The following is a 57,671-nucleotide window of genomic DNA, read 5'->3' on the forward strand; positions in this document are numbered from 1 at the left end:
TCTTAAAAAATATGCACATCCTTAAAAAATTGCGATCTATTGCGTTATAATAATGTGCCCAAATGCTATCATGAAAATTCTTTTAACGCTGGGACCGCAAAGTTTTTTAATCTGACCTGAAAATAATTTCGTTCGCAAGGGCATTTCATTTAGCTAAGATATTATTGTTTCATTGCTGAGTGGAACGCCTTAGCGCTCTTAAAAAATATGCACATCCTTAAAAAATTGCGATCTATTGCGTTATAATAATGTGCCCAAATGCTATCATGAAAATTCTTTTAACGCTGGGACCTCAAAGTTTTTTAATCTGACCTGAAAATAATTTCGTTCGCAAAGGCATTTCATTTAGCTAAGATATTATTGTTTCATTGCTGAGTGGAACGCCTTAGCGATCTTAAAAGAGTAAGTGTGTCCTTAAAAAAAAATTGCGATCTACTACGTTATAATAATGTATTCAGATGCTATCATGAAAATTCTTTTTAATGCTGGGGCCGCAAAGTTTTTAATCCGACCTGAAAATAATTTCGTTCGCAAAGGCATTTCATTTAGCTAAGATATTATTGTTTCATTGCTGAGTGGAACGCCTTAGCGATCTTAAAAGAGTAAGCGTGTCCTTAAAAAAAAATTGCGATCTACTACGTTATAATAATGTATTCAGATGTTATCATGAAAATTCTTTTTAATGCTGGGGCCGCAAAGTTTTTTAATCTGACCTGAAAATAATTTTGTTCGCTAAGGCATTTCATTTAGCTAAGATATTATTGTTTCATTGCTGAGTGGAACGCCTTAGCGATCTTAAAAGAGTATACCTGTCCTTAAAAAAAATTGCGATCTACTGCGTTATATAATAATGTCCATAAATGTTACAATGAACAGCAAGATACGTAACTCAAAAAACCTGAATCTCAAACTTTGAACTTTGCATTCTGAAGCCGTATCTTTGCGCTATGAAAGATTTAATGGGCAGAGCGATCTGGGATTATTACCACAATGAAAATCCTGAAGACCTGCAGACTGAAACATCAATTTCTGAGCTGGATGAACTTCCGGTAGAATATTTATTCAGAGATTTTGAAGAAATGAATGATATTGAGCAGAAAGCACTGCAGTTATCCGAAGGAAAGGTTCTGGATATCGGAGCGGGTGCGGGTTCTCATGCTTTATATCTTCAGAATGAAAAAAATCTTGATGTGACAGCATTGGATATTTCACCAAAATCTATTGAAGTCTGCCAGCTGAGAGGCATTAAAAAAGCAGTTTGTGAAAATATGCTTGACTTTTCAGGAGAGACTTTTGATACGATTTTGTTGTTGATGAACGGTACCGGTGTTTTTGAAAGCCTTGCGAAAATTGATACTTATCTTCAGAAGCTGCATACTTTATTAAACGATAAAGGGCAAGTTATGATTGACAGCACAGATATTCTTTATATGTTTGACCGCGATAAAGATGGTGGAGTATACATTCCTGCGGGTGGATATTACGGGGAACTGGAATATATGGTTCACTACAAAGGAGAATCTGAAGAACCGATTACCTGGCTATATCTTGACTTTAATACGTTGAAAAATGCAGCTACAAATAATGGTTTCAAAATAGAAAGAGTATTGAGGGATGAAGATTCGTACCTGGCAAAACTCACTAAGAAATAATTGATAACAAGTCATTGCGAGCTGAAAGCGAAGCAATCTCAACAAATAATACATTGTCATTCTGCAAACAGGATGGCAATTTTTGTTTTTTGTACTTCTCTCTAGCCCCGATAGGAACGGTTACCCCACAGCATGGAGTTGGCTCCCGGGCCAGGCGCGAGGAGTAAAAGTGGATAGCGGGAAACAGCTCCTTATTATTGTCTAAATATATTGATAGCTCTTGCCAATGGATAAAAAGAAAACCATTCCGGAGAATAGAAATACATCAGAACAGCAGTTACGGCACATAAAATCACTGGAAGAATATAAGATTCTGCACGGTAAGGAAGTTTTTTTGGAGTTGCTACAACACTGATGACAAGTAAACCCAAAGCACCTGCTGCAATGACTCCAATTTCGGGACTGTATCTGGAAGTGGTACCAAAGTCAAAATGGGAAAGCAGAACGTATTTTTGAAATATAAAAAACAGAAAGGCAAATGCCAGTGCTAAGAAGCTTGCAAGGTATTTTTTTAGTTTAATTAAATTAAGGAACAGTAAAATAGACCCCGGGATCGGAGAGAAAAAAACGGAGCTGACTAAAATAGTCATTCGGGAATAAAGCTTAACAGCCTGCGGATCTTCTGTGATATGGTCTTTCCAGACTTCTACCTCTTCGGTATGCTTTGCTTCCTCTTCTTCTTTTTTATTCTGAATCAATTGCTGAACAGCTGTTTTTTCTATTTCACTGAAAGTACGTCCTCTTTCTTCCAGAATTTCGAAAGCGATCTGAACGGCTTCCGGAACAAAACGGTTGCCTTCTTTTAAATATCCCTCTAATTCCTGATCGGAAAGCTTTCTTAAAACATTTTTGTTAACCATAAGCTGTAGATAAAAGAAAGGCTGCTTCTAGTGAAACAGCCTGTTATCTTTATAAGGATTCTAATTATCCAATCTCAATACCGTTTTCAACATTGCTGTCGTCCGGTGTTACGAAAGATAATTTTCCGTCTGGTTTAGTTGTTAATAATAACATTCCCTGAGATTCAATTCCTCTGATTTTTCTTGGAGCAAGGTTCAGAAGGATCATTACTTGCTTACCAATTACTTCTTCAGGCGTGAAACTTTCTGCAATCCCCGAAACAACAGTTCTTACATCTACTCCTGTGTCTACAGTAAGTTTTAGTAATTTATCTGCTTTTTCTACTTTTTCAGCCTCAATAATTGTAGCTGTTCTAAGGTCTATTTTAGTAAAGTCATCAAACGTGATCTCTTCTTTCATAGGGTTTGCGTTAGGGTTTGTTTTTTTATTGTTTTGTTTTGTGTCTTCCAGCTTTTTGATCTGAGCCTCGATGACGTCGTCTTCAATTTTTGAGAAAAGAAGTGATGATTCGTTGATTTTATGACCAGTTTCAATTAATACTGATTGATTTTCAATAGTGTTCCAGTCTTTCTTCTCAACATTGAACATGTTCAATAGTTTTTCAGAACTGAAAGGCATGAAAGGTTCACATAACTGAGCTAATGCAACAGCTATTTGTGCTCCAACGAATAATGAGTGAGCCGCTTTTTCTGGGTTATCTTTAATCGTTTTCCAAGGTTCTTCAGTCTGAAGATACTGGTTTCCAAAACGGGCAAGATTCATTAATGCTGTTAATGAATTTCTGAACTCATAATTTTCTAGGAATCCTGAGATTTCTTTTGCAGACTTACTTATTTCCTGCAGTTCAGGGCTGTTCACATCTCCCTGTGGGACAACACCATCATAATATTTATGAATAAGAACAGCAACTCTGTTGATAAAGTTTCCGAAGATTCCTACCAGTTCAGAATTATTCTTAGTCTGGAAATCCTTCCATGTAAAGTTATTATCTTTGGTTTCCGGAGCCGATGAAAGAAGAGCATATCTTAAAACATCCTGTTGTCCAGGGAAGTCTTCTACATATTCATGAGCCCATACCGCCCAGTTTCTTGACGTTGAGATCTTATCGTTCTCAAGGTTCAGGAATTCAAACGCAGGAACATTAGCCGGCATAATATAATCTCCATGCGCTTTCATCATTGAAGGGAAAATAATACAGTGGAATACAATATTATCTTTTCCGATAAAATGTACAAGGTCACTGTTTTCACTTTGCCAGTAATCTTTCCAGTCTTTTCCGTTCTTTTCTGCCCATTCTTTGGTGAAAGAGATATAACCGATAGGAGCATCAAACCATACGTATAATACTTTTCCTTCTGCATTCGGAAGAGGAACAGGAACTCCCCAGTTCAGATCTCTGGTCATGGCACGAGGCTTAAGGCCATCATTCAGCCACGATTTAACCTGTCCATATACGTTAGGTTTCCAGTCGTCTTTATGGCCCTCAATGATCCACTCATTTAAAAAGTCTTCATATTCGTTTAATGGCAGATACCAGTTTTTTGTTTCTTTAAGGATAGGAATATTTCCGCTAAGCATTGATTTCGGATTGATCAGCTCGGAAGGAGAAAGGGTAGAACCACATTTCTCACACTGGTCACCATAAGCATTTTCGTTACCACAATTAGGACATGTACCTACAATATAACGGTCAGCAAGGAATTCACCTGCCTGCTCATCAAAATACTGCTCAGAAATTTCTTCTGTGAATTTTCCTTTCTCGTATAAAACCTTGAAGAAATCCTGGCTGGTTTCATAATGTTTTTTAGACGTTGTTCTTGAATATTCATCAAATGAAATTCCCAGATCAGTAAAAGATTTTTTTATGATCCCGTGATATTTGTCCACGATATCCTGAGGAGTTACTCCTTCTTTTTTAGCTCTTATGGTAATAGGAATCCCGTGCTCATCCGAACCACAGATAAACGCTACATCTTTTCCTAATCTTCTCTGAAATCTTGCGTAAACATCCGCAGGAATATAAACACCTGCCAAATGTCCTATATGAACCGGGCCGTTTGCGTAAGGCAAAGCTGCCGTAATCATCTTTCTGTTTGACATTTATAGTAAAGTTTTGACTGCAAAGATAAGGAATATCTGTCGAATACCGCTATTAGTGGCATTATTATGATGAAGAAAGCAAATTTCAGGAGCTGAATATGAAAATAAGTTAAATGGTTGTTTAACATTTTCTTAATTTAAAACAAATGCTATGCATCGCATAAGACGTTGTAAATTATTGGATTTTAAAAAACTAACTAAAATCGGTTTCGTAATATACATAATTTTAACTAAAATTATATTAAATTTATAATAATTCTATTTTTTTTTTAAATTGCGAGTCTGGCTCTGGGCCAAAATATGACTGAAAAACGAAACTATAAAAAAATAAGATTGTGAAGAATTTTACAACAGTATTAAAAATCGCGCCCGCTTTTTTACTGGCCAGTACAGTAATACATGCGCAGAAAAAAGATTCTCTTCCTCAGGAGAAGAAGATAGACGAAGTTGTCTTGATTGGATATGGTAAGCAGAAGAAGACAGATCTTACAGGATCTATTTCTTCTGTATCATCCAAAGATTTTAATGGGGGAGCAGCCACTGCTGATCAACTAATTGTTGGTAAAACTCCTGGGGTTCAAATTACCGGAAACAGCGGTGCTCCTGGTTCAGGTTCTACAATTAGAGTAAGAGGTGGTTCCTCATTCATTAATAATGATCCGCTAATTGTTATCGATGGTGTTCCTATAGATTTTAACAGTTTGAGTGGAGCAACGAATCCCTTATCATTGATTAATCCGAATGATATCGAAACATTTGATATTTTAAAAGATGCATCTTCTGCAGCTATTTACGGTAACAGAGCTTCGAACGGAGTTATATTAATTACAACGAAAAAAGGTACAGCAGGTAAATTCAAAGTTAATTTCAATACTAATTTTTCCGTCTCTACTAAAATGAGTAATGTAGATGTTTTGGATGCAGATCAGTTTAGAAGTTTTGTAAATACTTTTGGTACAAATGTTCAGAAATCTTATCTCGGTACTGCAAATACTAATTGGCAGGATAAAATTTATCAACAAGCCTGGGGGACAGATAATAATGTCGCATTTTCCGGGGGGATAAAAGGTTTGCCATATAGAGTATCTTTGGGATACAATGAGCAAAACGGGATTGTAAGAACAAATGAATTCAGAAGAACTTCATTAGGTTTAAATTTTTCACCTAAATTTTTTGATAATCATTTAACAGTTAATGGTAATTTTAAAGGAACTTTTTCTGAGAACAGATTCCCAGATGCTGGAGCTATTGGAGCTTCTATTTATTTTGATCCAACGCAGCCAGTATATTCAGGGAATTCTAAATATGGAGGATATTATGAATGGTTAGATCCTGCCAATACAGCAACAGGTTTAAACGTAAATGGAACAAGAAACCCATTAGGTTTATTATATGGTAAAAGAGATATTTCATCTGTCTTTAGGATTATTCCAAGTCTACAATTAGATTATAAGTTTCATTTTTTACCTGAATTAAGACTGAGCATAACAGGATCTTATGATTATGCAAAAAGTGATGGTTCTGTTAACACATATAAAGAATATGCTCAAGGAATTGGAACTTTAGGATCTTATCGTTCATATTCTCAGGAGATTAAAAGTAAATTATTTGAATCTTATCTGAATTATGTAAAAAAGATTAATGCGATTAATACAACTGTAGATATTATTGGTGGTTACTCTTACCAAGATACACGATCGATTACTCCGGCAGCTCCTACCTATTATGGAAATGGTCAAAAAACCGATTTTTCAACTGCAGGAGATACGCAGAGAACTTTACTGTCTTTTTATGCCAGAGGTATCTTTACTATAGCAGATAAGTATATTATCAATGGTTCTATCAGAAGAGACGGTTCTTCAACATTTTGGAATGGAGCTGATAAAAACCTGTTATGGGGCAATTTCCCAGCAGTATCAGTTGCGTGGAAAATTAATGAAGAAAGTTTCTTAAAAAGCATTTCAGCGATTAGTTCATTAAAAATAAGAGCAGGTTGGGGTAAAACAGGTCAGCAAGAAACAGGTAATTTCTATCCTGCATTTGGTTCTTATTCTTATAGTAATAGTAGTACTGCACAGTATCAGTTTGGTAATAGTTTCTATACATTACTTCGTCCGGATGTTTACAATCCAAACTTGGTTTGGGAAACAACAACTACTAAAAACTTAGGTTTGGACTTTGCAATTTTAAATAATAGAATTAGTGGTTCAATAGATTATTTTGATAAAAAATCTGAAAACCTTATTGCAAAAGTACCTACCTGGGCAGGTGATTTAAGTAACTTTAATATTAAAAATGTTGGAATTATTGCTAATAAAGGTTTTGAAGCTAACTTGAATTTGGTTCCGGTGAAAAATGAAAGTATAACTTGGGATGTAAATCTTAATGCTACCAGATTTAATCCTAGGGTTACAAGTTTATCTCAATATGTAGATTCATCATATAAAATTCAAGTAGGAACGCTTACCGGTATTAATAACTACATTCAAGCAATTACAGTTGGTCAGCCCCTTAATGCGTTTTATGTTTATCAGCAAGTTTATGATAGCAACGGAAAGCCTTTAGAAGGAGCTTATGTTGATAGAAATGGTGATGGGAAATCTACTGAAGATGATAAATACTTCTATAAATCACCAAATCCTGATGTAATCTTAGGCTTTTCTACAAAGGTAAGTGTAAAGAAATGGGAATTTAGTACATCGCTTAGAGCTGTTTTAGGAAATTACGTTTATAATAATTCTGCTTCTAATAGCTCAATTGCAAATATTCAGGCGAATAATTTCTTGAGCAATACAAATTCAAGTGTTCTAGCAACACAGTTTGCTACAACACAACTTTTCTCGGATATGTTTATTGAAGATGCATCATTTCTTAGAATGGACAATTTCTCAATTGCTTATAATGCAGGAGAATTTATGGGAAAAGGAACAAATTTAAGAGTAAATGCAATGGCACAAAATGTTTTTGTGATTACGAAATATAAAGGTGTAGATCCTGAGGTATTTGGAGGAATTGACAATGGTTTCTATCAAAGACCGAAAGTGTATTCAGTAGGGTTTAACTTCCAATTTTAATCAACATGAAAAATAAATATTTATATAAAAAAATAATTATAGGGTCTATTACTCTAGGGACTCTATTCTTTGCAGGTTCTTGTACACAAGATCTTGAGAGAGAACCAAGTTTAGGATTAACAGCTACTGTTTTATACAAAGATTTTAATAATTATAAACCTGCTTTAGCTAAAATTTATGCAGGACTAGCAATTGGGGGGCAGGGAGATCAAAATAATGCAGATGGTAATACGGATATAGGTGGAATTGACGGTGGTTTCTCAAACTATCTTCGTCAAATGTACAGTATGCAGGTTTTAACAACAGATGAAGCTGTTATTGCTTGGTCTGATGCAGGTCTTCCGGATATGCATAATATGACTTGGAATGCTTCCAATCCTTTTGTTGCAGCGATATACTATAGAATATTCAATGTAATTGCTGTAAGTAATGAATTTATTAAAAATACGACTGACGAAAAACTTTCTACAAACGGAATCACCGGAAGTAATCTTACAGAAGCAAAATATATGCGTGCTGAAGCTCGTTTTCTAAGAGCTCAATCGTATTATCATGCAATGGATCTGTTTGGAAATGTACCAATGGTAACTGAGACTACTGATATCATTAATACACCTCCTCCAAGAATTGCTAGAGCAGAACTATTCAAATATATAGAGTCTGAGCTTTTAGCTTGTGCAAATGAGCTTAAAGATGCAAGAAGTAATGAATATGGCAGAGCAGATAAAGCTGCTGCTTGGTCTTTATTAGCAAGACTATATTTAAATGCACAAGTTTATACAGGCACAGCAAGATATACGGATTGTATCACATACTGTAATAAAGTAATAAATGCAGGATATTCATTAAAGTCAAACTATCCATCATTATTTATGGCAGATAATAATGTAAATAATCCTGAAGTTATTTTATCTGTAAACTATGATGGTACAAGTACAAAAACTTACGGAGGTTCAACTTTTATGGTACACGCTGCAGTTGGAGGCTCGATGCCTGCTTCTCAATTCGGAATCAATGGAGGTTGGGGTGGTATAAGAACTACAAAATCTTTTGTTAATCTATTTGCAGGTTCCCCAAGTGACAAAAGAGGAAATTTCTATACAAATGGCCAAAATTTAGAAATAAATAATATATCAACATTTACAGATGGTTATGCATTTATTAAATATAAAAATATAAAGTATTCTAATGGGGCCCCTGGATCAGATGTATCAGGTAATTTTGTTGACGCAGATATTCCTTTATATCGTTTAGCGGATATTTACCTTATGTATGGTGAAGCAGTTTCAAGAGGTGGATCAGGAGGAGATGCAGCCACTGCATTAGGATATGTAAATGCCTTAAGGACCAGAGCTGGAGGAACTACTGTTGCTTCAATTAATACCGATTTTTTCTTAGACGAAAGATCTAGAGAAATGTCTTGGGAAGCAACGAGAAGAACAGACCTAATTCGTTATGGTAAATTTACGTCAGGTTCATATCTATGGCCTTGGAAAGGTGGTGTAAAGGAAGGTAAAGGTGTAGATGAATATAGAAATCTTTTCCCTATACCAGCAAATGATATAGTAGCTAATCCTAACTTGGTTCAAAACCCTGGATATTAACTTTTAAACACAATCTAAAAATGAAAAACTTTTTTAAAATTTTAGCAATAGCATTTATTGGAATTTTTGTTATTTCATGTGAAAAAGATGAGGACCAGGTAATTATTACAGAAACTGTAAAAAGTAAGATTACACCAGATAAAACAACTATTGTTTTAGATAAGGCTAATCCTGACAATGTAGCTCTAAATATCACTTGGAATAAATCAACCTTTAACGTACCTGTAGTTTATACACAACAGTTGCAATTTGCAATAAAAGGGAAAAATTTTAAGGATGCTTCTACTATGGAAGTGACAACTTCTCCTCTAAGTTTTACTAATAAACAGCTTAATAATATAGCATTAGGCTTAGGAGCTGCTACTAATGTAGTTGCTGAGATTGAAGTTCGGCTAAGAACTTTGATTGGTGCTGCACCTTTCTATTCTGATGTGAATACCTTAAAAGTAACGCCCTATCTTTTAGGGCCGGTTTACAATTATAATGATCTATATCTGATTGGGGATGCTACATCGGCAGGATGGGATAATACAGATACAAATACGAAGTTTCTTCCATTACAAAAAACAGCTGCAGGAGGAGTTTATTCTTATACCGGATATTTTGCACAAGGCGGTTTTAAAATGATTAAAACTCCAGGATCCTGGAATACTCAATATGGAATGGGCACTGCAGGTACATTAAGTACAAGCGGTTCTTCAGGAAATATTTCTGTGTCTGCTGCTGGATATTATAAATTGACAGTTGATATCAATACTTTAACATATACTTTTACTTCAATTGGATCTCCAACGGTTACCTATAATACGATTTCAATGATTGGAACTGCATCAGGAGATTGGAATACAGATCTGGATTTACAGAAGTCAACTTTTGATTCTCACATTTGGGTTAAGAAAAATGTTACTCTAAATTCAGGTGAATTCAAATTCAGAGCAAATCATGATTGGGGAACAAACTGGGGAAAAGCTCAGGAGTTCTTTGGTATAGCTGAGCTTGGAGGAGGAAATATTCCGGTAAGTGAAACCTTTAAGTATGACGTATATTTCAATGATATCACTGCGGAATATTCGGCAATTCCAATATTTTTAAATTAATTAGAAACTCAACTCAACTAAAATAAAGCAAAGTGCTGCTTTACCGCAGCACTTTATTTTTTAAGTTAATTAAATAGTCATTATGAAGAAAATTACAGTTGGAGCGCTTTTGCTCTCAATGATGTTTACAGGTGTGAAAGCCCAATCTTTAAAATCTCCGGACGGAAAGTTCGAAATGAACTTTCAGTTGAAAGAAGGAGTACCTTACTACAACCTTAAGTATAATGGAGCGGTAGTGGTAGAAGATTCTAAATTGGGATTGAGATTATTTAAAGACACAGCTATAAAGTTCGCTTCTGAGATTGCCAAACCAGAAGATGCAAAATACGATCTGAACAACGGTTTTGCAAAGACAGATGAAAAAAGAGACTTCAAAAATGAAACCTGGCAGCCGGTTTTAGGAGAAAAGAAAAATTATATTAATCATTACAACGAACTGGCAGTTACCCTTAACCAGGCTTCTACAGAGAGAAGTATTGTGGTAAAGTTCAGGTTGTTTAATGATGGTCTGGGATTCAGATATGAATTCCCACAACAGAAAAACCTTAATTATTTCGTCATTAGAGAAGAAGATTCTGAAATCGATTTCCCTACCGATATGAAAGCATGGTGGATGGTTGCAGATTATGATTCTCAGGAATACCAGTATCAGGAGACCAAAGTATCTGAAATCCCTTCAAAATGGGACAAAGCATACGATGCAAACGCTTCCCAGTCATTGGTGAAGAATGCAGTACAGTCTCCCTTGATGCTTAAAAAAGAAGGAAAAGAGCCATTGTATATCAATGTTGCTGAAGCTGCAGTATTAGATTATCCGGCTTCCCATCTTGAAGTAGACGCACAGAACTATAAGTTCAAAACGCATTTGACTGCTGACAGACAAGGAGCGAAAGGATATATTCAGACTCCTTCAGTAACGCCTTGGAGAACCATTATTGTAGCTCCAAAAGCAGAGCAGGTGATGGATTCTAAAATGATCTTCAACCTTAACGAGCCTACGAAGTACACTGATACTTCTTACATTCACCCTACAAAATACATGGGTGTTTGGTGGGAAATGATCATTGGAAAATCACAGTGGGCATATTCTACTGCGGAGAATGTTCATTTGGGTAAAACTGATTTTACAAAATTAACTCCAAACGGAAAACATGCAGCCAACAATACAAAAGTTAAAGAATATATTGACTTTGCCGCAGAAAACGGATTCCAGGGATTGTTGATTGAAGGTTGGAATGTAGGTTGGGAAGACTGGTTCGGACACTCAAAAGAATTTGTTTTCGATTTTATTACTCCTTACCCGGATTTTGATATCAAAATGTTGAATGAATATGCTCATTCGAAAGGAATTAAACTAATCATGCACCATGAAACTTCAGGTTCTGCCACGAACTATGAAAGATGGGCGGATAAAGCGTTCCAGACGATGAATAAGTATGGCTATGATGCTGTGAAAACAGGATATGTAGGAGATATTATTCCTAGAGGAGAACATCATTATTCTCAGTGGACGATTAATCATTATTATAGAATTGCTGAAAAAGCAAATGACTATAAAATCATGGTTAATTCCCACGAATCTGTACGTCCAACAGGAGAAAGCCGTACCTATCCGAACTACATCTCTGCAGAAGCAGCACGTGGAACAGAGTATGAAGCATTCGGAGGAAACAAGCCAGATCACCAGACAGTTCTTCCATTTACAAGATGGATGGGAGGTTCTATGGACTATACACCAGGAATTTTTCAGACAAAACTTGACTATTATTTCCCTGGAGATAACCGTTTTGTAAAAACTACGCTGGTAAAACAGCTGGCACTTTATGTAACTATGTATATGCCGCTTCAGATGGCTGCAGACCTTCCTGAAAACTACAAAAAGCATATGGATGCATTCCAGTTTATCAAGGATGTGGCAGCAGATTGGGATGATACCAAAATTTTGTCAGCAGAGCCCGGTGATTATGTAGTTACAGCAAGAAAAGCAAAAGGAACTGAAAACTGGTTTGTTGGAGGTATTACCGATGAAAACAAACGTGAGTATACAGTAGATTTCTCATTCCTGGATAAAGGAAAGAAATATGAGGCAACGATCTATGAAGATGGAAAAAATGCTGATTATATTGATAATCCTCAAAGCTATAACATCTACAAGAAAGAGATTACAGGAAAATCAAAAATTAATTTTAAAATGGCAAGAAGCGGCGGTTTCGCAATTTCTATCAAACCAGTAAAATAATTGTAAAGATACACTAAGGTGCCCCGGTTTATCGAATTTTCGATGGCCGGGGTATTTTTTTGTTATTTATCCTCTGTCTGTTGAATGAGTTGGGAATATTGATTTTCAGATTCTGGGATCTGTTCTTTTACTTTCAGAGGAGTTCCGGTTTTTACCTTTTCTTTATATTCTTTCTGATACTGTTTCACCGTTTTTCCGGTTCCGTCATGTCTCCATCCCGGTGAATAGAAAAGATACTTTATACGGTCTTTGAAAGAAAGTCCCGGTTGTCTGATATCTTTTCCTATTCTTCTCCATTCATAGAATAGAGTAGTTGCCGGATCTTTAGATTCCATCTTAGGATAGATTCCATATTTCACAGGAACCTTAGGATCTTCTTTTTCAAAAGTTCCGAAAATTTTATCCCAGATAATCAGTCCCATTCCCATATTACGGTCCAGATATTTGATATTACAGGCATGATGAACCCTGTGATGGGAAGGAGTCACCAGGATATATTCTAAAAACCCCATACTTTTAATAGATTGGGTGTGTACAAATGTACCATAGATCTGTATAGAAGAATAAGCTACCAGAATATGCCACGGATGAAAGCCCATGAATGCTAATGGGGAGAAAAACAGATACCTGTACAGCGGCTGAAATACAGGGCTTCTGAATCCCGTACTGATATTGAAATAGTCAGAATTGTGATGCGTAATATGTACAGCCCAGAAAACACGTGAATGATGATCCACATAATGATGGACATAATAAGCAAAGTCCTGAGCCAGGAATACAGCGATCCAATACCATATTCCTTCCTGCCAGTAGAAAAGACGGTGCTGGTAAAAGAACATCATCACGAATAATGAAAATCCTTTCATGATAATATCTAACCCATAATTAAGCAAGGCGAAAAGAACATTTGTTGCGACATCTTTAGTCTCATAAATTTTCTCTTTATTAAAATGACTATAGGCCATTTCCAGGAAAATTATAGTAGCAAACACAGGGATTGTCCATGTATAAACAACATCTGGTCCTTCAGTTTTGAATATATTACTGAAATCCAACATTTTTTCTATAAAACTAAAAATAAAAAGCATGGAAAATGAATTTTATATATGAATTTTTTATGAAAAAATTAAGTATTTGTTATAAAATCAAAAATAAGGATATTTATACTTATGATTTCAGATAAAATGAACTCAAAAAAAGAAACTTTCTCTTGTATTTTTGGATGTATATATAAAAATTTAATGCTAAATTGAACATTAATATGAAGACAATATATGCAGCATTCGCCCTTTCGATAGCTTCCTTCGCTTTTTCCCAGAAAAATCTGGAAAGAGTAGAGCCGGCTTTCTGGTGGAAGGGAATGAAAAACCCTGAACTTCAGATTCTTGTTTACGGAAAAGATGTAGGCAATAACGAGGTTACCCTTTCAGATGGAATACAGATTAAAGACATCCGGAAAGTTGATAATCCTAATTATGTTTTTATTACAGTTGATACCCACGGGATAAACGTTCCAAAGTTTACCATTCATATTAAAAAAGGTAAAAAGAATATTGGCTCGTATATCTATGAGCTGAAACAAAGAAATCCGGGATCTGCCAACCGCGAGTCTTTTACTTCAAAAGATCTTATGTATCTGATCATGCCGGACCGTTTTGCCAATGGTGATGAGAAGAATGATTCAAGGCCGGAATTTACCGAAAAAGCAGATCGCAGTTTGCCAAACGGCAGACATGGAGGTGATCTCCGCGGCATCATCAACAATCTTGATTATATTCAGAATCTGGGAGCTACTGCCGTTTGGCTTACTCCCGTGAATGAAGACAACGAAAAAGTGTATTCCTATCATGGTTACGCCCAGACTGATCTGTATAAAATTGATGGCCGCTACGGAACCAATGAAGATTATAAAACATTATCCCAGGAGTTGAATAAGCGGAACATGAAGCTGGTGATGGATTATGTAACCAACCATTGGGGAGGCTCACACTGGATGATTAAAGATCTTCCTTCCAAAGACTGGATACATTGGTTTGAGGATGGAGAAAAAGGATTTAAGCGCTCCAACTATAAAACGACAACGCAATTTGATACCAATGCTTCTGATATTGATAAAAAATATGCGCTGGACGGATGGTTTGATACCACCATGCCTGATATCAATCAAAAAAATCCACTGGTCCTGAAATATCTGATTCAAAATGCAATCTGGTGGATCGAATATGCTGAACTGGGAGGCTTCCGTGTAGATACTTATCCTTACAATGATAAAGACGCCATGGCAAAATGGGCCAAGGCAATTACTGATGAATATCCCAAATTCAATATCGTAGGAGAAACATGGCTGTATACGGCAGCACAAATTGCGGCGTGGCAGAAGAATTCGAAAATCGGAGCGATAGAAAATTATAATTCAAATTTACCTTCGGTAATGGATTTTATGCTTTTTGAAAATTTACCTAAGGCACTCAAAGAAAAAGAAAGCTGGGATAAAGGCATGATTAGAGTTTATGACTCTTTTACAAGCGATTTCCTTTATCCGGATATCAATAATCTTCTGGTCTTCCTGGAAAATCATGATACTGAAAGATGGAATGAAATCTTTAACGCAAGCCCGGAGGCTTATAAATTAGGACTTGCCATGATCTCGACAGTGAGAGGGATTCCACAGATTTATTATGGATCAGAAATAGGTATGAGAGGCGATAAAATGAAAGGAGGTGATGCGGATATCCGAAGAGATTTTCCGGGAGGCTGGAAGTCTGATTCTCAGAATGCCTTCAATCCATCTGCTCAGACTCCGGAACAGAAAGAATTTTTTCGGTTTACTCAAAAATTATTAAACTGGAGAAAAGGAAAAGACGCAATTCATAATGGGAAAACTAAAAATTTCGTTCCTCAGGATGGTGTTTTTGTGTATTTCAGATATAATGAAAAAGAAAGTGTAATGGTGGTCATCAACAATAATGAAAAAGATCAGACGTTAAACTTGAAACGATTTGCAGAATCACTGAATGGGTATACAAAAGGAAAAGAAGTAACTTCAGGAAAAGAAATTTCATTACAAAACAGTATGAATATCCCTGCAAAAACGCCATTCATCATTGAACTAGAAAAATAATTAATATATATGAAAAAACTAACGACTGCTTATACCTTAATCCTTTTTGTACTGGGCTTTTCTTTATTTACCGCGCAATCAAAAACCGGATTTGAAAAAGAAAAAACGGAAATCAGTACCATGCTTGATACCTTTAATGCAACGGCTGCAAAAGCAGATTATAATGCCTATTTTAACCTCTTTGCAGATGAATCCACGTTCATTGGAACAGATGCTACCGAAATCTGGGATAAAAAAGCATTTATGGTATGGGCAAAACCTTACTTCGATAAAAAGAAAACCTGGAATTTTAAAGCGTTGAAAAGAAATATTTATTTCAGTAAAGACGGAAAACTGGCCTGGTTTGACGAATTATTGGATACCCAGATGAAAATTTGCAGAGGTTCCGGAGTGGTAGAAAAAATCAATGGCAGCTGGAAGGTAAAACAATATGTTCTTTCTGTAACAGTACCTAATGAGGTGGTAGATAAAGTGGTTACTGAAAAAGCACCTATTGAAGATGCGTTAATTCAAAAACTGAAGTCATAATGGCGATAATGATGGGGAAAAATGATACCGGAGCAGCGGGAAAAAGAATAAAACCAGACTTATCAATGCTCCAGATTATTAATATGAGCATGGGATTTCTTGGAATCCAGATGGCATTTGGATTACAAAATGGTAATGCAAGCCGTATTCTGGGGAATTTAGGAGCTGATGTGCACGAGTTATCCTGGTTCTGGCTGGTAGCTCCCATTACAGGACTCATTGTTCAGCCTATTATCGGCCATATGGGAGATAATACGTGGAGTCCGTTGGGTAGGAGAAAGCCCTATTTCCTGATTGGCGCTGTTTTATGCGCGATAGGATTGGTTCTCCTTCCTAATGCAGCCTCTGTTACGCAAATGTTTGCGGCCAATGCACTTTTGTTAGCGGTAATATTTCTCGCGATGATGGATGCTTCGGTGAATATCGCCATGGAGCCTTTCAGAGCTTTGGTAGGAGATATGCTCCCGAAACATCAGGGTACGATAGGATTTTCTGTACAAACAATTCTGATCGGAATTGGGGCCGTATTAGGATCTTATCTTCCGGACTGGTTAACAAAAATGGGGATTTCCAATGAAGCACCAGCAGGGTTTGTAGCTGATAATGTTATTTATTCTTTTTATATCGGGGCAGCATTGTTGATTATATCAATTCTGTATACCATTATAACAACCAGAGAATATTCTCCACAGGAATTTGCTGATTTTGAAGATGGAAAAGAAGCAGATCAGCACAAATCCAAGTTTTCAGATATTTTCAAAGATTTTGCTGCGATTCCTGCACAGATGAAAAAGTTGGGAATTGTTCAGTTTTTCTCCTGGTTTGCGTTGTTTACCATGTGGGTTTTCACAACCAGTGCGTTGGCCACCCATCATTTCGGACTTTCCCCGGAAGATACCCATTCCAAAGCATTTAATGATGCCGGAGACCTTACCGGAAAGCTTTTCGGAATGTATAATCTTTGGGCAATTCCGTTTGCTTTTCTGTTGACTCCAATAGCGAAAATGATTGGTAAAAAGCAGACTCACGCTTTAGCTTTATTGTGCGGAGGTTTGGGGCTTGTTTCCATGTATTTTATTAAAGACGTCAACAATTTATGGATCTCTATGATCGGATTAGGCTTTGCCTGGGCCAGTATCTTAGCAATGCCTTATGCGATGCTTATTGAGGTGATTCCACAACGGAAAATGGGTGTTTATATGGGAATATTCAATTTCTTTATTGTGATTCCACAGATTATCAATGGTTTATTCGGAGGTCCTGTTGTAAGTGGTATTTTCGGAAAACAGGCAATGGATTATGTTGTCGTAGGAGGTGTTTGCATGCTCATTGGAGCCGTAGTAACCATGATTTTTGTGAAATCTGAAGATGAAACACATAAGGAAATTGAAGAAGAAATCAAGCAGGTACACTTTTAAAAATAAATATCCTTTTCCGTAATAATAGCTTCGACAGGCTCAGCCTGACATCGCATAAAAATTCCGGTTAGTATTCGGGTTGTCACCCTGAGCCTGTCGAAGGGCTATCATTAAGAAAACCTTTGTTAATCATTAATCTCGGGTATTAGGAATGAGTTAACTGGTTTAAATAAGTATCAATAGGAGCGGGCTTTAGCCCGCTTTCTCTTTAAGTATTAATCCATTGGCTTTAGCCAAAACTTAATATTTATCCTTTATATATTTATTTGTTTTCGATCTTCAGAATATAATAATCTCCCGCAGATTTTCACCGATAACACAGATGTTTTTGCACTTATTTATACAATTGGTGTAATCCATCAACCTTTAGAAGAAAAAATATACGGTATAAAATTTTATCGCAGATAAAATCTTTGCGCCTTAAAAACATATTGAAAGTAAAAAAATCGCGTCTTTGCGTAATCCAACCTAAAATGATCCTCACTTTCTGAGCTTTCTCAACCTTTTTAACTTCTCCAAATTTCCTTTCTTAACCTACATCAACTTTTTAAACACCTGCTTGCCGTACATTTGTACTATAAATAATCACAGAAATGAAAACAGTATATCATAAAGCAGATTCAAGAGGCCATGCCAACCACGGATGGTTGAATTCTTACCATACATTCAGTTTTGCCAACTATCAAAACAGAGACAGAACAAATTTTGGAGTTTTAAGAGTATTAAACGACGATACCGTTTCTCAGGGGATGGGCTTCGGAACACACCCGCACAGAGATATGGAAATTATTTCAATCCCTTTGGAAGGAGATCTGGAGCATAAAGATTCAATGGGAACCACAGCGGTGATCAGAAAAGGAGAAATTCAGGTGATGAGCGCCGGAACCGGTGTAATGCACAGTGAATACAATAAAAATAAAGACGAGGAGGTAAAATTCCTTCAGATCTGGGTGTTCCCAAAAGAACAGAATGTTGAACCGAGATATGATCAGAAAAGCATCAAAGAAGGCGAGAAAATCAATGGATTCCAACAGATTTTATCTCCCAATAAAAATGATGACGGAGTTTGGATTCATCAGGATGCCTGGTTCAACTTGGCCAACTTTACAAAAGGAAATGGCAAAAATTATATGCTCAACAAAAAAGGAAACGGAGTGTATGCATTTGTTTTAAAAGGAAGTGCAAAAATCGGAGACCGCGTTCTGAATGAAAGAGACGGGTTGGGAATCTGGGATACACAGAGCTTTAATATTGAAGCAGTAGAAGACACTGAAGTATTATTAATGGAAGTCCCAATGGAACTGCCGTCTTATCTTAAATAAAAAACTAAATTTGTAATCTTAAAATAAACCTCACCTATGAAAATTTTAGCAATAGCAGGAAGTAACTCAGAAGCTTCAATGAACAAACAGTTGGTAGCATATGCATCAACATTATTTGAAAATGCAGAAGTAGAAGTGATCGATTTAAATCCTTTTGAAATGCCTATCTATAAACATGAAAGAGAATTAGCAGGTGGTGTTCCACAGGAAGCTCATGATTTTGCAGCAAAAATTGACGGTGCAAATTTATTATTGGTTTCTCTGGGAGAGCACAACGGAACGTACTCTACAGCATTCAAAAATGTATTCGACTGGGTATCCAGAATCAAAGACAGAACAGTCTGGAATGAAGTACCTATGCTATTGATGTCTACATCTCCCGGAGGTAGAGGTGGAGCAGGAGTTTTGGAAGCAGCATCAAAGCGTTTCCCTTTCCATGGAGGAAATGTGGTGGAAACTTTTTCACTTCCTTTCTTTAATGATAACTTTGATAAAGCAGCTCAGAAAATTTCTAATGAAGAGAAAGACAGTGAGTTAAAAGAAAAAATAAAGAAGATTGCAGCCATTGAAACAATCCTTGAAAAATAGAATTTGAATATTCATTTAAAATTACTATTTTTGCAAAAAGAAAAGAGATGAAAATTCAGACCTCCTATAAACAATATTTTTCTCATAAAGGGAAAGTTGTGGGCTCTGAAATTCTGAGATAAAATAACGGCCGATAATCTGAAAAGATTGTCGGCTTTTTTGTTTTCTAAAATCGAGTATAAAAGTAATTGAAATATTAAAAGATAATAAGATTCCGGAAACCGTTACTAGATCATAAATAGTATGAAATCTGAAATCTGAATCTAAAAATCTAAGCAGACATGAGCAACACTTACAAATCAGCAGGAGTAGACAAAGAAGAAGGATACAAAACGGTTGACAAGATCAAAAAAGCGGTCGGTGAAACCCACAATTCCAATGTACTGAACCACTTGGGAAGTTTTGGTGCTTTCTATGAAATCGGTGGATACAAAAATCCGGTTCTTGTATCAGGAACAGATGGAGTGGGAACAAAGCTGAAAGTAGCGTTAGATACCAAAAAATACGATTCTATTGGGGTAGATTGTTTCGCAATGTGTGCCAACGATATCCTTTGCCACGGAGCAAAACCGTTATTCTTTTTAGATTATCTGGCTTGTGGAAAGCTAGATTCTGAAATCGCTGCAGAAATCGTTTTAGGAATGGTTGCCGCTTGTAAGGATAACAACTGTGCTTTGATTGGCGGAGAAACTGCTGAAATGCCGGGAATGTACCAGCCGGGAGATTATGATGTTGCAGGATTCTGTGTAGGAATCGTAGAAAAAGACCAGATCATTGACGGTTCTAAGATAAAAGCTGGAAACAAAATTATTGCATTACCAAGCTCAGGATTCCACTCAAACGGATTCTCTTTAGTAAGAAAAGTATTCCCGAACTTTGAAGAAGAATTTGAAGGAAAACCCTTATATGAAACACTTTTAGTTCCTACAAGACTATACTATAAGGATATCCATAAAGTATTGGAAGAAGTGAAAGTAGAAGGAATTGCTCACATCACAGGAGGTGGTCTTTACGAAAACGTTCCTAGAATTATTCCTGAAGGACTTTGTGCTTCTATCGATGAACAAAAAATCAGAATTCCTAGTGTGATGCTTGAACTTGAAAAAAGAGGCGGAGTGACACGTGAAGAAATGCACGGAACATTCAATATGGGCGTAGGAATGGTAATCGTTGTAGATGCTGAACATGCTGAAAAAGTATTGCACCTTTTAGATGATGCTTACGAAATCGGAGAAATTACTGAAGGAGCAGAGAAAATCAATTTAAAGTTTTAGAAGCTTAATCCCGCTTTCCGCTATATCTTTTTTGCCGGTGCTTTTTTACAAAGCCATTTCAAAAAAAGGATGCCGCTGCAATCGGGGCTAGTTAATAACATTCAAAGCCTTGTCAAGGTTTTAAACCTTGACAAGGCTAATAAAATAAATATGAAGAATATCGTTGTACTCGTATCCGGTTCAGGAACCAATCTGCAGAGAATCATTGATACTATTGACTCAGGAGAAATCCGGAATGCAAAAGTAACTTTGGTGGTAGCAGACAGAGAATGTTTCGGATTGGAAAGAGCCAAGAATCATAATATAGAAAACATACTCATTCCAAGAGGAAAGAATTTCAGCAGTGAATTGGCTAAAGTAATCCCTGAAAATACAGACCTTATTGTATTGGCAGGATTTTTATCCATCTTAAAATCTGAATTCTGCGAAAACTGGAATGGTAAAATAATCAATATTCACCCGGCCTTGCTTCCGAAATTCGGAGGAAAAGGAATGTGGGGAATGAACGTTCACAATGCAGTTATTGAAGCTAAAGAAGTAGAGAGTGGGGCGACTGTACATTTTGTGACACCGGGCATTGACGAGGGAGAAGCTATTCTTCAGAAATCTTTTGAAGTAACCGCTGATGATACTCCTGAAACCCTGGCTCAGAAAGTTCACCAGATTGAATATGAAATTTTCCCGCTGGCCATCAATAAGGTTCTGGGAAACTAATTCCTTTCCTTTGGAAGGGTGTCAGAAATCAAGAATTTTTGACGTGATATCAAAGAAATCTAAGTAAAATAAAAGTAAGTTCGGAGGTGAAAGACCCGAACACAGTTTGAAATAGCTGTAAAAAGTAAAAAATTGAAAGTAAAATGAGTAAAAAGAGAGTTTTAATCAGTGTTTCTGACAAAAGTGGATTAGTAGAATTCGCGCAGTTTTTGGAAGCTCAGAATTATGAGTTGATCTCCACAGGAGGAACGTTCAAACATTTGAAAGACGCTGGTTTAAATCCTATTCAGATTGATGAGGTAACCAATTTCCCTGAAATGTTGGATGGAAGAGTGAAAACTCTACACCCGAAAGTTCACGGTGGGCTGCTGGCTGTTCGTACCAACGAAGAGCACATGAAAACCGTTCAGGAACACGGAATTGGTCTGATTGACATGGTGATCGTAAACCTTTATCCTTTCTTTGAAAATGTAAACAAAGACATTTCTTTACATGAGAAAGTAGAGTTTATCGATATCGGAGGCCCTTCAATGCTTCGTTCTGCAGCTAAAAACTTTGATTCTGTTACAGTAATCACTGATGTTGAAGATTATGCAGCAGTGAAAATTGAAATGGAACAGAACGGTGATACGTATATCGAAACCCGTAAAAAACTGGCAGGAAAAGTATTCAACCTTACTTCTGCATATGATGCAGCAATTTCAAGAATGCTTTTAGATGAAGAATATCCTACATACTTAAATGCTTCTTACAAAAAAGTTGCTGACCTAAGATATGGAGAAAACCCTCATCAGACAGCAGCTTACTACGTTTCTACTTTCGAGAATGGAGCTATGAAAGACTTCGAACAGCTTGGAGGTAAGGAACTTTCTTTCAACAATCTTCGTGATATGGACCTTTGCTGGAAAGTAGTTACTGAGTTCAAAGAAGAAATGGCTTGTTGTGCCGTAAAACACTCTACCCCTTGTGGAGTGGCTATCGGAACTTCAGCATTGGAGACTTATCAGAAAACATTTGAATGTGACCCGGTTTCTATCTTTGGCGGAATTGTTGCAATGAACTATAAAATTGACGCAGCAACAGCGGAAGAATTAAACAAAACTTTCCTTGAAATTGTAATGGCTCCTGAATTTGATGAGGAAGCCCTTGAAGTTTTAAGAAAAAAGAAAAACCTGAGAATCATCAAAATCGTAAACCCTGTTTCAGACAAACAGACCTGGGTGAAAGTAGACGGAGGAATCCTTGTTCAGGATAATGACCTTCACTTCTCAGATGATATCAAAGTGGTAACTGAAGTACAGCCTACTGAAGAACAGAAAAAAGCATTACTTTTCTCTCAGAGAGTGGTAAAATATGTGAAGTCTAACGCGATTGTGGTTTCCAACGGAGTTCAGGCATTCGGTATCGGTGGCGGACAGGTAAACAGAATCTGGGCTACTCAGCAGGCTATCGAGAGAGCTAAAGAAAAATTCTCAGGAGATTTGGTATTGGCTTCAGATGCGTTTTTCCCTTTCCGTGATGTGGTAGATTTCTGCGCTCAGGAAGGTATCAAGGCGATTATTCAGCCTGGTGGAAGTGTAAAAGATCAGGATAGTATTGAGGCTGCAAACGAGCACAAGATCCCGATGATGTTTACAGGGGTGAGACACTTTTTCCACTAATTAAAATAGAATTAAAAAATAATTGGGGATTGTATTTTTAGCATTCAAAATTATATATTTGTAAAATAAGACTAGATAATAAATAAAGTATGAGAATATTAATCATAGGTGAAGGCGGTAGAGAATCTGCTTTAGCGGCAAAGCTTCAGAATGACTCAAGAATTTCTAAAATGTTTTTTGCCAACGGGAATGCTACTACCGATGTAATAGGGAAAAATGTTCATTTATCAGAAATCAAAGAACTTAGAGATTTCGCTATTAAAGAAAAAGTTGATCTTACGATCGTAGGTCCTGAAGCTCCTCTTGTAGCGGGTATCAAGGACGAATTTAAAAAGCATGATCTTAAAGTTTTCGGGCCTAATCAAAAAGTAGCAAGCCTGGAAGGAAGTAAAGCTTTCTCTAAGAAATTTATGCAGACCTATGATATCAAAACAGCTAAGGCTGTCGTATTTGATTCATACAACGATGCTAAAGAATATGTGCAGACACAGCAATATCCTTTGGTAATCAAGGCTAGCGGTTTAGCAGGTGGAAAAGGTGTTGTTATTTGTGACAACCTTGAAGAAGCTGAAGCTACCATCCATGACTTCATGATCAGAAGAATCTATGGTGATGCTGGTATCCGTTTAGTTATTGAAGAATATTTACAAGGTTTTGAAGCTTCTATCATTGCTTTCTCTAACGGAGAAAAATTATTCCCATGTGTAGCAGCAAAAGACTATAAAAAAGCTGGAAACGGAGATACAGGACCTAATACAGGAGGTATGGGTTCAGTAGCACCAAGCCCGGAATTTACTCAGGAACACTATGCAGATTTTGAGAAAAATATCTTAGAACCTACTGTTAAAGGTCTTAAAGCTGAAGGTTTCGGATTTAAAGGAATCATCTTCTTCGGATTGATGGTAACGAAAAACGGAGCTTACCTTCTGGAATACAACATGAGATTCGGTGATCCTGAAACTCAGGTATTGATGGCGTTAATGGAAAACAATCTTTTAGATGTGATCCAGGACTGTATGGAAGGAAAAGACATTGAGCTTAAGTTTAAAGACGAAAAAGCAGTTTGCCTTGTTATGTGTTCAGGAGGTTATCCGAGAAATATCGAAATAGGTTTCGAAATTACAGGAGAAGACAAATTGAAACATAGTAAACTGTTATATGCAGGAGCTGTCACCAAAGGTGATAAAGTGGTTTCCAATGGCGGTAGAGTACTGAACATTGTGGCTACAGGCGCTACCTACGAAGATGCCCGCAAAAAAGTTTACGAAGATGCAGCTCACGTACATTTCGATTACGGCTTCTACAGAGAAGACATCGGAAAGTTTTAATAAAAATCACGAAAAAAGATTTGGAGTCATTCCAAGTCTTTTTTTGTAAAACAGTTAATAATTAGAAGGTAGAAGCAAGAGGTTAGAAATTAGTCGGCGGAATGTGTATTGGGAGATAATCTCCAAGCCAAAAGCCATTAGCAAGAAGCCATTAGCACTATCATTATCAATCATCATTTATCAATTATCAAAATGAACAACGGTATTATTATTTTAGATTTCGGATCCCAGTACAACCAGCTTATCGGAAGAAGAATCCGTGAGATGGGCGTGTACTCTGAAATCTTACCTTACAATACACCATTACAAGATATTTTAGCAAAACAGCCAAAAGGAATCATCCTTTCCGGTGGACCAAGTTCTGTAAATGCGGAAAATGCCCACCTGGTTGAAAAAGAATTATACGAACAGGGAGTTCCTGTACTGGGGATCTGCTATGGAATGCAGATGACAGCTCACCTTTTAGGAGGTAAAGTAAACAAAGGAGAAAAAGGAGAATATGGTAAGGCCAACTTAGAGATCGTTAAAGAAAGCTCTTTATTAAAGGGAGTGACTCAGAACTCTGTCGTTTGGATGAGCCACTTTGACGAAGTAGGAGAATTGCCTGCAGGTTTTGAATTAAATGCAAAATCAGGAGTAATTGCCTCTATCTCTAACGAAGAAAGTAAAATCTACTGTGTTCAGTTCCACCCGGAAGTATCTCATACAGAAGAAGGAGGGAAAATGCTTGAAAATTTCGTTTTCGGAATCTGCAACTCAGAGAAAAACTGGAAACTGACCAACTATATCGAGAAAACAGTTGAGGAAATCCGTGAGAAAGTAGGAGACAACAAAGTGATCCTTGGGCTTTCAGGAGGAGTAGACTCTTCTGTAGCTGCTGTTTTGATCCACAAAGCAATCGGTGATCAGTTGACTTGTATCTTCGTAGATACGGGCTTATTGAGAAAGGATGAAGGCAAAAAAGTAATGGATCAGTATGGAGAGCATTTCCATATGAACATTAAAATGGTGGATGCTCAGGAAAGATTCCTTTCAAAACTAGCTGGAGTAGACGATCCTGAAGCGAAGAGAAAAATCATCGGAAACGAATTTATTCACGTATTTGACGAAGAATCTCACAAAATTGAAGGGGCTAAATTTCTTGCTCAAGGGACTATTTATCCTGACGTTATCGAGAGCCAGTCTGTCAACGGACCATCTGCAGTAATCAAGTCTCACCACAATGTGGGAGGACTTCCTGAAGATATGGAATTCGAGTTGCTAGAGCCATTAAGAGAACTTTTCAAAGACGAAGTAAGAAGAGTAGGAGAAGAATTGGGAATTCCTCACCACCTGGTATACAGACACCCTTTCCCAGGTCCTGGATTAGGAATCAGAGTATTGGGAGCGGTAGATGCTGAGAAAGTAAGAATCCTTCAGGAAGCTGACGATATCTTCATTGAAGAATTATATAAAAATGACCTTTACGAAAAAGTATCTCAGGCTTTCGTAGTACTTCTTCCGGTAAAATCTGTTGGAGTAATGGGAGATGAAAGAACTTACGAATACACAGCTGTAGTTCGTTCTGCCAACACCATCGACTTTATGACGGCAACATGGAGCAGACTTCCTTACGAGTTCTTGGATACTGTTTCAAGCAGAATCATCAACGAAGTAAGAGGAATCAACAGAGTAGCTTACGATATTTCAAGTAAACCACCTGCAACGATTGAGTGGGAATAATCTTTGAGCTGAACTTAAAATATAAATCCTGCCCGTTTTGGGTGGGATTTTTTGTTAAAACTGTTTTAATGAAAAGACGATCAGGATAATATTGATAACAATTAACAAGCAATATAACAGTTTAAAGAGGATATGCTTATGGAAGATTAGATAATTTAATAATCCCGCTCCTATTAAATAGAAATAAACTAATCTTTTGGTTTCCTGAGGACTTATTTCAGATATTGAAAATATGTTTATATTGTGTGAAACATTGATCATTGAGTCTGAATAAAAAATTCTTAGAATAAAAATAATGGTGATACTTATGAGTAAAGTTACTGCGTATGGTTTCATCAGCTTTTAAATTTAATAATAATCATTACTGTTCGATAAAAAGTATAAATACATTGAAATATCAATATTTACAGCATAAATTAACAGGTCGCTCCTCCGGAGCTATAATTTTAAAACAAATATGTCCTATTAACAGTTAGCTCCCATTGGAGCTGGATTTGATCCCGTCGGGATCTGCTGTTAGTAGAAAAAAGAAGTTCCTATAAAAATAAAGCTCCGGAGGAGCGGTCTGCTAATTATGCTTTAATGTAATCGGACGAAAATGATTTTTAATTGACGTTGTAAAAATAAAAATCTTCAGCAGAAAAAGCATTTAAATTTTCCATAAGGTCAAAATAAACATTGTAAATATCAGGATTTACAGATAGATATGGATTAGAGAGAGTATCAACAATAATGTATTCTATATCATGAAATGTATGAAGAATATTTTTTACTTGTAAAGCATGTTGACTTTCGATAAAAATCAGAGGATAATGTAAACAGATATATGCGATGATTTTATTTTCAAGGCGCAGGATAGTTATTTTTTCTGTATCCATTTCTATATCAATGTTATAATGGGGTATAAGTGCCTCCATAACAGAGCTGAAATCAGAATGTTTCCAGTAATTATTTGAGTAAACTGCTGCCTGTAAAGTTTCGGTGATATCCACTGTTAAATTTTGTATAAATAGTTTGGGAAGTACTTTGTATAAGGATTTAAGTAAAATATTTTCCCTAAATTTAAGTAAAATTACATCAGATGCAAATAGAAACAAGAAACCTGACTCTTCAGGATTATGATGAACTGGCGGAAACGATGAAAAGGGCCTACCCGCAAATGTCGGAGTCCATTTGGTCCAAAAAAAGTATTGATAAGCTTACAAAAATGTTCCCTAATGGACAGATTTGTATTACAGTAGACGGTAAATTGGCTGCTGTAGCGCTTTCCATCATCGTCAATTATGATGAGTTTGGAGATGATCATACCTACAGCGATATTACAGGAAATTATACATTCAATACACATACTTCCACAGGAAATGTCCTGTATGGAATTGAAGTTTTTGTAGATCCTGAATTTCGTGAACTCCGTTTGGGAAGAAGATTGTATGATGCCCGAAAAGAACTTTGTGAACACTTAAATCTGAAATCCATTGTTCTGGGCGGTAGAATCCCGAATTATCACAAATACAGCCACGAATTTTCCCCAAGAGAATATATCAGAAAAGTAAGGGATAAAGAGATTTATGACCCGGTACTTTCTTTCCAGCTTTCCAATAATTTTCTTCCGATAAGAATCCTGAAAAAATATCTTCCGGAAGATGAAGCTTCCAGAGAAAATGCAGTTCTTTTACAATGGAACAACATCTATTACAGCAGAAAACCGAATACCATGCAGGACAGTATTATCCGGCTTGGATTGGTGCAATGGCAGATGAGGCATTTTAAAGATATCGAAGCCTTTTATGAGCAGGTAGAATTCTTTGTAAACGTAATGGGAGATTACAAATCAGACTTTGTTCTTTTCCCGGAACTCTTTAACACTCCTTTGCTTGCTCCTTTCAACAATCTTTCTGAAAGAGACAGTATGATAGAGCTGGCTAAGCTTACGGAACAGATTAAAAATAAAATTTCTGAACTGGCAATCAGTTATAACGTGAATATCATTTCCGGAAGTATGCCTGTTTTCGATAATGACAATAATGATTTGTATAATGTAAGCTATCTTCTTCACCGGGATGGCCGTGTGGATGAATACAGAAAAATTCACATTACTCCGAACGAAAAGAGGTATTATGGAATGAAAGGCGGAAATGAAATCAAGGTTTTTGATACCGACTGCGGAAAAATAGGTCTTGTCATCTGCTATGACGTAGAATTCCCGGAATTACCAAGGATTTTAGCTGATCAGGGAATGAAGATCCTGTTTGTTCCTTATCTTACAGACACTCAGAATGCCTACATGAGAGTACGCCACTGCGCTGCTGCAAGAGCCATTGAAAATGAATGCTACGTTGCCATTGCCGGTTGTGTAGGAAATCTTCCGAAGGTCAACAATATGGACATTCAGTTCGGACAGGCTGCCGTATTTACTCCTTCCGATTTTGCCTTCCCATCCAATGCTGTGAAAGGAGAAGCTACTCCAAATACCGAAATGACCCTGATTGTAGATGTAGATCTGAACCTATTGAAAGACCTCCATCATAACGGTTCTGTACAGGTCATGAAAGACAGGAGAAAAGATCTTTACGAAACGTATCTTAAATAAAGAACTTCGGGGCGGCTCCTATGGAGCCGCCCCGAAATTTTAACTACTCAAACGCGCTGAATTATCCTTTCTTAGCCGATTCTCTGATGATATCCTGGTTGTTTTTATACACCTCATACTGTTCGGGACTTAAGATATTTTTAAAATCTTTATCCAGTGTTTTAAAATCACTGATAATAACCTTTTTTGCCTTATTGCTGTCAGCATCCTCAGGACCTGCATTTTTCTTGTTAAGACGCTTTCCAAAATCTTTCTGAACCTTCTGTACTCCTTTGAAGTTGATCTCGTATACCTGCTCAACCTGTCTTTCAGTCAGATCCAGGATAGGAACCATAATCAATGTTCTGAAAAGAGCAATCTTTTCTGTTCTGTCTTGCTTTACTACAGCCATCTGCTCAGGAGTAAGAATCTGCTCCATCGCCTGGTGACGTTGGGCAATGATGCTTACAAATTCGTCAGCGATCATTTTATTATTCTGGGAACTGCTGTTGTCACCAGCTTTGTTATCAAGAGAAATAAGTGCATCTGCTGTCATTTTATTGATCTCTGTAACCTTATTTGCCTGTGATTCTGTAAGCCCTAAATAGCTCATTTCTTTTGTGGCTACCTCTGCAATAGATCTAGCTGATGCTACCTGTGCTTTTACGTGTGTTGTAAACAGAACTGCTGACAAAATAAGACCAGCTGAAATAATTTTTTTTAACATAGTGTTGTAATTAAATATTTGTATTTTTTCTTTTCAGATGGAAATAATGTGCCAGAAATTGAGGTACATAGGCATTTTTCAGGGTAAAAAAAATACCCGAAGAATATTTCTTCGGGTACTGTATAATTCTATATAAAATATGATCTTACATATACTGAGGGCATACTACAGCAGGGCAGATCAGTCCAGGACATTTCGGTCTTCCATCTGTAGGGCAGCATTGGTTTGAGCAGTTTCCGATAATGATTCCGCTTCCTGCAATTCCTTTTAATTGTTCTCTTGAAAGTTTGTTGTTGCGTAAATTTTTCATGTTTTAATACTTTTGAATTGTTTTAATTTGTATGTTGTAAATATATTAATTTTTATAATATATGATGTGTTTTTATTGATATTGATGTATTTTATCCTTTAAAATGCTGATTATGTGTTGTTATTTTTAATTTTATTCATTAGCGATGTTGTCATCATTCTTTTCATAAAGGAACAATTTTTGGAGTAAATTGCACCTACTATTGATACACTATGTTTGATAAACCTCAAAGAAAACTGAAAAGATCCGCAAGACTGATTTCCGTACTAAGTAAATATGGATTCAAAGATCTTTTGGCCAGAATGAATGGAAATAAGCAGGAAGAAGCTTCTGGTCATTCCGATGAAATTATTTCAAAAGGAACCGTTTATGAAAGAATAAGACTTGCTCTCGAAGAGCTTGGACCAACCTTTGTAAAATTGGGTCAGACATTCAGTAACAGGGAAGACTTATTGCCACCGGAATTGATCCAGGAGCTGCAGAAACTTCAGGACAAAGTGGATACGGTAGATATGGACGTAGAAGAAGCGCTGGAAAGTGAATTTAATATTTCCGTTAAAGATTATTTCCGTGAAATTGAGAAAAAGCCTCTGGCCACGGCTTCCATTGCACAGGTTTACAAAGCTGTTCTGCTGGATGGCAGTCCGGTGATTTTAAAATTGAGAAAGCCCAATGTACAGTCAGTTATTGAAGATGATTTACTGTTGATTAAAGATATTGAAAAGCTCATATCTGCTTATTCCGAAATAGGAGAAAAACTGAATCTGAAACAGGCAATTTCTACTTTCGAAAGATCTTTACTGGAAGAAGTTTCTCTCATCAATGAAAGAAATAATATCCAGCAGTTCCGTCTGAATTTTAAAAATAATAAGGAAACATATGTTCCTAAAGTGTACGAAGAGTTTTCCAACAACAATATTCTTTGTATGGAATTTATTGATGGGATCAAAGTAACCGATAAATCTGTTCTGCTGGTCAATGATATCGATCCTGTAAAAGTTTCAGAAGCTGGATTGAGACTCTTTGTATCACAGATTTTAGACTATGGATTTTTCCATGCTGATCCTCACGCCGGAAATATTTTAGTGAGAAAAGACGGCAAAATTGTTTTCATTGATTTTGGTGCAGTAGGGAAAATTCAGCCTAATGATAAAGAAATTCTTGAAAATCTTATTGTAAGCTTCGTCGCCAAAAACTCCCATAAAATAGTCCGTTCACTTAAAAAAATGGCGATAAGCTATGAAATACCTGATGAAAGGCGTTTTGAAAACGATGTGGAGGAAATTCTGAATTTTGTTCACAGTTCATCATTACAGGATATTAATGTACAGGTGATCATCAACAAGATGAAAGATATTTTGAAGGACAACAGGCTTTATATGCCGGATTATTTTTATCTTTTATTCAAAGGAATCAGCCTGATAGAAGGAGTGGGAAGGAGTATTAATCCTGATCTTGATATTGTTAAAAGTCTTCATCCTTACACCAAAAAGATTTTCACCAAGAAAATCAGTCCTAAGAATCTTTTAAAAACAGGAATGGACCGGATGATGAATTTCACAGATAATGTAGATGAAATCCCTAAAGAACTCCGTTCTGTTCTTCAAAAACTGGATGATAATAAATTCACCGTTTCCAGCGAAATCAAAAATATAGAGAAGACCAATCAGCTCATCAAATCAAGTGTGGTAAATCTGATTCTTGCCATGATTTTAGGAGCAAATATTATTGCTACAGCCATTGTTTTTTCTTCCGAATCAGGGCCAAGAATTGGAGAATTATCTTTGGTAGCAGTTTTAGGCTTTATCTTTTCAGTCATTTTAGTTCTCATACTTTTACTGAGAGTAACGAGAAAGTAGTACAAAATTAAAGTTGAAGATTTTATTATTTTCTATTCTGCATGATAACATACAATCTGAACCACAAACCACGAACCTCGAATCTCGAACCACGTAACCCGAATCCCGAACTCCTAACCCGAACCCCGCCTCCCACATTTAAAACAAAACTATGAAAACACTTATTATAACAGCCATTACCTTATTCAGCTCACATTGTATTGCCCAGCAAGGAACCGAAGAGAAACTTCAGGGAGATTTTGACGGAAACGGAACAAAAGAATATGCTTACACAAAAGTCAGCGACTGTGGTGAGGAATGTGAAGGGAAGTGTGAAACAACAATTTATTTCAGTGATAAAAATATAAAACCTATAACGATCACGCCTGCCAATCAGGGAAGTCTGTATAATTTAGGAGATCTTAATGATGACGGGAAAGATGAGATCGGATTTTACCCGAACTGGTGTACCAGCTGCTGGCATCCGTTTTATGTGTATACTTTGAATAAAACGGGCTGGAAACCTTTATTGCCTTCTATCTCAACGCACTGTAATCAATGGGAAGAAGATAAGTTTCCCATCAAAAAAGATCCGAGAAAGAAAGGATATGTTATCGTTACCTCCAGCAAATGGGAAGATGATGATATTAAAATTAAAGTCAATAGTGTAAAGGTGAGTGAGTGATTAATTTGTTGCTGGTTGTTCTTTGTTGCTAGAAATATCAGTGTATTTGGTAGTGATTCCCTATAATCAGATAGCTACTCTCTGCAGCCTGCTGCCTAATATCTGCCACCTCTAATTTTCAACTTGTAATTAAATACCTATCTTTGCAAAATGGAAAAACTCACTTTTGCGGATTTTGACCTTCCGGTTAAAATTCTTGATGTTTTAGCGGATTTGGAATTATTTGAACCTACTCCAATTCAGGAGAAGAGCTTAAAGCCTATTCTTTCGGGAAGAGATGTAATGGGAATTGCACAGACCGGAACCGGAAAAACATTGGCTTATCTTTTACCCGTTCTGAAAACCTGGAAATATAGTAAAACAGGAAATCCAACTGTTTTAGTACTTGTTCCTACAAGAGAATTGGTGGTGCAGGTAACGGAAATCCTTGAAAAACTGACAGAAAATATTACTGCAAGAGTAATCGGAATATACGGTGGAAAAAATATCAATACTCAAAAATTGTTATTCAACGATGGATGTGATATTCTGGTAGGAACACCGGGAAGAGTGATGGACCTTTCCATAGATAATGCGATCTCCCTGAAAGAAGTTCAGAAGCTGATCATTGATGAGTTCGATGAGATGCTTAACCTTGGTTTCAGACCACAGCTTACTCACATTTTTGAAATGATGAAAGAGAAGAGACAGAACATTCTTTTCTCTGCCACCATGACAGAAGCTGTAGATGAAATGCTGGATGTCTATTTTGCCAATCCAATCGAAATTTCACTGGCAAAATCAGGAACACCACTTGAAAAAATTGAACAAACTGGTTACAAAGTTGAAAACTTTAATACTAAAATCAATTTGCTTGAACATTTACTGAAAAGCAATGCTGATATGTCCAAAGTATTGATTTTTAATAATAATAAAAGACATGCCGACCTGCTCTTTACTAAAATCGATGAGCTCTTCCCTGAACAGTTTGATGTGATTCACTCGAATAAATCGCAGAACTACAGACTAAAAGCAATGAAGAGGTTTGAGAATGAAGAGATCAGAGGTCTGATTACCACGGACGTAATGGCAAGAGGTCTTGATATTTCAAATATTACACATGTAATCAATTTTGAAACGCCTGATATTCCGGAGCAGTATATCCACAGAATCGGTAGAACAGGTAGAGCTGATAAAGAAGGAAAAGCTTTGGTTTTTGTAACGAAAAAAGAAGAACCTTTGCTTCTTGATATTGAGTTGTTGATGGATAAGGAATTGAAATTTAATGAATTCCCTGAGGAAGTTAAGATCAATCCTAAAAAGATCGCCGCTGAAGAAGAGCAGGTAGTTATGAAAAACCCTGCACAGGTAAAACTGAATGATGGAGGAGGCGCATTCCATGAGAAAAAAGCTAAAAATACCAAAGAAAACTGGGGTGGGCCTTCCAAGAGAAAAGCACCTAAGAAGTTTGGAGCCAACAGAGCTCAGCAAAAAGCAAAATCTAAATCGAAGAGAAAGAAATAAAATAAAAAAACGATTCCCATTTCAGGAATCGTTTTTTTTGACTTTAATTATCTTCATCATCTTCATCCAAAAAGTCCAGTTCATCATCTCTTTGAACATAATCAGGTGATATACCAGGAGGATTAAAGAGTCCCCATTCATCAACAATATAATGCTTTGGATTAAACCCGGCGACCCAATCAATAAATAAAAGACGAAAGTCTTCTATAAGGTTTCTGATAATTTTATAATATTTTGCATCAGAAAATCCTAATAATTCCAAGTGATTACCACTTACCATAATTTCCCGGGCTGCTTTTCGGATTATAGCTGCATTTTCCATTTTAATATCATACAGCTTCACAGCTTCAGCACCCGAAATTTTAGCCTGAATTATCATGATATCTCCTAATAAATTAGATTTCAGATGTTGGAGATAATCATTATCTTCAGGAAAGAGGTCTGTAATGATCTGCAATGTTTTGTAGATCTCTTCAGCCTTTTTATAAATAGGTAAATCCCGGTGTTCTTTCATTTTTATTTCAGATAAGGAGTGATTATCCTTGCCCAGATTTTATATCCTTCCGGTTTAAAATGAAGCATATCTTCCACAAAAATATCCTTTCTTACATTTCCATTAGCATCTTCCATGGCCTTAGTTACATCAATAAATTCTGCATTAGGTTCTTTTTTCATGAATGCCGCAATCTTTTTGTTGGCGATTTTCATCTGCGGCCAGATTACTTCGCGGCTTGGCGAGTATTTGATAGAGATATAATCTACTTCAATATCAGGAAATCTTTCACGGATTTTTTTGTAAAAAGTTTTGAATCGGTCTACAACCACTTTTGCTTTTAGCTGGTGATTGTCGGCAAAATCATTTTCACCACAATAAATAATGATCTGTTTGGGTTGATAAGGAGCTAAAAGGTCATTCGCAAAATCATTAAGATCGGTAAGTCTCGAACCTCCGAACCCTCTGTTGATAATTGTTTTACCAGGGAAGTAATCTGCTACATCAGTCCATTTGGTGAATGAGGAACTTCCGATAAATAAAATAGCATCCTTTTGAGGTGGATTTTGCTGATCCAGCTTTTTGAACTCCTGGATGTCCTGCCAGAACATCGGTTTTTTTTCCTGAGAAAAGGAAATAGCAAAATACAGCAATAGAAATGCTGATAGAATCTTCTTCATTATATTCAGTTTTAAATTAGATATAAAAGTAATAAAAAACTCCCGATTAGCGGGAGTTTATGATTTATCTTTTGTAGGTAACGTAAGGGATATCAGGAATTTTATCTCCATTCATATCAAAGATCCCTGATTGCTGGGCAAGCTTAAGATCTTTGCCTGTCAGCATATCTACTCTGTAGTTTACAGATCCTTCGTCGCCAAGTTTAATTCCAATAATTTTTGAATCGGCATCGTAGGTATATCTACCTTCAGTTTTCGGAGCTGGAGTACAGTTGGCCCCTTCACCTGTATATGCCGTATAGCTCACATAATAATCTGTTCTTAAGAAAAGAGTATTTTTGGTTGCACATCCGGTTAAAGTTTCAGTATAAAGCACTGTTTTATTATCCTTTCCGGAAATTACTTCCCTTTTAACTTCCTTCCAATCTCCTTTCATGATATCCATATCATAAGCTTCAAGATTGTCATCTTTACAAGAAGTAAGCGCCAAAGCAGAAAAGGCAAATAAAAGTAGCTGTTTTTTCATTTTCACAAATTTAAGAATATGCTAAAATATAAATAAATTTGAAATATCTATAATGAAATAATGATTTTTTAAACGAATGTTTGTAAATTAAATAATTTCATAGAGCTTGCAATACGAGATGCGAGTTTCGGGTTATTTATTTTCAACGTGAAAATGAATATAAACCCTTTTATCCGAATCCCGAAACAGTGTAACGCAAAACTTTATATCCCGTACCCCGAAACCCGCCTCGGAATCCCTTAATAACTCATTTCTACAATCTTATAGGCATCCTGTGGAGTCAGTTTTTTATACTCTCCAAGACCTAACCAGTTTCTGTCTGTAAAGGCTTTTTCAACTTTTTCAGCAGTTCCTTTAAAGTCTTCCGTATACTCGGAAAGTCTGGTTTTGATATGAAGACTGTGGAAGAATTCCTCCAGTTTTTTAATGGCCAGTTCAGCTTTTTCTTCTACAATTCCGTCTTTGATTCCCCAAACTCTCTCAGCGTACTGAGCCAGTTTTCCTTTTTTATCTTCAAAGTTGTAGCGGTAATGTGATGGAGCAATAATTGCCAGTGTTCTTGCATGGTCAATACCGAAATAAGCTGTCAGCTCGTGTCCCATTGCATGTACTGCCCAGTCTGTAATCACCCCTTTCTGGATCAGCCCGTTTAAAGCCATTGTACAGCACCACATAAAGTTTCCTGCAGCATCGTAGTTGAAATCATCAGCCAATACTTTAGGAGCGGTTTCCTGCAGGCTGATCAGGATACTTTCTGCAATTCTTTCCTGAAGATCAGCAGAAGAAGGAGCCGTCATATATTGTTCTAAAACGTGAGTATAGGCATCTGTAATTCCGTTTACGATTTGATTTTTTGGAATAGATCTGATTACTTCCGGATCCAGTACAGAGAACTGTGGGAAAAGTCCAGGCCCTCCTGAAGATAATTTTTCATTGGTTTCTCTTCTGGAAATAACGTAACCTGAATTCATTTCAGAACCTGTTGCAGGCAAAGTTAAAATGCTTCCAAAAGGCATACCCTGTCCTTCAAATGTTCTTACAGACTTTCTCAGGATCTCCCATGGTTCACCCTCATAATTCGCGGCTGCGGATAGAAATTTCGTTCCGTCAATTACAGATCCGCCTCCTACAGCAAGAAGGTAAGTAATATTCTTTTCTTTGATAAAGCTTAGGGCATTTATCAAAACTTCATATTCAGGGTTGGCAGGAACTCCGCCGAATTCATATAATTCATGCTCTTTTAAAGCCTCTTTTACCTGGTCGTAAACACCATTGTTTTTGATGCTTCCGCCACCGTAAATCATTAAAATTCTTGCATCTTTGGGAATTTCTTTGGAGATTTTAGCGATTTCGCCTTTTCCAAAAAGTATTTTTGTAGGGTTTTTAAACTCGAAATTAAGCATTGTTCTAAATTTATTTTAAGCCAAATTTACGGAATGAAAAAGGAAAAGTGAGTTAATGAAATTTTAAAATTGCTATTATTCCATATTATAAAAGCTATCGCCATGAGCCGTTCTTTTAAAGCATCTTATCCTTTAGAAGAAAGATAAGCTTTTGCTCTTTTTATAAAACCTTCCTTATCTTTTTTAATATCGTCCAATAGTTTTTTACGGTCATCGGGAATTGTGAGATACTGATCACCCCAAAGATTGATTTCAACAATGACGGGAATCAGGTCAATCCCTTTTCGGGTCAGGAAATAAAGAATTTTCAGCTTACTGTCCGGATGATCTTTTTTGTCAATTATCCCGCTGTCCAAAAGGTTTTGAAGCCTCGCAGCCAGAATATTCGTTGCTATTTTTTCATCAGCTTTAAGGAAGTCTCCATAAGTGCATTCCTTTTTCAGCATAAGATCTCTTATGATTAACAGAGACCATTTGTCCCCCCACATTTCCAGGGAACAGCTGATCGGGCAGTCGGATCTTTTTTTACTCATTTTGTTAATTTTAAAATAATACTTGCAAATTGAAAGTGTTTAATTTAATTTTGCTTTTGTTTTGCAAGTAAATTTAATCATAAAAAAATAAATAAATCAAATGGATCATTATGACATTGCCGTAATCGGCTCAGGACCCGGAGGATATGTTGCAGCGATACGAAGCGCACAGCTGGGATATAAAACCGTGATTATTGAGAAATATGATACTTTGGGAGGAACATGTACCAATGTAGGCTGTATTCCGACCAAAGCTTTATTGGACAGCACTCATCATTATGCGGAGGCACAGCATCAATTCAAGGAGCATGGGATTAAGCTGGATCAGATAGAACTGGATTTTTCTCAGATGTATAAGAGAAAAGCAGAGGTAGTTTCAAAAAATACGGGAGGCCTGGATTTTTTAATGAACAAAAATAAAATTACAAGGTTAAAAGGAACAGCAAGCTTTGTTAATAATTCTATCATAAAAATTGTCAACGAAACTGAGATGAGAGAAATTACTGCACAGCATTATATCATTGCTACAGGTTCGAAACCATCCACTATTCCCGGAGTTGAAATTGATAAAAAAAGAATTATTACTTCCACAGAAGCATTGTCTTTAGAGGAAAAACCGGAATCTATGGTCATCATCGGCGGTGGAGTAATAGGGGTGGAAATGGCCTCCATTTTCAACCGTATAGGAACTAAAGTGACTATCCTTGAATATGCTGATCATCTGATTGCCACAATGGATCATGAGCTGGGAAAAAGCCTTCAGAAAATCCTGAAAAAAGAAGGTATTGATATCCGTCTTAATCATGCTGTTTATAGAACTGAGAATGCAGACTCTAAGGGCAAAGTTTTTTTTAAGGATAAAAATGGAACAGAAGGAGGGCTGGAAGCAGATTATGTATTGGTAGCGGTGGGAAGAAGTCCTTATGTAAAAGGCCTCGGACTTGAAAATACAGATATACAGCTGGATGAAAGAGGCTTTATTAAAGTAAATGAAAACAACCAGACTTCAGCATCCAATATCTATGCAATCGGAGATGTTATCGGTGGCGCAATGTTGGCTCACAAAGCGGAAGAAGAAGGTGTTTTTGTAGCCGAAACAATCAATGGACAAAAGCATCATATTCATTATAACCGTATTCCTTCCGTGGTGTATACCTGGCCGGAAGTAGCTTCAGTAGGGTATACGGAAGAATATCTGAAACAAAATAACATCGCATATAATGTAGGGAAATTCCCGTTTTCTGCCAGCGCAAGGGCCCGCGCTTCAATGGATATAGAAGGTTTTGCCAAAGTTTTGGTAGATCCGAAGTATGGAGAAGTGCTGGGAGTTCATATCATTGGTGCCAGAGCCGCAGATTTGATTGCTCAGGGTGTCATTGCTCAGGAATATGAAGTGACCGCAGAAGATATGTTCCGTATTTCCTATGCGCATCCAACCTATTCTGAAACGCTTAAAGAAGCTTATCTGATAGCATCCGGGCAGGGAGCTATTAATATATAAGAAATTAAACCATTAAGGTTAATGAAGACAATAAGAATAATTAAGACCATCTGTGATGGAAAAATGAAGTACATCGCTAAAAAATAGCTTCAGCTATTTCCCTTAACTACTCTTATCATCTTAAAAAATCTTAATGGTTTAAAATATGAGATTATCAATTTTATCGCAGATAAAATCCTTGTGCCTTAAAACATGAAGTATATAAAACTGTTTTGCGTCTTAGCGTTTTCAAAAAAAATTATAAAGCAGTACAGTTTTCATCCTTTGCATAGATTCCATTACTTTTTGCCTCCAGCTTTCCGGTTTTTCTGTTGATTTTAACCAAAAAAGATTCTTTCACAACCGGACAACCCTTAGACTGCATCAGATACATGGAAATATGGCGGTCTTCAATTTTATATGCTCCTGTAAAACGGTTACTCGTATCCACCGAATAACCATACGTTTTGGCCAATAAAATAGCCTCCGGAAGATTGTCAACCGTTCCGATAAAATCTCTCAGTTGCTGTTCATTGGAAAAATAAACAGATCTTTCATTTTTACACGCCAGAATGTATGAAAAACAGTTATTCCCTATACATTTCTGGAAAAAACCTCTTTCGGGAGCAGGTTCATTGATCGTCATAAAATCGGGAGCCTGGCTTTCATAAATGACAGCTTTTTCATAATCTATATCATTACTGAGAACGCGCCAGTAAGCATATTCTTTATCAGGAACAATGAAAGGGTAGAGATAATCTGCGGTATCCAGAATATCAGGAATTTTTTTATAATCGTCGGGAACCTTGATCTGGCTATAAAGCAGATTAGAGAGAATCAGGGAAAATGCGATGATTACTTTCATAAAGAATGGGTTTCCGGTGCAAATTTAAAAAAGAGAATTATTCCAATACAATTTTATAATATCCTTTTTCAGCAGTTACATCAATATCTATACCTGTAAACGTTAATTTATTGATCTGATAGCCATCACAACCTCCATTAAATTCTGATGATTGAATGGAAAAGTCCAGGTCTTTAATGTTAGAAAAGAATTCATACTTTTTTGTCCCATTATAAGCTCCTACATTTTCTAAAAGAACTCTATTATCCGATGTTTTGGACAATTGTACACTGACATTATTTTCATCCTGAACGGAATAAGTAGTCAATGTCCCGTTGGTAATAAGATTTTCATTGTTGGAATTGACGAACTCAAAAATGACGGGTAATGGAGCATTATAACAATCTTTTTCACAAGAGATGAGCAGAAGTGTTATGAGTAAAAAAGTACATATTTTTTTCATGGATTATGGATAGCGTTAACAGTAAAGTTAATCAAATTATATTAATCCTGAATGACTAAAACGGATTTCTATAATTTTAAAACCTGTAAAAATATCCCATAGTTAATCGTTTGTTTACTGTGGAAAAAGTATTTATAATATTTTTTAAAAAAAATATTTTTTGTCCTTTATTTTTGCCATTTGTCAATCCAACTAATTTGAAAATCGCTTACATTTGTTAATATGATACACGACCAACGCGCAGAAAAATTCAGGCAGATTGTGGAAAATAAGTTCCAGATCTATAATTCATTATTTATGAGCCTGCCTTATGATAAAATGACGAATATCGGAATGCTGCTTCCATTTCTTTATGAGGAAAGCAGAACCGGCTATGAAGCAGGAAAAACCCCTGAAAATATCGTCGAAGAATTTTTTAAAAACCATACCGATCTTCAGACTGAGGAGCAGAAACTGGAACTGCTTTTCAAGATCATTCAATATATAGAAAGACAGGTTGTTTTGTTTGATAGTATTGAGGATGCTGCATTTCCCAATCTTCATTCTGAAAGTGATAACGGAACAGTGACCAATCTCTTCGAACGTTCTTTTCAGGATCATAAAATTGAAAAAGTACGCGAAAAATTAAAAGATTTTAGTGTTAAGGTTGTATTTACAGCACACCCTACTCAGTTTTATCCAAGTTCGGTACAGAGAATTATTCAGGATTTGAGAGGAGCTATTACCAGTGATTCGGTAACTCAGATTGATATGCTTCTGCAGCAGTTGGGGAAAACTCCTTTCGTCAACAAGGAGAAACCTACTCCAATAGATGAAGCGCTGAGTATTATTTCCTATCTGAGATATGTATATTATGACACCATTGGTGAACTTTTTACCAAGATCAAAAAGACTTTCGGGAATGGCCATTTCCACCTTCATGAAGATATTATCCAGCTGGGTTTCTGGCCGGGTGGAGACAGAGACGGAAATCCTTTTGTAACCGCAGAGGTAACGAAAAGAGTAGCGGAAGAACTTCGTTCTGCAATTCTGAAATCATACTACAGCCATCTGAAATTTATCAGAAGACGATTGAGTTTCAGAGGCGTTTCAGAAGTGTTGACCCAATTAAGTGAAGAACTGTATGCTGCCATTTTTGATGGGAAAAGTATTAAAGCAGAAGATATTTTAAAGAAAGCAAATGAAGCAGAAAAAATACTGATCAACGAACATAATTCTTTGTTTTTGGATCTTTTGATTAATTTCAGAGACCGTGTGATGATCTTCGGCACTCACTTTGCGACACTGGATATCCGCCAGGACAGCAGAATTCACCAGAAAGTTATTGATGAGGTGTATGCAAAACTATACGGAAATGAAGAGGCTGATTACGAACAGAAGTTCAACAAACTTATTCAGATTTCAGAAACGGTTCATGTGGAGGATTTCGAAGATATTGTAAAAGATACTTTGTTAACGGTTTCACAGGTTACGGATATCCAGAACCTGAACGGACTAAGAGGAATGAACCGTTATATTATTTCCAATTCTGATGCTGTAAAAGACGTTATGAACGTATATGCCTTCTTTAAAATCTGTGGTTATAAAGATCAAGACATCAATATGGATATTGTTCCACTTTTTGAAACCATGGAAGGGCTTGCCAATGCAGAGCATGTAATGAATGAGCTGTATCATAATCCTGTTTATAAAAAGCACCTGGAAAAAAGAGGAAATCAGCAGACGATTATGCTTGGCTTCTCGGATGGAACCAAAGACGGAGGATATTTAAAAGCCAACTGGGAAATTTATAAAGCCAAAGAAGTACTGACAAAACTTTCGGAAGAGAATAATATTAAAGTTGTATTCTTTGATGGCAGAGGAGGACCACCAGCCAGAGGTGGCGGAAAAACCCACGATTTCTATGCTTCTCAGGGAAAAACAATTGCCAATAATAAGATTGAATTAACCATTCAGGGACAAACGATTACCAGTATTTTTGGGAATAAAGAGCAGGCAAAATATAACTTTGAACAGCTTCTGACAGCAGGTGTTGAAAATGATGTATTCAAAAATTCAAAAAAAGAACTTACAGAAAAGGAAAGAGCACTGATTATTGAGCTTGCAGATATCAGCTATAAGAAATATTCAGATCTGAAAGCGCATCCGATGTTTGTCCCCTACCTTCAGGAAATGAGTACGCTGGAATATTACGGAAAAACGAATATCGGAAGCCGTCCTTCAAAAAGAGGAAACGGAAGTGAGCTAAGATTTGAAGATCTGAGAGCCATCCCGTTTGTAGGATCATGGTCGCAATTGAAACAGAATGTGCCAGGATTCTTCGGTTTTGGATATGCCATGCAAAAGATGAAAGAGCAGGGCAGGTTTGAAGAAGTAAGAGAATTGTATAAAGGTTCGGATTTCTTTAAAACTTTAGTGTTGAACTCCATGATGAGTATGAACAAATCTTACTTCCCATTGACTTACTATATCAAAAACAATCCGAAATTCGGTGCATTCTGGAATGTTCTTTTCGATGAATATGAGCTTTCAAGAGATATTATGCTGGAACTGACAGGATTTAAAATGCTTCAGGAAGAAGATCCGCTTTCCAGAAAATCGGTAAAGATCCGTGAGAAGATCGTCCTTCCGCTGTTGAGTATTCAGCAATATGCTTTAATGAAGATTCAAAAAGGAGAAGGCAACAAAGAAGCTTATGAAAAGCTGGTAACACGTTCACTGTTCGGGAATATTAATGCGAGCAGAAACTCTGCATAAGCAATTTTTAAAATAAGAATGATCATAACGAAATGATAATCAATATCAATAGAAACGGGCTTTAGCCCGTTTTTTATTATAAACCATTCAATGAGCTTTAGCTCAAACTTATTTTTATGTTGTAATACGACCAAAAATAGTAATATATCTCCCACAGATCACCCAATGTTTATGTTGTAAATAAATCTGCTCAATCCGAATAATCTGCGGGAAACAAAAAATTATTCCTTTAAGAATTTTTCATAGAAAACCTTATCCTTCGTCTGAATTTTAAGATAATAGGTCCCTTTTGCAAAATCCTCTACTTTTATGGATTTCTGATTGGTGCTTGTTCTAATGAGTCTTCCCAGATTATCATATATTTCTAACGACTGAACTTCTAACTCTGATGCTATATTCAGGATGGTTTTTACAGGATTCGGGAATATAGAGAACTTTTCTTTTTTTACAGTCTCAGAGGTATTCAGAACAAGATTATATAAGCTTCCGAAATTAAGAATCCCAAATCCCATCTGATCCGAATGGGCAGGATAAAGTGAAGCAGTCTGTCTCAGCTTTGTTCTCATCTGTTCCCTGTTCATCGTTGGAAAAGCCTGAATAAGACACGCTACACCTCCGGCAGCAATAGGAGTCGCAATGGAAGTTCCATTCACAATTAAAGTAGCATTATCATAAACGGTTGTAGTGCCGGTTCCCTGAGTACTTCCGTCAGGTTTTACCACGCTGAGAGCATTGGGTCCATAAGAAGAAGAGGGGGAGGCATTTCCGGCAGCATCCACATTTCCAATAGAGAACACTTTTGCATTGTCAGATGGTGTCAAAAGATAGTGCCACGGCTGTTGTCCGGAATTACCTGCAGCGGCAAGAACAAAAATACCTTTTTCAGCGGCAATGCCGGCTCCGCGGGCAATGAATGAAGTATTACCATCCATATCGGCATACGTATAATTGTAACGGCTTTCGTTAAAAATATTGTATCCCAATGATGAGGTAATGATTTCTATTCCTTTTCTGTCCGCTTCCTCCGCAGCTTCAATCCAGTATAGTTCTTCTTCGGGGATTTCTACAGCTGCATTTTCACTTCGGTAAAGATAAAAATCAGCATCAGGTGCCGCACCTACAAAAACATCTTGCAGATATCCACCCATAACACCTAACACGACAGAACCATGAGTACTGAGGGCCGTATTATAAATATCTCCGGTTTTGGTAACAAAATCATAAGAGGCTTTGATATGATTATTAGTCCACAATCTTGAAAAGGCAGTTCCTGTATTTACCGTTGGAAATCCTGCATCAATCACTGCTATGGAAACTCCCGTTCCTGTATAGCCTGCCAGATGAAGCGGCCGGATGTTAACCTGATCAATTTGTCCTGCCCCAGAACCATAATTGAAGTTGGTAAGTGTTTTATTGATGCTGGCATCATCTTTCCATTTTCCAGGTGCTGTTTTCACCGTAGTACCAGAGCTGTTTCTTGCAAAACTTTCAACGGATGAAACATAAGTTTGAGCCTGCAGTAAAGTTTTTTGCGCAGGAGTGGCATTGACTGCCGCACCATTAAGCCATTTTGAATAATCCGTAACAACAAATCCCAAATTTTGAAGATTCTGAAGGTAAGACTGCTCAATAGGAGCATCCTGATCATTAAGCGGGATTCCGAGTGCAGTACGCCTGTTGAGTGATTTCTGACTGAGTTCGGACAGCGGATTGGCATAAAAAGCAGCTTTATTAGGCTTATCCGTGAAGTAAACAAAAACAAGCTCCGTTTGTGCGGAAACGGTCAGGTAACCTGTTAGGAAACAAAAGAGTAAAAGTTTTTTCATAAAATTTATTTGTATAAAGATAAAAACAAAATCAATAAAATTTTTGATAGGATTTTAAATTCCTTATTTTTACAGAAATATTTATTATATGAAAAAAATTCAGATGGTTGACTTGCAAAGTCAGTATTACAAAATAAAGAGTGATGTAGACAATGCAGTTTTGAATGTAATGGATTCTGCGGCATTTATTAACGGTCCTGAAGTAAAGTCTTTCCAGAATGAATTGGAGTCTTATTTAGAAGTAAAACATGTGATTCCGTGTGCCAATGGTACAGATGCATTACAAATTGCCCTGATGGCTTTGGACCTGAAAGAAGGAGACGAAATTATCACGGCTGATTTTACTTTTGCTGCAACAGTAGAAGTTATTCACCTGCTTAAATTAAAGTCTGTATTGGTAGATGTAGATTATGATACATTCACAATCTCTACAGAACAGATTAAAAAAGCAATTACACCCAAAACAAAAGCGATTATCCCGGTACATATTTTCGGACAGTGTGCCAATATGGAAGAAATTTTAAAAATTGCTGAAGAGCATAATCTATACGTTATTGAAGACAATGCTCAGGCAATCGGTTCAGAATATACCTTCTCAGACGGAACTGTAAAACAGGCAGGAACAATGTCTACTGTGGGAACCACTTCTTTCTTTCCGTCAAAAAACCTGGGATGCTACGGAGACGGAGGGGCTATTTTCACCAATAATGATGAATTGGCTCACCGTTTAAGAGGAATTGTAAACCATGGAATGTATGAGAGATATTACCACGATGAGGTAGGAGTAAACTCACGTTTGGATAGTATTCAGGCAGCGGTTTTAAGAAAGAAACTTCCTCACCTTGATTCTTATAACGAAGCAAGAAGAAAAGCAGCAGACTTTTATGATGATGCTTTCGAAGGAAACCCGAATATTCTGACTCCGAAAAGAGCTGAGAATTCTACTCACGTATTCCACCAGTATACCTTAAGAATTCTGAACGGAAAACGTAATGAACTTCAGAAGTTTTTAGCGGAGAAAGAAATCCCTGCGATGATCTATTACCCGGTAGCACTAAGAAAGCAAAAAGCATACTTTCAGGAAAGTAATGCAGCAGACTTTGTGAATACTGATAAGCTTCTGGATCAGGTAATTTCTTTACCAATGCATACAGAATTAGACGAAGAGCAGCTGAAGTATATTACAGATGCAGTGCTTGAGTTTATGGGATAATTAATGAAAAGAAAGATATTTAAATATAAGCTGGTATACTACTTAGCAGTTTTAATCAGCTTAGTTTTTTTTATAATATCAGCATTTTCAGTTCTTGAAATATTTAATGACTTTAATCTTTTTAAAACATTACTTATTACTATTTCGTTAGTTATTAACTCATCTGCTTTTGTCAATCTTGTAGAAAAATATGATAAAGCTGTTTTGTTTCTAAATCTTAGTTTATTTTTATCCATTTTTGTTTTAGGTTACCCTTTGCTACTTGGATTTTTAAATGGAAATAATATTTTAGAACATTTTACTTTTAAATTATTAACTATCCTCATATTGAGTTTACTGATTGTTAATGTATTTAAAGTGAAAAATTATAATGGAGTTAACGAAATAGAAAATATAGGAAAGGACAAAGATTAGTAAAAGTATAAAGAAAAAATGACAATACTTGTTACCGGAGGCCTTGGATATATTGGTTCTCACACTGTAGTAGAACTTCTTAATAACGGCTTTGAAGTGGTTATTGTGGATGATTTATCCAATACGGAAAGGTTTATTTTAAAAAATATTGAGGAAATTACTGGTAAGAAACCTGTTTTTTATCCTTTTGATTTAAGAAGAAAAGAACTTCTTACTCAGGTTTTTGATGCTCATCAGATTGATGGCTGTATCAATTTTGCTGCTTCTAAAGCGGTAGGAGAGAGCCAGATCATTCCTGTTGATTATTATGAGAATAATCTGTTTTCTTTGATTAATATTCTTCAGGAATTTAAAACGAGAAAGATCTCCAATTTTATTTTCAGCTCATCGTGTACGGTGTACGGGCAGGCAGATGTTATGCCAATAGATGAAAATACTCCGCTGAAAACGCCTGAAAGTGTCTATGGGAAAACAAAACAAATGGGAGAACAGATCCTGATTGATTTTGCAAAAGCCTATCAAAGTAAAATATCACTATTAAGGTATTTTAATCCAATCGGGGCACACCCTTCCGGAAAGATTGGAGAATTGCCAATCGGGATTCCTAATAATTTAGTGCCTTATGTAATGCAGACCGCTTCAGGAGTTCGTGAGAAACTGAATATATGGGGCGATGATTATCCTACACAGGACGGAACGGCCGTTCGTGATTATATCTATGTTGTTGACCTGGCAAAAGCACACGTTGCAGCATTAAAGAAACTGATAGAAGATCCTTCATCGGATGCTGTCATAGATACTTACAATCTGGGAACAGGAAAAGGTTCATCTGTACTGGAAGTGGTAAAAGCATTTGAGAAAGCGAATAATGTAGAAGTGCCTTACCAGATCTGCGACAGAAGAGAAGGAGATATTACTATTGCATATGCCAACCCTGAAAAAGCTGAAAAAGAACTCAACTGGAAGTCTGAAACATCTTTGGAAGAGGCTTTAAGAACGGTTTGGGAATGGCAGAAATATCTGAACACCAGAAATTCATAACTTAGCATTCAGAAATGCTTACATAAAGAGAACATTTAAACGATCATAAAACAAATTACAAAAACATCTTCCTGAATATCTGTTGTGATTTTTAAGAACATTGATTCATGGAAGCTTTAATTTTAAATTAGTATGAAGACACAGAGAATAGGTATTACATTTTCGTCGTTTGACTTATTACATGCAGGTCACATCAAAATGCTTGAAGAAGCTAAAACCGTATGTGACTATTTAATCGTAGGACTTCAGATTGACCCGTCCCACGACCGTCCCACTAAAAATAAGCCAAGCCAGACTATTGTTGAACGATATATTCAACTGAAGGCAGTGAATGCTGTGGATGAGATTATTCCTTACTACACAGAGGAAGACCTTTTGGATATTCTTAAATCATTTGTGATTGACGTAAGAATCATTGGAGATGATTATATGGACAAAGACTTTACAGGTAAAAAATACTGTGAAGAAAAAGGAATTGAGCTATTTTTCAATAAAAGAGACCATCGGTTTTCCACCAGTGATCTGAGAAGAAGAATCTATGAAGCTGAAAAAGAAAAATACGCTAAAGCAGAACCTGTAAAATAACAGAAATAAAAAATCCCGAAAGTAACTTTCGGGATTTTTGTTATATTACATCGGGCCGCCTTGTTCTTCGTCGCCTTTTGTATTGGAATTAATATCTTTTTTAATTTTAGGTTTGGCATCAATCTTCTCACCTTGCTTGAACTTATACGTGAAAGATAAAGCAAATTGTCTTGGCTGCCACTGCATTTCCATTTCTCGGGTAAACTGAGCATTATCAGAGAAGTTTTTCATTTTTCTGGTATTAAAGATGTCTCTGATGTTGAATCCTATAATTCCGTTTCCTTTCCAAATGGTCTGGCTCGCGCCAAAATCTATACCATACATTGCCTTTCTGTTGTTCATTGCTGTTTTCTCAGCAGCTCTGTAGAAACTTTGAATTTGAAGGCTTAAGTTTTTTGTCGGTTTAAATGTATTGTTAAAACGTATTCTGTATGAGAACCCTGAACCTGAAAAATCATTTAAGGTTTTTGGATTGTCAGGGAATAAGTTATAGCTTCCTGTATTTTTATATCCGTAAAGGTCAGCAGAAAGCATTATTTTCCACCAGCTGTAAGGATCGTAAGTTCCGTTCAGATCCAAACCATAATTGGTCTCCGTACCCACGTTAAAAGGAATGGTGTTTACAGCTCCGGTCTGATCTACATATTGATATCTGTTTTGCTCGTCTTCAGACTTTTTAAAATACAGAGTTGGATTAAACGTGATCTTTTTATTTGAAAGATTATATCCAAGTTCAAAAGAGTTTTCGTACGTTGGGTTAAGATTCGGGTTTCCTCTGAAGTAGTTTCTGTCATCATCAAAAGACATAAAAGGGATCAGGGAGAAAGCTCTCGGACGGTTAATTCTTCTTGAATAATTTAACAGGATCTGATTGTTTTTTGCCAGATCATAACTTAAAAATACAGAAGGGAAGAACTTAGTATAGTTTTTATTAACTTCCGGAGTATTTGCCGGGTTTCCGTTTACATCAAAATTTTGAAAATTAACGTCAATTTTTGAAGTCTCACTTCTTAATCCTAACTGATACGCAAATTTTTCTCCAATCTTACTTTTAAACTGTGCATAAACTCCCAAGATCTTTTCAGAATATACTGTATTACTTGTGAAATCGAACCTTGTAATTGCGGGTTGCTCGTTCAAACTTTGATCTACAAAATAGTTATAAGTATTTCTGTTATAATCATAACGTGCTCCGGCTTCTAATTTAGATTTTTCACCTATTGGAAGTTCATAATCGATTTTTCCAATGAAGGTATCCGTTTTAGAATCTGTACTTACATTATTGGTGATATTACCGTTTGGCTGTACAATATTTTCAATAAATGTTCTTTGAACAATTTTATTAATTCCGTCTGTTTTGTTCGTCTGGTAACTTGCAGATGCGGATAATAACTGGCCATTGTCTCCAATTTTCTGATCAAGTCCAAGATCAAACTGGGTTGCCAGGTTTGTGTTATTTCCGTAGCTGTTTCTTTCCCTTAAAACATTGCTTACACCAGAAGTAGGAGTCGTATACAGTCTTTCATTATAAGAATTAAGACCTGTCTGATCCGTATCAAAACTTCTGATCATTCCTGAGAAATTGATGGAAGTCTTATCGCTGAAGTCATGAGTAAAACCAGCAGTCACATTATAAGTGTTACTTTCTCTTGTCGTTTTACCATTTTGTTGAGAATACTGTGTAAAAGGGAATGCATCAGAAGCCAGGCTGCCAATATCATCCTTTCTGGTGGTCGTATTCTTCATGGTGCTTTCGTTCTTCTGATAACCACCGCCGCCATTTAAAAACCAGGTCCAGTTACCTTTTCTCCAGTTTAAGTTAGCGTTAAGGTTGGTTCTTGGAAGATAACCTAAAGTTCCGGTTACGCTACCATTGAATCCTATTTTTTTATCCTTTTTAAGAATGATATTCAGAATACCGGCAGTTCCACTTGCCTCAAATTTAGAAGAAGGGTTGGTGATTACCTCAATTCTTTCAATCTGATCCGCTGGAATACTCTGCAAAGCATTGGCTCCATCATCTATTCCAAGAAGGGATGAGGGCTTTCCGTTGATAAGGAATTTTACATTGGAATTTCCTCTCATAGATACCGTTCCGTCTGTATCTACAGAAACTGAAGGAACATTGGTTAAAACATCCTGAAGGTTTCCTCCTTTACTCACAATATCCTGTGAAGGATCATATGTTTTCTTATCAAGCTCTACCTTATATGCTTTGGCTGCAGATGCGGTAATAACAACGCCCTGTATTTCCTTTGTTTTACCATCAACAGTAGAGGTGGATTCTGCTTCAATAGATAGTGCTCCGATATTACCTGCTGTTGCAATCTTTTTGCTGACTACACTTTTTTTGTAATCAATGGCTTCTACTGTAATATCATAGTCTCCAGGCATAAGCTGAAGGGTATATTGCCCTTTTTCATCTGTCAGTACAGCATCACTTAAAGTTTTGTTGGCCTTATTGCTGAAAGTTACAGATGCATAAGGAACCGGTTGGTTTTTTTTGTTGACAATGATTCCTGAAACTCCAGCTTTCTCCTGTGCAAAAGCCATTGCTGCTGCTGAAAGTACTAGTGTAAGTCCTAAAGCTTTTCTGGTGAAAATATTGACAATTTCTGTCTTATTCTTCATAGGTTATTTTTTTGTATAAGATCGTAAAGGATAACCCTTAATGTTTTGAGTCTCCATACCAAGTTGATCATCAAAACATTATGGTTGTTTATTGTTTTTCTAACTGTATAAATTTTTAGGTGCTTTCTAAGCCTATTTTATATTTTTTGAGTTGAGCCAGTCCTGATAAGCCTTGGCATTTACCGCATGTTCTTCAGCACTTGCAGTAAACTTATGGTATCCGAATCTTGCCGGATCAGCACACATAAATATATAATTGTTGTTTTCGGCATTTAAAACAGCATCTATTGAATTCTTATCCACTACACAGATCGGTCCCGGAGGAATACCTGCATTGGCATAAGTATTATAAGGTGATGGTGTAGACAAATGCTTATATAATACTCTTTTTATAGGTTCTTTAAAATTAGTCTGCTTGTTGATTGCATAAATTACCGTAGGATCGGACTGAAGTTTCATTCCTTTTCTGTAACGGTTTAAATATAATCCTGCAATGGTTTTCATTTCGTCCTTTTTCCCTCCCGATTCCTTATAAACAATAGAAGCCAGGGCATAAATCTGATCTCTTGTAAGACCGGACTGCTGTTCTTTGTTTTTTCTTTCACTGGTCCAGAAATCATGATATTGATTTTCGAACTTGGTAAAAAATTCTCTCGGACTCACTGTCCAGAAAAAATTATAGGTATCAATGAAAAAATATTTTTTTAAATCTTCAACATTTTTATAGCCTTTCTCCTGCGCAACGGCATCAAGGTCATTGACAAAATGCAATGAATCAATTTCCGTTTTTTTAGTCACTTTACCAATCATCTGGTACATATCACCAAAATCACCGATTCGGTAGGAATTGGCAGTCTGGTTACCTGCTTTGATCATATTGACTAGGTTCTTGTTGCCTGTTCCACTCTGGATATGGTAACGCCCTGCTTTAAAATTTGTATCAAGGCCTTTTTCCTTAGCCACAGCTTCAAAAGATTCCCTGTCTTTAATATAAGGAGCAACAGAATCGAGGATCTGTTTAAAACCTGCTCTATGAGGAATCAGAACGTAACCATCCTTTTCTACGTTGTTTCCTAAATATTTATTATAAAATCTCAAACCAAAAAATCCTGCCACTACAAAAACCAGCAGAATGACAATGAGAATTGCTTTTTTCATTCTTATCAATGTTGATTAAAAGTTTTTTGTTTTTAAAGAAGATCTGTCTTACCTCTAAAAACTTGCTTTGCAGGACCTTCCAGCCAAATATTCTGGAATGTATCACCGCTTTTTTCAGCATATACTTTAAGGTTTCCGCCTAAAGTTTTAACTTTTACAGAGGTTAGATTATGTTTTTGCAGAAAAGTTAAAGCAGAAGCTGTAACTCCTGTTCCGCAGCTGTAAGTTTCGTCCTCAACGCCTCGTTCATAGGTTCTTACGAAAATTTCATTATCTGAAATTTTTTCTACAAAGTTCACATTGATTCCTTTTTCTTTATATTTTTCGGAATTTCTGATGCCATATCCTTCATCATAAACGTGAAAATCTTTCAGGTTTTCTACATATTTTACATAATGGGGAGATCCGGTGTTCAGAACAAAATCATTTCCGTCATGGGAAACAGTATCCACGTTGATCATTTTTAATTTAATGATTCCGTTATGGATTTCAGCTTCATGTTCACCATCTGTAGCAATAAATTTGCATTTGTCTTCAAAAATGTCCAGGAAAAAAGCAAAGGCAACAAGACATCTTCCTCCGTTTCCACACATTGTGCTTTCACCGCCATCTGAATTGTAGTACACCATCTTGAAATCATATTGAGGATCGTTTTCCAATAAAATAAGACCGTCAGCACCTATTCCGAAACGTCTGTCACATAATTTTTCAATACTATCTTTATCTTTTGTAAATTGGAGATCACGGTTGTCTACCATTACAAAATCATTCCCTGTTCCCTGATATTTATAGAATTCCATATTTTTTGTTAAATAAAGAAGCAAAATTACTATATTTTAAATGAAAAACGAACAGTGTTAGCTGTTCGTTTCCTTATTTATAATCGTTTTATCTAAAGCCGCCTCCGCCGCTCTGCTGTCTGCTTGAACTGGTGCTTTGGCTGCCTGAGCTATTTCTGAATCCACCACCAGAAGATTCTGACCTGCTGCTTCCGGAATTTCTGAAACCGCTGTTATTCTGGTTGTTCTGATTGCTGCTGTTTTGATTTCTGAATCCACTGTTACTGTTGGAATTTCTGAAACCACCGTTGTTTTGATTTCCCTGATTGTTCTGATAACCATTATTCTGGTTTCTGAATCCGCTGTTGCTGTTGGAGTTTCTGTTATTGTTGAATCCTCCGTTATTATTGTATGAACCGTTGCTGTTCGTTGTACGCGTATTCTGGAATCCGTTCTCAGGTCTCGAAGAAGAGGAAGATCTTCTTTCTACATATACTTTTCTTCTGGAGTTATTGTAGCTATCATAGTAATAAGGAATACCATTATCATAGTAATAATTAACGTTGTTTCTATAATAATAGCCATCATTACCCCAATATCCACCACTTCCGTAATATCCTGATGGAGCATAGTAATATCCGTTGTTATAATACGGATCTCCATACCCGTAGCTTCCATTGCTTCCGTATCCGTCGGTATATGCTAAACAAGAAGTTAAACTGGTAATAGCAAAAATACTGAATGCTATTTTAAATAAATTTTTCATGACTTTATTGTACTTTTTTTTCTTTAAAACTTTTTTTCCAACTGACGTATCCTAAGATCGCCATTATAGTAAATACCAAATATTGAACCGAAGTGATTCCAAGTCCCTTAAAAATCATCATAGGGATGCAAATAAGATCCCCGATAATCCAGAAAATCCAGCTCTCAATGCGCTGTTTGGCCATAAACCACATTCCTACCAAAAATATTGAGGTTGTGAAAACATCCATCCAGTTTGCCCAGTCCAGGTGATACAATCCGAAGCTGGTTCCTTCCATCGAAAATTGATTATCAATATAAGGTTTGTAATAGTAAATAAGGGTCACAAGTGCCAGACTCAGTATAAAAAGGAAGCTGGCATAGAGCCATTCCTTTGTGAGGGCCCAGGTGACATCAACATGAATATGATCTTTTGAATTTCTGGCCCATAAAATCCATCCATAGATACTCATTACAGTATAATAAACGTTGATCAGGCAGTCTCCAAGCAGACCGAAATTGAAAAGAATATAAACATAGATCAGCGTAGAAATAATGCCGGTGGGGTATACCCAGATATTTTTTTTAATCGAAAAATACACACTCAGAGTTCCTAAGACGGCCCCCGAAGTTTCCAACATAATCTGTAAAGTATCATAACCTTCATAAGGCTTTATGAAAAGATCATATAAATTCATGGTATCAAAAATAAAGAAATTTTGCTTTTTTTTAGAAGTTCCTTACAGGTTATCAAATATAATGACGTCCCGTAGAGTTTCCTGACTTGTGAAAATTCAATGGGGAAGTGATGATTACTCAGAATTTCTGTTTATTTCGGACGGTAAAGTAGTTGTAAGATAATAATGACATTACCGACGTTTTCAAACTATAGTCATCATGATATATCTCTACATTCTTTTTTTTTGTAAGAATGCAGATTACGGCATATTTGTATTATGACTGACTTCTGGTTCTGTGGTTCAGAATCAGAACGGGAAAACTTCATGTTGGGGAAATACTATGAATAAGGTGCTGGTCAGGTTTTTAAAGTCTTTAATGTAAAATAAATGATGAAATTTTAACGATTAACGTGAGAGTTTCTAAATTTTTTATATTTTCGTAAATCCTTAATAAATAAAAAAACATGTCGAAAATTTGGGTTAAAAAGCCACTAAGTGCCTATGAGGCAGATATGAAGAAAAGTGAGCTGAAAAAAGTCCTTGGAAAATGGAGTTTAACAGCAATTGGAGTAGGTGCTATCATCGGTGGTGGAATCTTTGTTCTTACCGGAACAGGAGCCTATTATCATGCAGGGCCAGCACTTGCAATTTCCTTTATCATAGCAGGGATCGCCTGCGTTTTTGCTGCATTATGTTATGCAGAGTTTGCCTCCATTATTCCTGTAGAAGGTTCAGCTTATGCTTATGCCTATGGAACGGTAGGAGAAATTTTTGCATGGGCCATGGGGTGGTGTCTCATCCTCGAGTATGCCATGGCGAGTATGGCGGTTTCCGTGAGTTGGTCCGGATATTTTAACAAATTTTTGAAGATTTTTAATATTCATTTGCCTGCCTATCTGACATCAGATCCGGCAAGTTATACCGGAGAGGGTTTTTCCATGAACCTGCCTGCATTTATTCTTGTTCTTTTAATTACTGCATTATTGGTAAAGGGAACTAAAGAAGCTGCAGGAGCAAATAACCTGATCGTTTTAATGAAAACTTCTGCTGTTATCTTTGTAATTATTGCAGGAGTATATATTATTTTCTCTAATACTGATCTTTATAACGCTGTAGACGGAGTTAAAAACTGGAAGCCTTTTATTCCGGATCAGGTTCAGATTAAAAATTCTGAAGGTGATCTGGTTTCTGCTTATGGTATTAAAGGAATTATTTCCGGAGCGGCAGCTATTTTCTTTGCTTATATTGGTTTTGATGCTGTTTCTACGCAGGCTGGGGAAGCTATTAATCCTAAGAAAGATGTGCCTTTCGCAATTATTGCTTCATTATTGGTTTGTACAGCTTTATATATTTGTGTATCTCTTGTATTAACAGGGATGATGCATTATACAGACTTTAACCCGGAAGGGAAGTACCCTGATGCTATTAAAGCTCCTGTTGCTTATGCTTTTGAAATTGCAGGAAAACACTGGGCTAGTAATATTGTAACCATTGCTGCTACTGTAGGATTAATTTCTGTAGTAATGGTAATGATGATGGGACAGTCCAGAATCTTCATCGGAATGGCAAAAGACGGATTGATTCCTAGATTCTTCGGTGATCTTCATCCAAAAACAAAAACACCTTATAAAGGGATTCTTTTGTTAGGAATTGTTGTAGCATTGATCGCAGCATTTACCCCAATTTCAACATTGGCAGATATGACAAGTTTCGGAACCCTGTTTGCCTTTACTCTGGTTTGTATTGCAGTTTGGGTAATGAGAAAAAAAGAACCTAATTTGATCAGACCTTTCAAAGTTCCGGCTTACAAAATTGTTGTTGCACTGGGAGTATTTATCAATATTTATTTGATATTTAACTTAAGTGCTCATGCATTGGAGCTTTCGGCTGTGTGGTTGTTCTTAGGAGGTTTAGTATATTTCCTTTATGGGAAATCAAACAGTAAATTGAACAATCCTGAAAAATATCAGAACCAAGATTAATCATCATATTAAACCGCTTCGGCGGTTTTTTTTATCTCAATACTATCATATGAAAAAGATTTTTTCCATTTTATTTTTGTCCATAGGACTTACAGCATTTTCCCAGCAGGTGGAAAGCCTTGAAACAATTCTTAACGATAAGATCAGTATCAGAGCTCTTGAACTGTATAACAACAAGGTTTGGTACAGTGGTACAGATTCCAAATTCGGGTTTGTAGATCTTAAAGATTATAACAACCAGAAACAGATCAAGCTATCTGAAGAGAAACTTCAATTCAGAACATTAGGGCAGAATAAAACTACTTTTTATGCAATCAATATTGAAAGTCCGGGACGTTTCTTTGCCATCGATAAGAAAACGCTGAAATCAGAGGTTGTTTTTAAAGATACTGCAAAAACCGCTTTTTATGACGCTTTACATTTTGTTAATGATAAGCTGGCTTATACTTTTAGTGACGCAGATAAAGATCAGATGCTGAAGCTGGCTGTGTACAAAGAAGGGAAATGGAGCATGTTTAAGAATAATTTGAAATTAAATGAGGGTGAGGCTGCTTTTGCTGCCAGTAATACCAATATCTCATCATCCAAAAAATATTTGTGGATTGCAACCGGAGGAAAAGCTTCAAGAATCTTAAGAATGAATCTGAAAGATGAAAAGTTTGAAATTTTCAATACACCATTTGTACAGGGAGAATCTTCACAGGGAATGTATTCTATCGATTTTTTTGAAGATAAGTTTGGGATTGCCGTTGGGGGAGATTATACCAAGCAGGATGCCAATGTTAACAATATTGCCACCACTAATGATGGCGGAGAAACCTGGCAGATTCAGGCTTCAGGGCAGAATGCGGGATATAGTACCTGTGTGAAAATAAAGCCGGGATCAAAAGGAAAAGAAATTATTGCATTAGGAGACAAACATATCAGCTATTCCTCAGATTTTGGAAAAACATGGAGTAAAATCTCTGATGAAAAAGGCTTCTTTGTCTGCCAGTGGATTGATGCAGACAGAGTGGTTCTTGCAGGAAATAACAAAATTGCAGTCATGAAATTAAAATTTTAAATATAAGGTATAGAATTTATCACTATTTATTAAAAGCCTGATCATACGTATTTAGACTCATTATAAAATAGAACCTAATATAATTCATAGGTTAAAATTCATAACTAATGGTTAATTTTGTAGAGTGGAATTTTAATTATGTTAAATTTCATACCTTATAAAATTTTAATTTTCAAAATGAACTCTTTAATAGATAAGTATAATATTCCCGGACCGCGTTACACTTCTTATCCTACCGTTCCATATTGGGATGAATCAACATTTTCACCGGAACATTGGAAGGAAACTGTAATAAGATCTTTTCATGAGAGCAATGCAGAGGAGGGGATTTCTATTTATATCCATTTGCCTTTCTGTGAGGCATTGTGTACATTCTGTGCATGCCATAAGCGTATTACGAAACAGCACAGTGTTGAAGTTCCTTATCTGGAAAGTGTTTTA

General features: G+C 36.4%; 47 protein-coding genes (1 of these 47 cut by a window edge). 28 read left to right on the top strand and 19 right to left on the bottom strand.

The window, feature by feature from the left end; genetic code table 11:
* The first annotated feature begins 947 nt into the window (after positions 1–947).
* Complete coding sequence (locus FB551_RS02340) at positions 948–1,652, top strand: class I SAM-dependent methyltransferase (protein ID WP_142014600.1); 705 nt, start codon at positions 948–950, stop codon at positions 1,650–1,652.
* A 194-nt stretch (positions 1,653–1,846) separates the two neighbouring features.
* On the opposite strand, the gene FB551_RS02345 is transcribed toward FB551_RS02340, so the two are convergent.
* Entirely contained in the window at positions 1,847–2,512 is a 666-nt protein-coding gene (locus tag FB551_RS02345) for a hypothetical protein (protein WP_142014602.1), read from the bottom strand.
* A gap of 64 nt (positions 2,513–2,576) precedes the next feature.
* Positions 2,577–4,613 (bottom strand): methionine--tRNA ligase, encoded by a 2,037-nt coding sequence (gene metG / locus FB551_RS02350; RefSeq protein ID WP_142014605.1) that lies wholly within the window; start codon positions 4,611–4,613, stop codon positions 2,577–2,579.
* Positions 4,614–4,948: 335 nt separating this feature from the next.
* On the opposite strand from metG, the gene FB551_RS02355 reads away from it, so the two are divergent.
* The 4 genes from FB551_RS02355 to FB551_RS02370 all read left to right on the top strand — a co-directional run bounded on the left by FB551_RS02355 (position 4,949) and on the right by FB551_RS02370 (position 12,627).
* A complete protein-coding gene (locus FB551_RS02355; RefSeq protein ID WP_142014608.1) occupies positions 4,949–7,687 on the top strand; it encodes a SusC/RagA family TonB-linked outer membrane protein in 2,739 nt (912 codons plus the stop codon).
* A gap of 5 nt (positions 7,688–7,692) precedes the next feature.
* On the top strand, positions 7,693–9,291 hold the full coding sequence (locus tag FB551_RS02360) for a RagB/SusD family nutrient uptake outer membrane protein (RefSeq protein WP_142014611.1): 1,599 nt from the start codon (positions 7,693–7,695) through the stop codon (positions 9,289–9,291).
* A 20-nt stretch (positions 9,292–9,311) separates the two neighbouring features.
* Entirely contained in the window at positions 9,312–10,388 is a 1,077-nt protein-coding gene (locus tag FB551_RS02365) for a SusE domain-containing protein (RefSeq protein ID WP_142014613.1), read from the top strand.
* An 82-nt stretch (positions 10,389–10,470) separates the two neighbouring features.
* On the top strand, positions 10,471–12,627 hold the full coding sequence (locus tag FB551_RS02370) for a glycoside hydrolase family 97 protein (protein ID WP_142014616.1): 2,157 nt from the start codon (positions 10,471–10,473) through the stop codon (positions 12,625–12,627).
* 62 nt (positions 12,628–12,689) lie between these two features.
* On the opposite strand, the gene FB551_RS02375 is transcribed toward FB551_RS02370, so the two are convergent.
* Positions 12,690–13,685 (bottom strand): sterol desaturase family protein, encoded by a 996-nt coding sequence (locus FB551_RS02375; RefSeq protein WP_142018052.1) that lies wholly within the window; start codon positions 13,683–13,685, stop codon positions 12,690–12,692.
* Positions 13,686–13,888: 203 nt separating this feature from the next.
* On the opposite strand from FB551_RS02375, the gene FB551_RS02380 reads away from it, so the two are divergent.
* The 10 genes from FB551_RS02380 (at position 13,889) to guaA (ending at position 26,303) form a co-directional block, all read left to right on the top strand.
* A complete protein-coding gene (locus tag FB551_RS02380; RefSeq protein ID WP_142014619.1) occupies positions 13,889–15,748 on the top strand; it encodes a glycoside hydrolase family 13 protein in 1,860 nt (619 codons plus the stop codon).
* 9 nt (positions 15,749–15,757) lie between these two features.
* Entirely contained in the window at positions 15,758–16,276 is a 519-nt protein-coding gene (locus FB551_RS02385; protein WP_142014621.1) for a nuclear transport factor 2 family protein, read from the top strand.
* A complete protein-coding gene (locus FB551_RS02390) occupies positions 16,276–17,694 on the top strand; it encodes an MFS transporter (RefSeq protein ID WP_142014623.1) in 1,419 nt (472 codons plus the stop codon). The genes FB551_RS02385 and FB551_RS02390 overlap by 1 nt, the downstream gene beginning before the upstream one ends.
* Positions 17,695–18,287: 593 nt before the next feature.
* Positions 18,288–19,016: a pirin family protein gene (locus FB551_RS02395; protein ID WP_047432027.1), complete on the top strand. Its 729-nt coding sequence runs from the start codon at positions 18,288–18,290 to the stop codon at positions 19,014–19,016.
* A gap of 36 nt (positions 19,017–19,052) precedes the next feature.
* A complete protein-coding gene (locus tag FB551_RS02400) occupies positions 19,053–19,604 on the top strand; it encodes an NADPH-dependent FMN reductase (RefSeq protein WP_142014626.1) in 552 nt (183 codons plus the stop codon).
* 281 nt (positions 19,605–19,885) lie between these two features.
* Entirely contained in the window at positions 19,886–20,878 is a 993-nt protein-coding gene (purM, locus tag FB551_RS02405; RefSeq protein WP_047432021.1) for a phosphoribosylformylglycinamidine cyclo-ligase, read from the top strand.
* A gap of 150 nt (positions 20,879–21,028) precedes the next feature.
* The gene (gene purN, locus FB551_RS02410) at positions 21,029–21,592 is read left to right on the top strand and encodes a phosphoribosylglycinamide formyltransferase (protein WP_115956561.1); all 564 of its coding nucleotides are present in this window, start codon (positions 21,029–21,031) and stop codon (positions 21,590–21,592) included.
* Positions 21,593–21,735: 143 nt separating this feature from the next.
* Positions 21,736–23,253, top strand: a complete 1,518-nt coding sequence (gene purH / locus FB551_RS02415) for a bifunctional phosphoribosylaminoimidazolecarboxamide formyltransferase/IMP cyclohydrolase (RefSeq protein ID WP_047432019.1) — start codon at positions 21,736–21,738, stop codon at positions 23,251–23,253.
* Between the two features lie 89 nt (positions 23,254–23,342).
* Positions 23,343–24,581, top strand: a complete 1,239-nt coding sequence (purD, locus tag FB551_RS02420; RefSeq protein ID WP_047432016.1) for a phosphoribosylamine--glycine ligase — start codon at positions 23,343–23,345, stop codon at positions 24,579–24,581.
* A 192-nt stretch (positions 24,582–24,773) separates the two neighbouring features.
* Positions 24,774–26,303: a glutamine-hydrolyzing GMP synthase gene (gene guaA / locus FB551_RS02425; protein ID WP_142014629.1), complete on the top strand. Its 1,530-nt coding sequence runs from the start codon at positions 24,774–24,776 to the stop codon at positions 26,301–26,303.
* A 605-nt stretch (positions 26,304–26,908) separates the two neighbouring features.
* Here the strand turns inward: guaA and FB551_RS02430 are convergent.
* Positions 26,909–27,295: a hypothetical protein gene (locus FB551_RS02430; protein ID WP_142014632.1), complete on the bottom strand. Its 387-nt coding sequence runs from the start codon at positions 27,293–27,295 to the stop codon at positions 26,909–26,911.
* Positions 27,296–27,384: 89 nt separating this feature from the next.
* Here FB551_RS02430 and FB551_RS02435 point away from each other — a divergent pair, with 89 nt between their 5' ends.
* A complete protein-coding gene (locus FB551_RS02435) occupies positions 27,385–28,893 on the top strand; it encodes a bifunctional GNAT family N-acetyltransferase/carbon-nitrogen hydrolase family protein (protein WP_142014635.1) in 1,509 nt (502 codons plus the stop codon).
* Positions 28,894–28,954: 61 nt separating this feature from the next.
* Here the strand turns inward: FB551_RS02435 and FB551_RS02440 are convergent, their stop codons facing one another.
* Positions 28,955–29,599 carry a hypothetical protein gene (locus FB551_RS02440; RefSeq protein WP_142014638.1) on the bottom strand — a complete coding sequence of 215 codons (645 nt, stop codon included), beginning with the start codon at positions 29,597–29,599 and terminating at the stop codon, positions 28,955–28,957.
* A 145-nt stretch (positions 29,600–29,744) separates the two neighbouring features.
* Complete coding sequence (locus FB551_RS23160) at positions 29,745–29,909, bottom strand: hypothetical protein (RefSeq protein ID WP_167497813.1); 165 nt, start codon at positions 29,907–29,909, stop codon at positions 29,745–29,747.
* 212 nt (positions 29,910–30,121) lie between these two features.
* Between FB551_RS23160 and FB551_RS02445 the strand changes: the two genes are divergently transcribed.
* The 3 genes from FB551_RS02445 to FB551_RS02455 all read left to right on the top strand — a co-directional run bounded on the left by FB551_RS02445 (position 30,122) and on the right by FB551_RS02455 (position 33,935).
* The gene (locus tag FB551_RS02445) at positions 30,122–31,768 is read left to right on the top strand and encodes an ABC1 kinase family protein (RefSeq protein ID WP_142014641.1); all 1,647 of its coding nucleotides are present in this window, start codon (positions 30,122–30,124) and stop codon (positions 31,766–31,768) included.
* Between the two features lie 151 nt (positions 31,769–31,919).
* Positions 31,920–32,432 (top strand): hypothetical protein, encoded by a 513-nt coding sequence (locus FB551_RS02450; protein ID WP_226798600.1) that lies wholly within the window; start codon positions 31,920–31,922, stop codon positions 32,430–32,432.
* A 150-nt stretch (positions 32,433–32,582) separates the two neighbouring features.
* Positions 32,583–33,935 carry a DEAD/DEAH box helicase gene (locus tag FB551_RS02455; protein ID WP_047431998.1) on the top strand — a complete coding sequence of 451 codons (1,353 nt, stop codon included), beginning with the start codon at positions 32,583–32,585 and terminating at the stop codon, positions 33,933–33,935.
* A gap of 43 nt (positions 33,936–33,978) precedes the next feature.
* On the opposite strand, the gene FB551_RS02460 is transcribed toward FB551_RS02455, so the two are convergent.
* From FB551_RS02460 to FB551_RS02480, 5 genes are all read right to left on the bottom strand, one after another.
* The gene (locus tag FB551_RS02460) at positions 33,979–34,449 is read right to left on the bottom strand and encodes a hypothetical protein (protein WP_047431995.1); all 471 of its coding nucleotides are present in this window, start codon (positions 34,447–34,449) and stop codon (positions 33,979–33,981) included.
* Positions 34,450–34,451: 2 nt separating this feature from the next.
* Complete coding sequence (locus tag FB551_RS02465; protein WP_142014643.1) at positions 34,452–35,108, bottom strand: GDSL-type esterase/lipase family protein; 657 nt, start codon at positions 35,106–35,108, stop codon at positions 34,452–34,454.
* A 64-nt stretch (positions 35,109–35,172) separates the two neighbouring features.
* The gene (locus FB551_RS02470; protein WP_047431989.1) at positions 35,173–35,634 is read right to left on the bottom strand and encodes a lipocalin-like domain-containing protein; all 462 of its coding nucleotides are present in this window, start codon (positions 35,632–35,634) and stop codon (positions 35,173–35,175) included.
* Positions 35,635–35,873: 239 nt separating this feature from the next.
* Entirely contained in the window at positions 35,874–37,037 is a 1,164-nt protein-coding gene (locus FB551_RS02475) for an iron-containing alcohol dehydrogenase (RefSeq protein WP_142014646.1), read from the bottom strand.
* A 125-nt stretch (positions 37,038–37,162) separates the two neighbouring features.
* A complete protein-coding gene (locus tag FB551_RS02480) occupies positions 37,163–37,570 on the bottom strand; it encodes a winged helix-turn-helix transcriptional regulator (protein ID WP_142014651.1) in 408 nt (135 codons plus the stop codon).
* Positions 37,571–37,670: 100 nt separating this feature from the next.
* Between FB551_RS02480 and lpdA the strand changes: the two genes are divergently transcribed.
* Positions 37,671–39,071, top strand: a complete 1,401-nt coding sequence (gene lpdA, locus FB551_RS02485) for a dihydrolipoyl dehydrogenase (RefSeq protein ID WP_142014654.1) — start codon at positions 37,671–37,673, stop codon at positions 39,069–39,071.
* A 238-nt stretch (positions 39,072–39,309) separates the two neighbouring features.
* On the opposite strand, the gene FB551_RS02490 is transcribed toward lpdA, so the two are convergent.
* Both FB551_RS02490 and FB551_RS02495 read right to left on the bottom strand, forming a co-directional pair.
* Entirely contained in the window at positions 39,310–39,915 is a 606-nt protein-coding gene (locus tag FB551_RS02490) for a hypothetical protein (protein WP_142014657.1), read from the bottom strand.
* Positions 39,916–39,952: 37 nt separating this feature from the next.
* Positions 39,953–40,357 carry a hypothetical protein gene (locus FB551_RS02495; protein ID WP_142014659.1) on the bottom strand — a complete coding sequence of 135 codons (405 nt, stop codon included), beginning with the start codon at positions 40,355–40,357 and terminating at the stop codon, positions 39,953–39,955.
* 222 nt (positions 40,358–40,579) lie between these two features.
* Here FB551_RS02495 and FB551_RS02500 point away from each other — a divergent pair, with 222 nt between their 5' ends.
* Positions 40,580–43,114, top strand: a complete 2,535-nt coding sequence (locus FB551_RS02500; RefSeq protein ID WP_142014662.1) for a phosphoenolpyruvate carboxylase — start codon at positions 40,580–40,582, stop codon at positions 43,112–43,114.
* 221 nt (positions 43,115–43,335) lie between these two features.
* On the opposite strand, the gene FB551_RS02505 is transcribed toward FB551_RS02500, so the two are convergent.
* Positions 43,336–44,940 carry a S8/S53 family peptidase gene (locus tag FB551_RS02505; RefSeq protein WP_142014665.1) on the bottom strand — a complete coding sequence of 535 codons (1,605 nt, stop codon included), beginning with the start codon at positions 44,938–44,940 and terminating at the stop codon, positions 43,336–43,338.
* 88 nt (positions 44,941–45,028) lie between these two features.
* On the opposite strand from FB551_RS02505, the gene FB551_RS02510 reads away from it, so the two are divergent.
* From FB551_RS02510 to FB551_RS02525, 4 genes are all read left to right on the top strand, one after another.
* Positions 45,029–46,153 (top strand): DegT/DnrJ/EryC1/StrS family aminotransferase, encoded by a 1,125-nt coding sequence (locus FB551_RS02510; protein ID WP_047431970.1) that lies wholly within the window; start codon positions 45,029–45,031, stop codon positions 46,151–46,153.
* 3 nt (positions 46,154–46,156) lie between these two features.
* Positions 46,157–46,567, top strand: a complete 411-nt coding sequence (locus FB551_RS02515) for a hypothetical protein (RefSeq protein ID WP_047431967.1) — start codon at positions 46,157–46,159, stop codon at positions 46,565–46,567.
* An 18-nt stretch (positions 46,568–46,585) separates the two neighbouring features.
* A complete protein-coding gene (gene galE, locus FB551_RS02520) occupies positions 46,586–47,608 on the top strand; it encodes a UDP-glucose 4-epimerase GalE (RefSeq protein WP_047431966.1) in 1,023 nt (340 codons plus the stop codon).
* Between the two features lie 132 nt (positions 47,609–47,740).
* Complete coding sequence (locus FB551_RS02525) at positions 47,741–48,193, top strand: adenylyltransferase/cytidyltransferase family protein (RefSeq protein ID WP_047431962.1); 453 nt, start codon at positions 47,741–47,743, stop codon at positions 48,191–48,193.
* A 45-nt stretch (positions 48,194–48,238) separates the two neighbouring features.
* Here the strand turns inward: FB551_RS02525 and FB551_RS02530 are convergent, their stop codons facing one another.
* The 5 genes from FB551_RS02530 to pnuC form a co-directional block, all read right to left on the bottom strand.
* Positions 48,239–50,824 (bottom strand): TonB-dependent receptor domain-containing protein, encoded by a 2,586-nt coding sequence (locus FB551_RS02530; RefSeq protein ID WP_142014669.1) that lies wholly within the window; start codon positions 50,822–50,824, stop codon positions 48,239–48,241.
* Between the two features lie 132 nt (positions 50,825–50,956).
* Positions 50,957–51,982 carry an endolytic transglycosylase MltG gene (gene mltG / locus FB551_RS02535; RefSeq protein WP_142014672.1) on the bottom strand — a complete coding sequence of 342 codons (1,026 nt, stop codon included), beginning with the start codon at positions 51,980–51,982 and terminating at the stop codon, positions 50,957–50,959.
* 32 nt (positions 51,983–52,014) lie between these two features.
* On the bottom strand, positions 52,015–52,782 hold the full coding sequence (gene dapF, locus FB551_RS02540) for a diaminopimelate epimerase (RefSeq protein ID WP_142014674.1): 768 nt from the start codon (positions 52,780–52,782) through the stop codon (positions 52,015–52,017).
* 88 nt (positions 52,783–52,870) lie between these two features.
* Entirely contained in the window at positions 52,871–53,527 is a 657-nt protein-coding gene (locus FB551_RS02545; protein WP_142014678.1) for a hypothetical protein, read from the bottom strand.
* Positions 53,528–53,531: 4 nt separating this feature from the next.
* On the bottom strand, positions 53,532–54,203 hold the full coding sequence (gene pnuC, locus FB551_RS02550) for a nicotinamide riboside transporter PnuC (protein ID WP_047431948.1): 672 nt from the start codon (positions 54,201–54,203) through the stop codon (positions 53,532–53,534).
* 446 nt (positions 54,204–54,649) lie between these two features.
* Here pnuC and FB551_RS02555 point away from each other — a divergent pair, with 446 nt between their 5' ends.
* The 3 genes from FB551_RS02555 to hemN form a co-directional block, all read left to right on the top strand.
* Entirely contained in the window at positions 54,650–56,167 is a 1,518-nt protein-coding gene (locus tag FB551_RS02555) for an amino acid permease (protein WP_142014681.1), read from the top strand.
* 49 nt (positions 56,168–56,216) lie between these two features.
* On the top strand, positions 56,217–57,230 hold the full coding sequence (locus FB551_RS02560) for a WD40/YVTN/BNR-like repeat-containing protein (protein WP_142014683.1): 1,014 nt from the start codon (positions 56,217–56,219) through the stop codon (positions 57,228–57,230).
* 177 nt (positions 57,231–57,407) lie between these two features.
* Positions 57,408–57,671, top strand: the 5' end (the start) of a protein-coding gene (hemN, locus tag FB551_RS02565; protein ID WP_047431939.1) for an oxygen-independent coproporphyrinogen III oxidase. The gene runs 1,095 nt beyond the window's last position; 264 of the gene's 1,359 nt are visible here — the first part of the coding sequence; its start codon is at positions 57,408–57,410; the stop codon falls past the right edge of the window.

Origin of the sequence: Chryseobacterium aquifrigidense (assembly GCF_006716485.1) — a bacterium.
GTDB lineage: Bacteria > Bacteroidota > Bacteroidia > Flavobacteriales > Weeksellaceae > Chryseobacterium > Chryseobacterium vietnamense.

Coding starts and splice junctions, on each gene's coding strand:
- FB551_RS02340 (WP_142014600.1), top strand. CDS start 948: ATGAAAGATTTAATGGGCAGAGCGATCTGGGATTATTACCACAATGAA.
- FB551_RS02345 (WP_142014602.1), bottom strand. CDS start 2,512: ATGGTTAACAAAAATGTTTTAAGAAAGCTTTCCGATCAGGAATTAGAG.
- metG (WP_142014605.1), bottom strand. CDS start 4,613: ATGTCAAACAGAAAGATGATTACGGCAGCTTTGCCTTACGCAAACGGC.
- FB551_RS02360 (WP_142014611.1), top strand. CDS start 7,693: ATGAAAAATAAATATTTATATAAAAAAATAATTATAGGGTCTATTACT.
- FB551_RS02365 (WP_142014613.1), top strand. CDS start 9,312: ATGAAAAACTTTTTTAAAATTTTAGCAATAGCATTTATTGGAATTTTT.
- FB551_RS02370 (WP_142014616.1), top strand. CDS start 10,471: ATGAAGAAAATTACAGTTGGAGCGCTTTTGCTCTCAATGATGTTTACA.
- FB551_RS02375 (WP_142018052.1), bottom strand. CDS start 13,685: ATGTTGGATTTCAGTAATATATTCAAAACTGAAGGACCAGATGTTGTT.
- FB551_RS02380 (WP_142014619.1), top strand. CDS start 13,889: ATGAAGACAATATATGCAGCATTCGCCCTTTCGATAGCTTCCTTCGCT.
- FB551_RS02385 (WP_142014621.1), top strand. CDS start 15,758: ATGAAAAAACTAACGACTGCTTATACCTTAATCCTTTTTGTACTGGGC.
- FB551_RS02390 (WP_142014623.1), top strand. CDS start 16,276: ATGGCGATAATGATGGGGAAAAATGATACCGGAGCAGCGGGAAAAAGA.
- FB551_RS02395 (WP_047432027.1), top strand. CDS start 18,288: ATGAAAACAGTATATCATAAAGCAGATTCAAGAGGCCATGCCAACCAC.
- FB551_RS02400 (WP_142014626.1), top strand. CDS start 19,053: ATGAAAATTTTAGCAATAGCAGGAAGTAACTCAGAAGCTTCAATGAAC.
- purM (WP_047432021.1), top strand. CDS start 19,886: ATGAGCAACACTTACAAATCAGCAGGAGTAGACAAAGAAGAAGGATAC.
- purN (WP_115956561.1), top strand. CDS start 21,029: ATGAAGAATATCGTTGTACTCGTATCCGGTTCAGGAACCAATCTGCAG.
- purH (WP_047432019.1), top strand. CDS start 21,736: ATGAGTAAAAAGAGAGTTTTAATCAGTGTTTCTGACAAAAGTGGATTA.
- purD (WP_047432016.1), top strand. CDS start 23,343: ATGAGAATATTAATCATAGGTGAAGGCGGTAGAGAATCTGCTTTAGCG.
- guaA (WP_142014629.1), top strand. CDS start 24,774: ATGAACAACGGTATTATTATTTTAGATTTCGGATCCCAGTACAACCAG.
- FB551_RS02435 (WP_142014635.1), top strand. CDS start 27,385: ATGCAAATAGAAACAAGAAACCTGACTCTTCAGGATTATGATGAACTG.
- FB551_RS02440 (WP_142014638.1), bottom strand. CDS start 29,599: ATGTTAAAAAAAATTATTTCAGCTGGTCTTATTTTGTCAGCAGTTCTG.
- FB551_RS23160 (WP_167497813.1), bottom strand. CDS start 29,909: ATGAAAAATTTACGCAACAACAAACTTTCAAGAGAACAATTAAAAGGA.
- FB551_RS02445 (WP_142014641.1), top strand. CDS start 30,122: ATGTTTGATAAACCTCAAAGAAAACTGAAAAGATCCGCAAGACTGATT.
- FB551_RS02450 (WP_226798600.1), top strand. CDS start 31,920: ATGAAAACACTTATTATAACAGCCATTACCTTATTCAGCTCACATTGT.
- FB551_RS02455 (WP_047431998.1), top strand. CDS start 32,583: ATGGAAAAACTCACTTTTGCGGATTTTGACCTTCCGGTTAAAATTCTT.
- FB551_RS02460 (WP_047431995.1), bottom strand. CDS start 34,449: ATGAAAGAACACCGGGATTTACCTATTTATAAAAAGGCTGAAGAGATC.
- FB551_RS02465 (WP_142014643.1), bottom strand. CDS start 35,108: ATGAAGAAGATTCTATCAGCATTTCTATTGCTGTATTTTGCTATTTCC.
- FB551_RS02470 (WP_047431989.1), bottom strand. CDS start 35,634: ATGAAAAAACAGCTACTTTTATTTGCCTTTTCTGCTTTGGCGCTTACT.
- FB551_RS02475 (WP_142014646.1), bottom strand. CDS start 37,037: ATGCTTAATTTCGAGTTTAAAAACCCTACAAAAATACTTTTTGGAAAA.
- FB551_RS02480 (WP_142014651.1), bottom strand. CDS start 37,570: ATGAGTAAAAAAAGATCCGACTGCCCGATCAGCTGTTCCCTGGAAATG.
- lpdA (WP_142014654.1), top strand. CDS start 37,671: ATGGATCATTATGACATTGCCGTAATCGGCTCAGGACCCGGAGGATAT.
- FB551_RS02490 (WP_142014657.1), bottom strand. CDS start 39,915: ATGAAAGTAATCATCGCATTTTCCCTGATTCTCTCTAATCTGCTTTAT.
- FB551_RS02495 (WP_142014659.1), bottom strand. CDS start 40,357: ATGAAAAAAATATGTACTTTTTTACTCATAACACTTCTGCTCATCTCT.
- FB551_RS02500 (WP_142014662.1), top strand. CDS start 40,580: ATGATACACGACCAACGCGCAGAAAAATTCAGGCAGATTGTGGAAAAT.
- FB551_RS02505 (WP_142014665.1), bottom strand. CDS start 44,940: ATGAAAAAACTTTTACTCTTTTGTTTCCTAACAGGTTACCTGACCGTT.
- FB551_RS02510 (WP_047431970.1), top strand. CDS start 45,029: ATGAAAAAAATTCAGATGGTTGACTTGCAAAGTCAGTATTACAAAATA.
- FB551_RS02515 (WP_047431967.1), top strand. CDS start 46,157: ATGAAAAGAAAGATATTTAAATATAAGCTGGTATACTACTTAGCAGTT.
- galE (WP_047431966.1), top strand. CDS start 46,586: ATGACAATACTTGTTACCGGAGGCCTTGGATATATTGGTTCTCACACT.
- FB551_RS02525 (WP_047431962.1), top strand. CDS start 47,741: ATGAAGACACAGAGAATAGGTATTACATTTTCGTCGTTTGACTTATTA.
- FB551_RS02530 (WP_142014669.1), bottom strand. CDS start 50,824: ATGAAGAATAAGACAGAAATTGTCAATATTTTCACCAGAAAAGCTTTA.
- mltG (WP_142014672.1), bottom strand. CDS start 51,982: ATGAAAAAAGCAATTCTCATTGTCATTCTGCTGGTTTTTGTAGTGGCA.
- dapF (WP_142014674.1), bottom strand. CDS start 52,782: ATGGAATTCTATAAATATCAGGGAACAGGGAATGATTTTGTAATGGTA.
- FB551_RS02545 (WP_142014678.1), bottom strand. CDS start 53,527: ATGAAAAATTTATTTAAAATAGCATTCAGTATTTTTGCTATTACCAGT.
- pnuC (WP_047431948.1), bottom strand. CDS start 54,203: ATGAATTTATATGATCTTTTCATAAAGCCTTATGAAGGTTATGATACT.
- FB551_RS02555 (WP_142014681.1), top strand. CDS start 54,650: ATGTCGAAAATTTGGGTTAAAAAGCCACTAAGTGCCTATGAGGCAGAT.
- FB551_RS02560 (WP_142014683.1), top strand. CDS start 56,217: ATGAAAAAGATTTTTTCCATTTTATTTTTGTCCATAGGACTTACAGCA.